The following is a 54,563-nucleotide window of genomic DNA, read 5'->3' on the forward strand; positions in this document are numbered from 1 at the left end:
ACGGGCTTTTTCGCGGCAGGATGCGTCGGAACGGCCCATTCGCACCCACGATGGCGCAGCGCACACGCCGAGCGTGTGACGATGATTACCGGGATGTAATGAAAATCAGAAATTTCGCATGCGGCTCTGCGTGATGCGCAACATCACGCAATTCTCGCGGGGAATTTATTGCGGCAAGTTGCCGCGTCCGGGGGAAAGTCATGTTGCAGAGGCCGGCAATGTCGCTGGTCCTGTCTCAAGAACAAGAGAAGGAAGTAACATCATGACGAAGTTACTCGGGGTTATCGCAATTGCCGCCGTCGCGTTCGCCGTCGCGCCGGCCGAGGCCGCCAAGCACGCCGCGGGTGGTTGCAGCTCGGCCAACCTGGAGAAGACGGAGACCGCGATCGAGAACATGGCCGACGGCGACAGCAAGTTCGTCGCGCAGAAGGAGATCGCGGCTGCCCAGGATTCGCTGCTCAACGGCAAAATGGGTGCGTGCGGCGCGCATCTGAACAAGGCGATGCACGCCACCATGGCTAAGTAAACGGGTAGGCAAACGCACGAGAGAGGGCCGGTCAGACGATCGGCCCTACGCGTTTGTTGATGGGTCTTTAAGGGGCGCGCGCCAGCTGGGTGGCGAAATAGGCGACGGTCTTGGAATAGACCTCGCTCTTGTTCCACTGCTGGAGCACCGCGAAATTCGGACTGCCCGGCTGCCAATCCTTGCCCTTCTGCCAGCCATAGCCGGCAAGATAATTGGCGGTGGAGGCGAGCACGTCGGGCGCGTTGTGCAGGAGGTCGCGCTTGCCGTTGCCGTCGAAATCGACGGCGTATTTCATCCAGGACGACGGCATGAACTGGGTCTGGCCGAGTTCGCCGGCCCAGGCGCCCTTCATCTCGGCTGGCACGAGATCGCCGCGCTGGACGATGCGCAGTGCGTCGAGCAGCTCGGCGCGAAACTGCTCGGCGCGCCGGCAGTCATAGGCCAGTGTGGCGAGCGACCGGATCGTGGCGAACTTGCCGGTGTTGACGCCGAAATCGGTCTCCAGGCCCCAGATCGCGACCAGAACCTCGCCGGGGACGCCATAGGTTTGTTCGATGCGCGACAGCACCGAGCCGTACTGCTTCATCCTGTTGGAGCCGCGTTCCAGGCGCGGCGGCACCATGCGGCCGGAAAATTCCTCGAAGGTCTGGGCGAAGACCTTTTGCGAGCGGTCGCGGTTGAGCACGCTTTGATCCAGCGTCACGCCGGCGAGACCAGATGCGATGGCCTGCTGTGAGATCCCCTTGGCCGCAGCGTCGGTCTTGAAGTCCGCAAGCCAGGCATCGAAATTGCCCGAGCCGCAGGCAACCGCGGCGAACGCTGGCTGGGCGGACAGGATTGACGCGGAGAGGGCGAAGGCTGCGAGAGCGAGACGAGAAATCGTCGAGGTCATTCGAGGTAATGAATTCCGTGAAGCGATCTGACCGGGGCGCGCAATCTCGATCGGAACCGCGGCCAAAGCAAGGCGTGCGACAGGCCGCGATCCTGCCCGAACCAGGACAGGATCGCATGTCACGATATCGTCAGGCGTCCGTCCTGTTACGCCAGGGGAAGAGGTTGGCCGGGAAGTCGGCAGCCGACTTGCGCGGACGATGCGGCGGGGGCGGCACCGGACGTGCACCGGGCTCCGAGACGATCACCTTGCGGTAGAGATGCCAGGTGGCATGGCCGAGCAGGGGGATCACCACGGCAAGGCCGAGGAACGCCGGGATGGTGCCGAGCGCGAGCAGAACCGCTACGATCACGCCCCAGGCCGCCATCGGCACCGGGTTCCTCGCGATCACGCGCAGCGAGGTGCTCATCGCCTCGAACGCGCCGGCGTGGCGATCCAGCATCAAGGGGAACGACACGACGCTGATGCAGAGCGCGGCGAGCGCGAACAGGAAACCGGCGCCGCAGCCAACCACGATCAGCCACCAGCCCTGCTGCGTCGTCAGCACGCGCGTCATGAAGTCCGAGATTCCGGTGACGCCCTCATAGCCGAACGCCGCAACATAGATCGCCTGCGCGGTCGCAACCCAGGTCACGAACAGCGCGAGCAGCAACGTGCCGAGGCCGAGCATCGCTCCGAACGAGGGCGAACGCAGCACCTCCATCGCATCCCAGGCGCTTGCTTCCTCATAGCGTTCGCGCCGGCTGGAAAGCTCGTAGAGACCGAGCGCTGCGAAGGGGCCGATCAGCGCGAAGCCGGCGGCGAGCGGAAACAGCAGTGGCAGCACCGAATAGCCCATCACCACACGGGCGAGCACGAGGCCGAGCACCGGGTAGATCACGCAGAGGAGGATGGCGTGGCTCGGCACGGCCTTGAAATCTTCCCAGCCGCGCCTGAGCGCATCGTGCAGATCAGACAGCTGGATGGTTCGGATCACCGGTCCAGCCGCATCCGCGGGCTGGGCCATCGTGGGGACATTGCCCTGGTAGAGTGTAGCCATGGTCGCTAGCTCCCTTGCCGAGCGGCCGAATTCGGCGCCGGCAAACGGCGCAAGCGGCCGCCATTCTCTGAAGTCCCGCGATCCCGACCAGACGCGAATTCCGGACGACATCGCGAGCTGAGCTGGAAGCGTACGCCCATTTCCGAGTCCTGTCCTCACGCTTGGGTGAAATTCGATGCCGCATCGCAACCTCGACGATGTCATTCGGTCGTCATTTCGCCGCAGATAAGCTGATGCTGCGTGGTGGTTCGCAGAACTTCGCGGGCGCTACGCAGTAACTTGGTCTATAAGTGCCACTCAAGGCCCTTCCAACGGATCCTTTTCGGGGAGCAGACATGAGCATTTTCGGGAAAATCATGAGCGCGATCTTCGGCGGCCAGCCGGCTTCCGCCGCGCCCGCCGGTGGCGCGGCGCCGGGTAGTGCGCCCGCAGGGGCCGCGCCTGGAGCGTCGGCGCCGGCTTCCGCGCCCATGGCGGCGGTCGATGTGGCGGCGATCGTCGACAAGGCGGTGGCCGCGCACAAGGGCGAGAAGCTGGAATGGCGCACCTCGATCGTCGACCTGATGAAGGCGCTCGACATCGATTCCAGCCTCGCTGCGCGCAAGGATCTCGCCAAGGAGCTCGGCTACAGCGGCGACATGAACGACTCGGCCAGCATGAACGTCTGGCTGCACAAGCAGGTGATGTCCAAGCTCGCCGCCAATGGCGGCAAGCTGCCGCCTGAGATCAAGCACTGACCGCAAGCACTGACCGAATGCCGGTCGTGCCGCAGGGGCTCGCGATCGCGCGGGCCCTTTTTGCTTTCAGCCGACCAGATCCGCATTCTCCGGATGCCTGTCGAGATAGTCGACCACGAAGCCGCAGCCGGCGATCACCTTGCGGCCGTCGCGCCGGATCAAGTCCAGCGCGCCCTTGATCAGCTCGGAGGCGATGCCGCGGCCGCGCAGCGCGCGGGGCGTCTCGGTGTGGGTGATGATGACCGCCGTCGAGGTCAGCCGGTAATTGGCGAAGGCGACCTCGTTGCCGACATCGAGTTCGAAGCGGCTCCTGTCCTTGTTGTCCCGTACCGATGCCACCATGCAAGATCCTTCCGACGTGCGTCTGAGGCGTTGATCTAGGAGCCCGTCCCCGTCCTTGGCAAGGCGCGGCCATGGGAGCTTGCCGCACGGCAGATATCTGCAAACGCGCGTGCCTGTAGCTGCAGTGCAGTATGAGAAGCCATCCCTGGTGAACACCACGCCGGCTCCAATAATTACCGGCGCCACTCTTGCAAGTTCCACGGCGGCTCCCACGTCCTCTCAAGGACATACGCCCGAATGCGGCCGGCAGGGTCGCTAGACATTCGGAGTGTCATGATTGCCAGCCGCAGACGTATGCCTCTTTGGAGGAGGTTACGATGTCGGACTTTGGTTTCTTGAATACTCATCGGACATGGGAAGACTGGTGCGGGATGCTGCTCGGCGCGCTCATCGTGGCTTCGCCGTGGTTTCCCGTCCAGGATCCGGCGATTGCCGGGCACCCGACGGCGATCCTGAATGCGGTCGCAATCGGCCTGGTCGTATTTGGCATCAGCCAGCTCGAATATGTCGCCTTGCAGCGTTGGCAGGAGGTGACGACGATCCTCGTCGGACTGTGGCTCATCGCCTCGCCTTACGCCCTCGGCTATTCCGCTGACGGCTTTCTCCGCATCTACCACACGAGCCTCGGCGCGGCGGTGGTGCTGTTGGGCATCCTTCAGCTGTGGCAGGACTGGGATCTGAATGATCAGGACATGCTCAAGCACGGACGATAGGCCGTAGCTGTCGGCAGGCCCGCTGGCTACGGGCGGCGGGCCTGTGCTCTCACCTCGCCACGAGGTCCGCATAATCCGGATGTTTTTCGATCCATGCCTTCACGAACGGGCATTGCGGGATCAGCTTCAATCCGGCGGCGCGGACTTGGTCGAGCGCGCCTTGCACCAGCTTCGAGCCGACGCCCTTGCCGCCGAGCTCCTTTGGTACGTCGGTGTGCTCGAACGTGATGACGCCGCCGTCGAGCTTGTAATGCTCGGTCGCAACATGGCCCTCGACCTCGAGCTCGAAGCAGTGTTGGTCCTTGTTGTCGATGACGTCGCTCATGTCGTCGCACCTCCAATTGCGATCCTCGCGCGAAGCGGTAACGCGCGGTCAGGTCGCCTGGTTTCAGTAGCTGAGGTCGTTCGGTTCACTCGGCCGCTTTGGCGAGCCTGGAATCTTCGGGCTGCTGCGGCGGGCGCAGGCACCCCTGGCAGATGACCAGGGAGCGGTTGACCCTGGCATCCTGCTCGGCCTCGCTGCCGTCCTGCGCTTGTAACCACTCCTTCGAATGGGGCTGAAGCCCGGCTTGCGAGCCGTTCCGCTCGGATCGGGCCGAGGTCCGCGCTGGCTGTGCTGCTGCACGCGACCGATTGGGATCTTCGCCGGCGCCATCCCAGGCATAACGTGCAGGCTTGAAGGCGGGATCGGAGGCCAGATACGCCTGTGGCGCCACGGCACATCCGGCGAGCGCCAGCGACAACAGGAGGAAGGCGGGCGCTTTGACCATGATGCGACACTCTGTACGCGAGAACAGAGGAAGGGTGCGCCGATCATGTTTAAAAATCTCTGAACGATTGCGGCCGCGCCGGCGACAAACGCGCATGCGCTATTTGATGCTTCTGCTCGCTCTGTTCGCCTCCGCCGCGCGCGCCGAGGATGCAAAGCCGTTCAATCCCTCCGACTATCCGCCCGGCGTGCAGAAGGCAGTGCGCTACGCCAATGAGGAATGCACCAGCCAGGACGGTGGCGAGGTGACCTTCGCGCCCGATACGGTGCGCAAGATCGACCTGACCGGTGACGGCCGCGACGACTACATCGTCGATTTCCAGGACACCAAATGCGGCGATCGCGAGACGACCTATTGCGGAACTGGCGGCTGCGTCATCAACATCCTGGTGACGCTGCCGGACGGCAACATTCGCCCGGTGTTTGACGGCTATGTCCTCCGCTACAAGATCATGGCACCGCCGATGAAGCGCGGCGCTGCGCGCATCGTCCGCTTCGATCTTCATGGCAGCTTCTGCGGCGGCTTTGGCCCGCAGACCTGTGTCAAGCAGAAGGCGATCACGGCGACGCCGTTTGCGTTCAAGCAGCCGTAGGGGAGCCGTGCATCCGGCGGCCTTGCAGGGGCGCGGGCGATGGCGATAAATGGGCTGCAATGAGCCGGCGGCCAGCGCGCCGCCCGCCCTCGAAGAGGAATCCCCATGCAGCCCCTGCGCATGTCGCGCCGCGTCATGAATCTCGCTTACATGCTGACCCAGAATGCCCGGCGGCATGGCGCGCGTCCCGGTTTCGTCTGGGGTGACAAATCCTGGAGCTGGCGGCAGATCGATGCGCAGGTCTCGGCCTTGGCTGCAGCGCTCGCCGCGCGTGGCATCGCCAAGGGCGACCGCATCCTGGTCCATTCGAAGAATGGCGACGAGATGTTCTTCTCGATGTTCGCCGCGTTCCGGCTCGGTGCGGTCTGGGTGCCCACCAATTTCCGCCTGATGCCGGATGAGGTCACCTATCTCGCAGAGGCCTCCGGCGCCAAGGCGTTTCTGTGCCATGTCGATTTTCCCGAGCATGCGGCGGCCGTGAAAGGCGGCGCGCTCGAGTTCACCTGGAGCGTCGACGGCAAGGGCGCGTTCGGCGAGCGCTCGGTTGCTGATGCCATTGCCGCTCATGCCGGCGCCAATGTCGCGAATGTCGCCGTCGAGCACGACGATCCCTGCTGGTTCTTCTTCACCTCGGGCACCACCGGCCGCTCCAAGGCCGCGGTGCTGACCCACGGCCAGATGGGCTTTGTGATCACCAACCATCTCGCCGATCTGACGCCCGGCGTCACCGAGGATGACGCCTCGCTGGTGGTGGCGCCGCTGTCGCATGGCGCCGGCGTGCATCAGCTGGTTCAGACCGCGCGCGGCGTCTGCACTGTCTTGTTGCCGACCGAAAAATTCGACATCAACGAGGCGTTCCGCCTGATCGAGTCTCATCGGGTCGCCAATCTCTTCACGGTGCCGACGATCCTCAAGATGATGGTCGAGCACCCCGCCGTCGACAAATACGATCATTCCTCGCTGCGTCACGTGATCTATGCGGGCGCGCCGATGTATCGCGAAGATCAGAAGACCGCGCTGAAGAAGCTCGGCAAGGTCATCGTGCAGTATTTCGGCCTCGGCGAGGTCACCGGCAATATCACCGTGCTGCCGGCAGCGCTGCACGATCCCGAGGACGGCCCGCACGCCAAGATCGGCACCTGCGGCTTCGAGCGCACCGGCATGCAGGTCTCGATCCAGGATGATGAAGGCCGCGAGCTCGCAGCCAACCAGAGCGGCGAGATCTGCGTGATCGGGCCGGCGGTACTCGCTGGCTACTACGACAATCCTGATGCCAATGCGAAGGCGTTCCGCAACGGCTGGTTCCGCACCGGCGACCTCGGCCACATGGACGAGGAGGGGTTCGTCTACATCACCGGCCGCGCCTCCGACATGTACATCTCCGGCGGCTCCAACATCTATCCGCGCGAGATCGAGGAGAAGATCTTGACTCATCCCGCGGTCGGCGAGGTCGCCGTGCTCGGCGTGCCCGATCCGACCTGGGGCGAGGTCGGCGTCGCCGTCTGCGTGGCGCGCGAAGGTGCGAAGGCGGTGAGCGAGGCCGAAATGGCGGCGTTCCTTTCGCCGAAGGTGCCGCGCTACAAGATGCCGAAGCGGTTCTTCTTCTGGGAGGCCTTGCCGAAATCCGGCTATGGCAAGGTGCCGAAGCGCATGGTGCGTGATGAGCTCGAGGCGCGCGGGCTGCTCGATCTCGACAAGACGAAGGCGGGCTGAGCGCAGGTGATGCGGAATATCAAGCAGCCGGGCGCGCCCATCGCGGAACGCATTCAATGGGTGGAGGCGAGGGGGCGCGCCTTCTCCTTCACGCTTCAGGCAGGTCTGCCGCTGCTGGAAGCCGCGCGGCGCGGCTTTGCGGCCGAAGGTTTTACGAGCGGCGTGCTGAACTTCAGGCAGGGCGCGCTCAAGCCTTTCGCCTATGTCATGCCGGCGCTGTCGAAGACCGGCGAGAACGCGGCGTTCTACAGCGACACGTACCGGCCCGGCGGCGTGACGCGCACGAAGCTCGGCTCCATGACGCTCGGCACGCGCGACGGCGCGCCGTTCTTTCACTGCCATGGGCTGTGGACGGAGGCGGATGGCAAGGCCAGCGGCGGCCACATGCTGCCAGACGAGACTGTTGTCGCCGAACCGTTCGAAGTCGACGCCTTCGGCATTGACGGCGCGATGTTCGCTGCCGAGCCCGATCCCGAGACCAATTTCAAGCTGTTCGGGCCGGTGGCGGCTGCGCGCAGTGGCGCACGCACGACGAGCCGCGCCTTCGCGCTCCGGCTGCGCCCCAATCAGGACTTTGCCGGCGCGCTCGAAGAGTTCTGCCGTGCGCACGGCATCGCGCGCGCGAAGATCCATGGCGGCGTGGGCTCGACCATCGGCGCTCGCTTCAGCCATGGCAGGGTGACCGAGCCTTTCGCGACTGAGCTTGCGGTAACGGCCGGGCTGATCGGGCCCGGGCCCTCTGGCGCGCTCGAAGCCGCGCTCGACGCCGCGCTGGTCGACTACACCGGCGGCTTGGCGGAGGGGCGCCTGGTCCGCGGCGACAATCCCGTGCTGATGACGATGGAGCTGGTGCTGGAGGCGCTGGACTAGGCTGCGACCGGGGCTCGCGCCGGGAGCCCCCTGCCACTTGCGTGGCAATATTGTTCCCGTTACGTTCCGGCTTGGAATGCCGGTCGCGGAACGGACGGAGAGACGCCTATGAGCCGGCGAGGTCATCGCACGATCAACCTGCCGGCGCCGTATCTGAAGCGGATCTGGCTCGACCCGTCGAAAGTTCACGATCGCGAGGCTTATCCGTTTTGCCTGCCCATCTTCCCGGATGATTTCGAGCTCAGCTTCGACACCGCCATCACGATCATCGTTGGAGAGAACGGCACCGGGAAGTCGACGATCCTCGAAGGCATCGCATCGCTCGCCGGCTACGACGATGCCGGGGGCGGCAAGGGCTACATGCCGGTCGATCATTCAGAGGCGCGCGAGAAGATGGGCGGCCAGCTCGGCAAGGCGCTGCGCGCGAGCTGGCTGCCGAAGATCAGCAATGGCTGGTTCTTTCGTGCCGAGAGCTTTTTCTCGGTCGCGCGGTATCTGGACAAGGCCGCGCGTGACGCCGGCCAGGTCGGTCCCGATTTCCTGTCGCACTCCCACGGCGAAGGCTTCCTGCGCTTTTTCGAGGAGCGCTGTCAGCGCCAGGGCATCTTCATCTTCGACGAGCCGGAATCGGCGCTGTCGCCGGCGCGCCAAATCGAGTTCTTGAAGCTGCTGCGACGCATGGAGGATTCCCGGATCTGCCAGGTCATCATGGCAACGCATTCGCCGATGCTGATGGCTTACCCGAATGCGCGGCTGCTGCGGCTCGGGAAATACGGGCTGGAGCCGGTGACGGTCGAGGCGACGGATCACTACCGGCTGATGCGCGAGTTTTGTTCGGATCCGCACGGGTTCGTCGAGGCGACGCTGGCGGAATGAATGTACCATCCGGTGCTCCTTCGCGCGGTTTCCCGTTCTCGCGGCACATCGTGCCCGAGCTTTTGCTTCACGTGCCGCCCTCAAAAATGCCGAGGGCGCAGGGAAGGCCGGGTGCCGGCTGGCACCCGCGGTCCACTGTGCGAAAGCGTGTGCTTAAAAAGCTGCACAGCGGCATACAGGTGAAGCCAAACATCCGGCCTTCCCTGCGCAGTGGTTTTACGGCTTATGTCGTGATCTCCCCGGGGAGCGATGCACTATTGCCCCCGTCGCCTTGCGGATAGCTGATGCGGCGCCCGGTCGGGCCGCAACATCACCGCAACACTTGGCGCACAGGCCCCGGGCGCCAGGACCACACGATTTTGCCGTACGCAGGCTGCACCGGTCGTGTGCGCGTTAGTCCTTGCTCACGGTGTGACCCGCCCTGCAAACCACCTTCGCGCCGACGCAGCCCGCGTCCACCACGTCCCATCCCGCGTGTCGTGACGATCGCGATGCGCCCCTCGGCCGGGCTGGGATGCCCTTCTATACGATAATCCGAACTTCTGATAAAGAGAAATATTTCGGTTCGGTGGCGTTGACCCTCCCATGGGTGTTTTGCCCGCCGGGTCGCGCAACAGCTTGTGGGTCGTGCCGAGCTCCGCCGCAACGGCGCCACGAACCGGTCTCCCCTCGGCCCCAAAATGCGCTAGGATGACCGCAGCGCGCATTCCAAGTCGCGCACGATCAACTGGACGTATGAGGAAACGAGATGAGGGTGACGATTGGACGGCGCACGGCCATGGCTGCGGCGCTGGCTGTGGTTGGGGCGGCAGGCTTGACGGCGACCTTGGGTCCGGTTTTTTCACCGGCGGCCTGGGCACATGGGCCGACCCGGCAGAAGGTGCGGGAATCCATCGAGATCAACGCGCCGCAGGACAAGGTCTGGGCCGCGATCCGCAACTTCCAGGACATGGGCTGGCTTCCGCCCGTCACCAAGACCACCGGCGAGAAGGGCAACGAGGTCGGCGCGACGCGCCAGCTGACGCTGACGGGCGGGGCGACTGTCGATGAGGAGCTCTACAAATACGAGCCCGACATGATGAGCTATTCGTACCGGATCACCAAGGTCGACGTGAAGGTGCTGCCGGTGACCAATTATTCCTCGACGTTGACGGTGTCGCCGGCTTCCGACGGCAAATCCAAGCTGGAATGGGCCGGGGCGTTCTACCGTGGCTTTCCCAACAACGATCCGCCGCCGGAGCTGAGCGACGAGGCCGCGATGAAGGCCGTGAGCGGGCTCTACAAGACCGGCCTCGAAGCCCTGAAGAAGAAGATCGAGAGCGGTAGCTGATCGTGCGGATGCTGGTTCTGGCGGCGCTTGCCGCCAGCCTTTGTCATGCCCGCCTCGGCAGCGCCGCTGCCGAGGAGGCGTTCGTCACCAACCAGCTCAGCGACGATCTGATGGTCGTGGATCTCGCCGCCGCACGCAGCGTCGCGACCATCCCGATCGGCGGCAAGCCGGCCGGAATCGCCGTCAGCGCCGACGGACGCTTCGCCTATGTCACGAGCCCGGATGCCAAGGCGGTGACGGTGGTGGACGCCGCAACGCGGCAGGTGACGGGCCGGATCGAGGTCGGCGGCGGGCCGCTCGGCATTGCGGTGGCGCCCGATGGCAAGTCCGTCTATGTCGCCGATTGGTACGCGGCGGCGGTGCGGGTGATCGATGCGGCCTCGCGCAGCGTCACAGCCAGCATCGCGGTCGGCGCTTCGCCATCGGGTCTTGCGGTGACGCCCGACGGCAAGCTGCTGCTCTCGGCGGACCGCGACGACGACAGCGTCTCGGTCGTGGACACCGCGACGCGCCAGCGCAAGGCGACGATCAAGGTCGGCACCCGTCCGTTCGGCGTTACCATCGATGCCGACGGCAAGCGCGCCTACACCGCCAATGTCGGCTCCGACGACGTCTCCGTGATCGACATTGCAGAAGGGCGCGAGATCGGCCGCGTGCCGGTCGGCATGCGCCCCTATGCGGTGGCGCTGACGCTAGGCCGCGGCTTCGTCACCGATCAATATGGCGGCACCGTCAGCGTGTTCGATCTGGCGAGCCTGAAGCCGATCAAGCGCATCAATGTCGGCGACTACCCTGAGGGGATCAACGCCACCGCCGACGGCAAGCGCGTCATCGTGGCGTGCTGGGAAAGCAACACGCTTCATATCATCGACGCAGCCGAGCTGAAAGTGATCGGCGAGATCAAGACAGGCGACGGCCCACGCGCGTTCGGGGCGTTCTTGCGCAAGACGGAGTAGGGGGTGTAGGGCGGATTAGCGCAGCGTAATCCGCCATCTTGCATCGGCGATCGATCGGCGGATTACGCTGCGCTAATCCGCCCTACGATTACACACCGCGTCTGCAATCTCCTCCATCCGCTCAAACACGTGATCCGGCCCGTGTGCCCGCAGCGCTGCCGGTGCCGCATAACCCCAGCACACCGCGCCGCAGGCAATCCCGACGCTGCGTGCCGCCTCGATGTCGCGCACCTCGTCGCCGATCGCGATGACCTGGCCCGGCTCCACGCCGGCGCGGCGGATGACGCGGCGGAATTTCGCGGGCTTGCCGAACAGCGAAGCCGAGCAGTCGAAATGCGAAAACAGCGCGGCTGCCTCGCCGAGTTTTTCGCGCGCATTGGCCTCGCTGTCGGACGTCACCAGCGCGAGCTGCACGCCGCTGTCCGCCAGCGTCCGCAGCATCGCCTCGATGCCCGCAAACAGCGAGATCTCGCCAGTTGCCTCCGCCTTCAGCCGCCGCGCATGCCGCGCGATTGTCGGTAGCTTCCACAGCGGCACTTCGAGGCGGCTGAGGATCTCCCGCGTCGAAGCATGCCGCAGCCCCTCGACGTCCTCATCCCGCACGCGGCGAAAGCCGAAGCGGTCGGCGATGTCGTTGACGGTGCGCAGGAACCACGGAAAGCTGTCGGCCAGCGTGCCGTCGAGATCGAAGATGGCGAGGGCGTAGGGCATGTGAGGAAAGGCTCCGGATGTCGCTTCGTCCATCCGGCGATTGAACTAGAATTTCCACACGGTGTCTTCGGTCCAGCCCAACGCAGCGAACTCGGCGGCCCGGAGCGGGGCTTCGCCCTCGGCGAAGAACTCGTCGAGCTGAGGCGGGGCGACGGCTGTCTCGGACAGCATGGCGTGCGCCTGACCGCGATGATGGATCTGATGCTGGAAGAGATGCATCAGGAGCCGGTCGCGGCGCTCGGTTTGCACCTGCGTGTCGCGATTGATCTTCACGATGTCATCGAGTCGTGCGGGCGTCAGCGTATCGCAGATGGCGATCAGCCGCTTGTCGAGCGCGGCTTGAGCGGGCTTCAGCGCGGCAAGGGAAGGGTACGGCACCTCGTTTTTCCAGGCCGCCGGTCCGAGCCAGCCACCCTCCAGCGCATCGATATAGAAGAGATCGATGACATGGATGTGGTTCAGGGTGCGCTGCAGGCTCGGAAAGAAGCCGGTGCGGTGGGCTTCGAATTCAACCTGGGACAGCGCGGCGCAAGCCGAGAGCAGCCGATGGTTGGCCCAGGCATTGTTGTGGGCGAAGGCGCGATAGGTCTGCACGAGTCCAGCGGACATGTTGGTTCGTCCCGATCGGATAGTGGCGGATTACGCTACGCTAATCCGCCCTACAGCGCTGCGGCTTCAATGCAAAGCTGCTACTCCGCCGCCTCGCTCGTGCTCCTTCGCTTCGGCTTCCGTGCCTTCTTCAGCACCGGCTCCAGGAATTTGCCGGTGTAGCTCCGCGGCGCCTTGGCGATGTCTTCCGGCGGGCCCCAGGCGACGATCTCGCCGCCGCCGTCGCCGCCTTCGGGGCCGAGGTCGATGACCCAGTCGGCGGTCTTGATGACTTCGAGATTGTGCTCGATGACGACGACCGTGTTGCCCTGCGCGACCAGCTCGTGCAGCACCTCCAGGAGCTTCTTGACGTCGTGGAAATGCAGGCCGGTGGTCGGCTCGTCCAGGATGTAGAGCGTGCGGCCGGTGGCGCGCTTGGACAGCTCTTTTGCCAATTTGACGCGTTGCGCTTCACCGCCCGAGAGTGTTGTCGCCTGTTGGCCCACGTGAATGTAATCGAGACCGACGCGGTGCAAGGTTTGAAAAGTCTCGCGCACGCGCGGCACCGCCTTGAAGAACTCGGCGGCTTCCTCGACGGTCATGTCGAGCACGTCGGCGATTGACTTGCCCTTGAACAGGACTTCGAGCGTCTCGCGGTTGTAGCGCTTGCCCTTGCAGACGTCGCAGGTGACGTAGACGTCGGGCAGGAAGTGCATCTCGATCTTGATGACGCCGTCGCCCTGGCAGGCCTCGCAGCGGCCGCCCTTGACGTTGAAGGAGAAGCGGCCGGGCTCGTAGCCGCGCGCCTTGGACTCGGGCAGGCCGGCGAACCATTCGCGGATCGGCGTAAAGGCGCCGGTATAGGTTGCAGGGTTCGAGCGCGGGGTGCGGCCGATCGGCGACTGGTCGATATCGATGATCTTGTCGATGTGCTCGAGGCCCTCGATGCGGTCATGCGGGGCGGCGCCCTCGCTGGCATTGTTCAGCTTGCGGGCGATGGACTTGTAGAGCGTGTCGATCAGCAGCGTCGACTTGCCGCCGCCGGACACGCCGGTGACGGCGGTGAACAGGCCGAGCGGAATTTCGGCGGTGACGTTCTTGAGATTGTTGCCGCGCGCGTTGACCACCTTGATGGTGCGGCGGTGGTTCGGCGGGCGCCGCTCCGGCACCTCGACCTCGAGCTCGCCGGTCAGGTACTTGCCGGTCAGCGATTTCGGGTTGCGCATGATCTCGGCGGGCGTGCCTTCGGCAATGATGTTGCCGCCATGCATGCCGGCGCCGGGGCCGATGTCGAGGACGTGGTCGGCGAGCAGAATGGCGTCCTCGTCATGCTCGACCACGATCACGGTGTTGCCGAGGTCGCGCAGCCGCTTGAGGGTGTCGAGCAGGCGCGCGTTGTCGCGCTGGTGCAGGCCGATCGAGGGCTCGTCCAGCACGTAGAGCACACCGGTCAGGCCCGAGCCGATCTGCGAGGCCAGGCGGATGCGCTGGCTCTCGCCGCCGGACAGCGTGCCGGAGGAGCGGGACAGCGTGAGGTAGTTGAGGCCGACGTCGAGCAGGAAGGTCAGGCGCTCGCGGATTTCCTTCAGGATGCGGCCGGCGATCTCGTTCTGCTGCGCGTTCAGCGCCTCCGGCACGGTCTCGAACCATGCACCGGCGCCCTTCACGGACAGCTCGGAAATCTCGCCGATATGCTTGCCGCCGATCTTGACGCAGAGCGCCTCGGGCTTGAGCCGAAAGCCCTTGCAGCCCTCGCAGGGCACGTCGTGGAAATACTTCGCCAGCTCCTCGCGCGCCCACTCGCTCTCGGTCTCGCGATAGCGGCGGTTGATGTTGGTGATGACGCCCTCGAACGGCTTCTTGGTGTCGTAGGAGCGCACCCCGTCCTCGTAGGAGAACTTGATCTCGTCCTCGCCGGAGCCGTGGAGGATGGCGTTCTGCGTCTTCTTGGCCAGGTCCTTCCACTTGGTGGTCAGCGTGAACTTGTAGTGCTTGCCGAGCGCGGTCAGCGTCTGCACGTAATAGGGCGACGACGACTTGGCCCAGGGCGCAATCGCGCCCTTGCCGATCGCGAGCTCCTTGTCGGGGATGACGAGGTCTTCGTCGACATGCTGCTCGACGCCGAGGCCGCCGCAGGCCGGACACGCGCCGTAGGGGTTGTTGAACGAGAACAGGCGCGGCTCGACCTCGGGGATGGTGAAGCCGGAGACCGGGCAGGCGAACTTTTCCGAGAACAGGATGCGCTCGGGGCCGCTCTTGTCGTGGATCTTCGCCGTCTTCTTTTTCTCTTCCGCGGGCGCGGCCGCGGGTGCGTCGGCGAACTCGACGACGGCAAGGCCCTCGGCGAGCTTCAGCGCGGTCTCAAAGCTCTCGGCGAGGCGCTGGCCGATGTCGGCGCGCACCACGATACGGTCGACGACGACGTCGATGTCGTGCGGGAATTTCTTGTCGAGCGTCGGCGCCTCGGCGAGCTCATGGAAAGTGCCGTCGATCTTGACGCGCTGAAAGCCCTTCTTGAGCCATTCGGCGAGCTCCTTGCGGTACTCGCCCTTGCGGCCGCGCACGACGGGCGCGAGCAGATAGAGGCGGGTGCCCTCGGGCAGCGCCAGCACGCGGTCGACCATCTGCGAGACGGTCTGGCTCTCGATCGGCAGGCCGGTCGCCGGCGAATAGGGCACGCCGACGCGCGCCCAGAGCAGGCGCATGTAGTCATAGATCTCGGTCACGGTGCCGACGGTGGAGCGCGGGTTCTTCGACGTCGTCTTCTGCTCGATCGAGATCGCCGGCGACAGGCCGTCGATCTGGTCGACATCAGGCTTCTGCATCATCTCGAGGAACTGGCGCGCATAGGCCGACAGCGATTCGACGTAGCGGCGCTGGCCCTCGGCATAGATCGTGTCGAAGGCGAGCGAGGATTTGCCGGAGCCGGAGAGACCGGTGAACACCACCAGCTTGTCGCGGGGAATCTCGACGTCGATGTTCTTGAGGTTGTGCTCGCGCGCGCCACGGATCGTAATTGCGCGCAGGCTGGAGCCCGCGTTCTGTTGTTGGCGCTTCGCCTTGATCACTTCATCCATCCGAGTTGCCCTCAAGGAATCCCATGGGTGCGCGACCGCGCCAATAAAAAAGGCGCGCTCGCCCGGAACCGGGATCGGCGCCGATGGGGTTGTCAGCGAACGTAGGAAGAACGGAGACGGATTTCCAGTGGGACTTGCGAATCGTCAACGGAATGTTGGCGCGCTGGCGGCATCTGGCAGCAGGAGCGTTGCGGAACTGCGCGACTAGCGTGCTCGCAAAAACAAAAAGGCCGGCGCAAGGCCGGCCTTTCGTGACGAAGGGACGTCGGTAGCGATCAGGACTTCAGATCAATACCGGGCGACCACGGGGCCGCCGAAGGTGTAGTTGAGGCGGACGGTGCCCATGTCGACGTCCTGCTTGATCCGGTCGATGCGGTCGTTGACGCCGAGGATCGTGAACGAGTTGTTGCGCTTGCCCATGAACAGATGGTCGTATTCGATCGCAACAGACCAGTTCGGTGCGAAGCCGAATTCGATGCCGGTGCCGACCGCGCCACCCCAGCGGGTCTCGCTCGCGCTGTCGAGAACGACGCCACCCAGCAGACCGTTATATTTGGCGTGCGTGACGGCCGCGCCACCCTTCACGTACCAGAGCACGTTGTTCCAGGCATAGCCGACCTGGCCGGTGAACAGGCCAATTGCGTCGATCTTGGTCTGGTTGACCAGCGGGCCAAGCACCAAGCTCGTATTCGAGCCCTTCAGGTTGGCCCAGTCGCCCTGAGCTTCGAGGCCGAACACCCAATTGGCCGACTGCCAGCGGTAGCCGACCTGGCCGCCGACGACGCCGCCGGTCGCATTGTGACAGCCTTCAGCCGTGTCCGGACCGGCAATGCCGAAGATATTGTTGACGTCCCAGCAGTTGCGGCTCGAGGCGCCGCCGCCGTTGATACCGATGTAGAAACCGCTCCAATTGTACATCGCGATCGGCGCGACCGGAGCCTTGGTGTAGGGGCGGGCCGCCAAATCGGCCGCCGAGGCGGGTGCCAACGCGCTAAGTGCGAACAAGCTGGCCGAAGCCAGCAAAAGCTTCTTCATATCCATTCCCCAGTTCCGTTTCTCTTTCTGGACCTCCGAAAAGCGGAAGAGCCAGCGGACCGATGACCCGACTAATGTCATTGCTTTACACCATTAAAGCCAAAGGTTGTGTCACCCGGGGGCCACATCTCTGCGAAAACGCGAGCGAGTCGGTTGGCGCGCAAAAAACAAAAAGGCCGGCGCGAGGCCGGCCTTTCGTAACGCGAGGCGTTGAAGTGTAGCTTAGTACTTGGCAACAACCGGGGCGCCGAAGTGATAGTTCACGCCGACCTGCACGGTGTGGAAGTTGAGCGTGCCGGTGGTGACCGGAGCGCCGAGACCGGAGAAGTAGGTCTCGCCGCCGAGGCTGCGATAGAGGTACTCGCCCTTGACCGACCACTGCGGAGCGAAGAACGCCTCGACGCCGGCGCCGACGGTCCAGCCCGAGTGGAACTTGCTGTCGGAGACAGTCACGCCGAGCGCGCTGACGCTGACCTTGTTGTCGATCCAGGCGTAACCACCGGTGCCGTAGAACAGCACGTTGTTGACGGCCCAGCCGATGCGGCCGCGGACGGTGCCGAGCGCGTCGGTCTTGGACGACACGGTGATGCCGAGAGCAGTCGCCGAGGCGCTGACGTCAGCCCAGGAACCGTCGGCCTCGATGCCGAACACGACGTTGCCGGCCTGCCAGTTGTAGCCGGCGGTGCCGCCGACGAAGCCACCCTTCATCTTCGGGTCGCCGGAAGCGTTTTCCCAGGCGCCGCCACCGACGATACCGAGATAGAAGCCGGTCCAGTTGTAGACGGCAGCCGCCGGAGCGATCGGAGCCTTGGTGTAGGGGCGGGCTGCGAGGTCGGCCGCCGAAGCGGGCGCAGCGAGAGCGAACAAACAGGCCGAAGCCAACAAAACCTTCTTCATTTTCAACTAATCCCAGTCCCAGTTTCTGTTGTTGCCTTCCTGACCGGAAGGGCAGCGGACTCAACGGCCCAACTAATGCCGTGCTTACACCACTAAAGCCGCAAGTTGTGTCTCCGAAAAGCCACAGCAGTCGAAAAGGTGATGGTTACTGACTTATTGCCCCCCGTTCATGTCTCGCCAAACGAAAAAGGCCGGCGCGAGGCCGGCCTTAGACGTCAATGATGTCAGAGGGATATCAGTACCGCGCGACGCCCTGCGCACCCCAGTTGAAGTGATAGTTCACGCCTGCCTTGACCGTGTGGACGGTATCGGTCCACTCGGACCGGTTGGTCACGACGGGGCTATACTGAATCGTGCTCTTGCCGAAGTCGATATAGTTGTATTCGACCTTGGCCGACCAGTTCGGAGCGAACATGTATTCCGCGCCGGCGCCGACGGTCCAACCCCAGCGGGTGTTGTTCTGGATGAAGACGTTTCCGGGGATGCCATCGTAGCGATGCTGAATGTCGCCGACCGCAGCGCCGCCGCTGACGAAGAAGAGAGCGGGGCCGGTCGAGTAGCCGAGACGGCCCTTGATGTCGCCGAAGCCGCGGATTCTCGTGAAATAGGTGTCGCCGAGGCCGGCATTGATCTCGGCCGAACGACCGTTGATGTCAGCCCAATGATAGTCGCCCTCGATGCCGAACACCCAGTTGGCCGCCTGCCAGTTGTAGCCGACCACGCCACCGACAAAGCCGCCGGTGGTGTCGTAGTTCTGACTTCCCGCAAAGAGCGCCGTATTCGGACCGCCAAAGAAGGTTTCGTCGCTGCGGCCCCAGGCACCACCGCCCTGCACACCGAGGTAGAAGCCGGTCCAGGTATAGATCGGAGCGGGGGGCGCGACCGGCGCCTTTGTATAGGGACGCGCTGCGAGATCCGCAGCACCGGCCGGAGCCGAGAGGGTCAGCGCAACCGCGCCGGCGAAGCCAAACAAAATCTTCTTCACTGTAATCTCCCCAGTCGTGTCCGCCTCTCTGAGTTCCCCAAGGCGGACGATCAGGCGCGAGGCCCATTGCATCAATTCCAGGCACGACGATAGCTCGATTCTGCGGCAGAGTCCGTGCCCGGAGTGCAACAGTTGGATGTAATCGACCTACCTCTAACTTAATGAATGTTAAGTAGTTTTTGCCGTTCACGGGAACCCGATTTGGTTCCATCCCGATTGCCATCGCAGCGCCATCTGGATGCCATCGCGTCTCCACATTTGGCGGCGATTTCTGGAGGAACAAATCTGGAACGGATCGCCGGTCGGTGCTATATGTGGGGATAACCTCGGGGGTGATGGGCTGATCAGCCCCTGCAAGCGTATAGGGTCGCCTTAACAGGGCGCAGAGGAACGCGGGCAGCGCGCTCGGCCTTAGGAAATTCAGTGGCATTCGGAGTGGAGAGCGGCGATGGCGGGAAGCGTCAACAAGGTCATTCTGGTTGGAAATCTCGGCAAGGATCCTGAAATCCGCCGCACTCAGGACGGGCGGCCGATCGCGAATCTGAGCATCGCCACCTCCGAGACCTGGCGCGACAAGAACAGCGGCGAGCGCAAGGAAAAGACCGAGTGGCATCGCGTCGTGATCTTCAATGAAGGGCTCTGCAAGGTCGCCGAGCAATATCTGAAGAAGGGCGCGAAGGTTTACATCGAGGGTGCGCTCCAGACCCGCAAATGGACCGACCAGAGCGGCGTCGAGAAGTACTCGACCGAGGTCGTGCTCCAGGGCTTCAATTCGACGCTCACGATGCTCGATGGCCGTGGCGGCGGCGGAGGAGGCGGCAGCTTCGGCGACGAGCCGGGCGGCGATTTCGGCTCCTCTGGTCCCGTCAGCAGCGCGCCGCGCCGTCCCGTCGCCGCCGGCGGCGGTGGCCGCAACAGCGACATGGACGACGACATCCCGTTCTGAGCACGGACCGGAACGATGAGGGGGCGCTGGCCGGCTGAGCGGCGCCTTCTCATTTCGTGTCAGCAAACCTTACTAATCGGCAGGAAGGGCTCGGGTTTTCCGGGCCCGCTTCATGTTTGGGTTGAACTCGGATTGCCCAGCGCAATCGCGTCGAAGGGCGTGTTGGCGCGCGATCGACAAGGGGTCCCAGAGGCGATTTCGGAAGGCCTGTTCCGGGTCCCTCCGAGACGCTTCCCTTAAGGCCGTAAGTTATTGGAAAAATAAGCGGAAAAAGCGCTTCCCTGAAGCCTGCGAGGGTGGTTATCAGGGTCTCGATGCGCTATATGATTCCCAGATAAAACCTCACCGGATTTCCCCTTGGCTGACGACGACGACAAGCCCGGCGACCAGCCGGGGCAACCCTCGGATATTCGCCCCGTCTCCATCTTCGAGGAGATGAAGAAGTCCTATCTCGACTACGCCATGAGCGTGATCGTGGCTCGGGCGCTGCCTGATGCCCGGGACGGTCTGAAGCCGGTGCACCGCCGCATCCTGTTCTCGATGAATGAGCAGGGGCACACGCCCGACAAGAAGTACGTCAAATCCGCCCGCGTGGTCGGTGACGTCATCGGTAAGTATCACCCGCACGGCGACCAGTCGATTTACGACGCCATGGTCCGCATGGCGCAGGACTTCTCGATGCGCGTGCCGTTGATCGACGGCCAGGGCAATTTCGGCTCGGTCGATGGCGATCCCCCGGCTGCCTATCGTTACACCGAAGCGCGCCTGACCAAGGCCGCGCTGGCTCTGCTGGCCGACATCGACAAGGACACTGTCGACTTCCAGCCGAACTACGACAACAACGAGACCGAGCCGTCGGTCTTGCCGGCCAAGTTCCCGAACCTTCTCGTCAACGGCGCCGGCGGCATCGCGGTCGGCATGGCGACCAATATCCCGCCGCACAATCTCGGCGAGGTCATCGACGCCTGCGTCGCGCTGATCGACAACCCCGCGCTCACCATCGACGAGCTCATCAACATCGTGCCCGGACCGGATTTCCCGACCGGCGGCGTCATTCTCGGACGGCAGGGCATCCGCTCCGCCTATCACCTCGGCCGCGGCTCGATCGTCATGCGCGGCAAGGTCGCGATCGAGACCATCCGCAAGGAGCGTGAGGCGCTCATCATCACCGAGATTCCCTACCAGGTGAACAAGGCGACGATGGTCGAGCGCATCGCCGAGCTGGTGAAGGAAAAGAAGATCGAGGGCATCGGCGACCTGCGCGATGAATCGGATCGCGAAGGCTACCGCGTCGTCATCGAATTGAAGCGCGACGCCGTGCCGGATGTGGTGCTGAACCAGCTGTACCGTTTCACGCCGCTGCAGACCAGCTTCGGCGTCAACATGGTTGCGCTCGACAGCGGCCGTCCTCGGATCATGCATCTGAAGGACCTGCTCGCGATCTTCGTCGATTTCCGAGAGCGGGTCGTCACGCGGCGCACCAAGTACCTGCTCGCCAAGGCGCGCGACCGCGCCCATATTTTGGTCGGTCTGGCGATCGCGGTTGCCAATATCGACGAGATGATCCGCGTGATCCGGACCTCGCCGGACCCGACCACCGCGCGCGACACGCTGATGTCGCGCGACTGGCCGGCCCGGGACGTCGAGGACATGCTGACCCTGATCGACGATCCCCGTCACCGCATCAGCGCGGACGGCACGATCCGGCTGTCGATGGAGCAGGCGAGGGCCATTCTCGACCTGCGCCTTCAGCGCCTCACCGCACTCGGCCGCGACGAAATCCGCGACGAGCTCGACAAGCTTGCCGGCGAGATTGCCGATTATCTCGACATCCTGCGCTCGCGCGAGCGCGTGCTGGGCATCATCAAGACCGAGCTTGCCGAAGTGAAGGCCGAGTTCGCCACCCCGCGGCGCACCGTCATCATCGAGCAGGAAGGCGAGGTCGAGGACGAGGACCTGATCCAGCGCGAGGACATGGTCGTCACGGTGTCCCACGCCGGCTACGTCAAGCGTGTGCCGCTGTCGGCCTACCGGGCGCAGCGCCGCGGCGGCAAGGGCCGCGCCGGCATGCAGACCCGCGACGAGGATTTCGTCAGCCGCCTGTTCGTGGCTTCCACGCACACGCCGGTCCTGTTCTTCTCCTCGCGCGGCCAGGTCTACAAGGAGAAGGTCTGGCGTCTGCCGATGGCCGCGCCGAACGCGCGCGGCAAGGCGCTGATCAACATCCTGCCGCTGGAGCAGGGCGAGCGCATCACCACCATCATGCCGCTGCCGGAGGACGAATCCACCTGGGGCGAGCTCGACGTGATGTTCGCCACGACAGGCGGCAATGTCCGCCGCAACAAGCTGTCAGACTTCGTCGACGTCCGCCGCTCCGGCATCATCGCCATGAAGCTGGACGACGGCGAGTCGATCGTCGACGTGCAGATCTGCACCGAGCGCGACGACGTGCTGCTGACCGCCGCCGGCGGCCAGTGTATCCGCTTCCCGGTTCCTGATGTGCGCGTGTTCACCGGGCGCACCTCGATGGGCGTGCGCGGAATCGCGCTCGGCGAAGGCGACAAGGTGATCTCGCTGGCGATCCTGCGCCACGTCGAGACCACCTCGGACGAGCGCTCGGCCTACCTGAAGATGCGCCGCGCCGTCGCCGGCGAAGCTGCGGCCGAAGATGCCGCCGCGGACGCCGAGGCCGAGGAGACCTCCGGCAGCTTCCAGCTCGCGCAGGAGCGTTACGCCGAGATGTCGGCGCAGGAGCAGGTCGTGCTCACCGTCTCCGTCAACGGTTATGGCAAGCGGACATTGTCCTACGAGTACCGCACCACCGGCCGCGGCGGCAAAGGCATCGTCGCCATGAGCGTCAACAACCGCAACGGCAATCTGGTCGCGTCCTTCCCGGTGGAAGATGCCGACCAGATCATGCTGGTCACCGACAAGGGCCAGCTGATCCGCTGCCCGGTCGAAGGCATCCGCATCGCCGGCCGCTCGACGCAAGGCGTGATCGTGTTCGACACCGCCGAGGACGAGCATGTCGTCTCGGTCGAGCACATCACCGAAGAGGCCGAGAGCGGGAATGGCGAGAACGGGAACGGGGCGTGATGCCCCGTTCTACACGCCGTTCGCAAGCTCGCTCGTGAGGTCGGCAAGCGCCTCTCGCTTGCCGATCTGTGCCATCCAGCACCAGAGCTCCAGCGTGCAGTACAGCCGATAGAGACCGAGCGTCTCCTGCCAGTCGGGGCGCCCCATCTGACCACAGCCGGCGAGCAATCCGTCGCGCTTTGGCGCATCCTTCGGCGTGAAATAGTACAGCGCCTTCGCGATATCCATCAACGGATCGCCCGATGTCGCGTTCTCGAAGTCGACGATGCCCGTCAGGCGTGGTGCGCCCTGCGACGTCACCAACACATTGCCAGCATGGAAATCGTAGTGGCACAGTCGAGGGGTGATTGCTGCCTCGAACAGTTGCTGTCGTGCCGTGACGCTGTCGCGAAGACGCGCGGCTAAAGCTGGATCGCCGCCGCGTGTGAGAAACTCCCTGAGCTTTCGGTCGAACTGCGCCGACATGTAGGCTTGGTTGCTCGGATGGGCCGTCCAGACCCCGTTGGGGCCGATATAGCCGAAGCTGTCGAGCATGACGTCGTTGATTCGGCGCAGCGTCGCGCCCATCTCGGCGTAGATCGCAAACAGCTCGGTCTCCGACAGCGTTGCCGCGCGTCGGCCAAGCACGACGCCCTCCAACTTGGTCATGAGCACATAGTTCAGCTCGATTACCGATCGCGTGTCATCGGCGAGCAGGATTTTTGGAATGGCCGGGCCAAGGTTTCGCAGGAGACCCAGCACGTAGACCTCCTTCGCCATCTTCCACTGCAGCGATTCCGGATAGACCTTGAGGATGCAGGGGCGCGCATCCGCCAGCGCGATCTCGAGCACGGTGCTGATCTCCCCGCCATGTAGCTCTGTGATGCCGAGCAGCGATGCCTGCGGGTATATCCGGCGGATGATCGCTTGCACCTGATCGGCCGAGACCGGCAGGCGTGGCTTCAGCTTCAAGGAAGGAGCGTCACTGGTTGTCATGGCTTCAAGGTCAGGCTTGTATCCTGGATGGAGCGAAGCGAAATCCGGGTTCTCGCAAGGCTCAAAAGTCCCGGATTGCGCTGCGCTCCATCCGGGCTACGCGCCATGCCCTAAATCTCCAGCTCCGTGCCGAACTCTACCACCTGCTTGGTCGGCACGCCGAAGAACGCGGCCGATCGTTCGGCGTTGCGCTGGAGGAAGGCGAACACGCCTTCGCGCCAGACCCACATGCCGGGAATGTCCTCGCTGGGAATGATGGTCTCGCGGCCGACGTAATAGGTGATGTCGGAGAGGTCGATGCCGGGCAGCTTGCTCTGGCGGCAGACGAGATTCAGGCCTTCATAGATCGTCGGGTTCTGCATGAAGCCGTAATGCAGGATCACGCGGGTGATGCCGGGAATGATGTCGATCACCTCGGCGCGTTCCTCGTCCGCGATGTGCGGAAGCTCCTCGATCAGCACTGTGACCAGCAGCACGCGCTCGTGCAGCACGCGGTTGTGCCTGACGAACTGGGTGAGCGCGAGCGGCACGCCGCGCGGTGCGGAGGCCAGGAACACGGCGGTCCCGGGCAGTCTTGCGCTGCACTTGTTCACGGCGGTCTCGATCAGGTCTTCCTCGGGCTGCCGGAGCCGGCCCCTCGCGGCCCCGACCAGCTTCACGCCGGCGCGCCAGGTCAGCATCAGGAAGGCGACGAGGCCGGCGAGCAGCAGCGGAAACCAGCCGCCTTCGAACAGTTTGATCGAGTTGGCCGAGAAGAAGATCACGTCGATGACGAAGAAGGCGCCGTTCACGGCCACCACGAGCCAGGGCGAATAGCCCCACTGGATCGCGACCAGCGCGGCGAGCAGCGTCGTGATCGCCATCAGCAGCGACACCGCGATGCCGTAGGCGCCGGCAAGCGCGTCCGACGTGCCGAAGCTCAGGACTGCCCCGAGCGTCGCAGCTGCAAGCAGCCAGTTCACCAGCGGCACGTAGATCTGGCCGATCGCGTGGCTCGTGGTGTGACGGATCAGCATGCGCGGCAGGAAGCCGAGCTGGATCGACTGCTGGGTCAGCGAGAACACGCCGGAGATAATCGCCTGCGAGGCGATCACGGTCGCGACCGTCGAGAATGCGACCAGCAGATAGTGCAGGGAGTCGGGGCAGAGCTGGAAGAACGGATTTTCGATCATCGTGGGATCGGTGATCAGGAGAGCAGCCTGGCCGAAATAATTCAGCACCAGCGCGGGCAGGCAGATGGCGAACCAGGCGAGGCGGATCGGCAGGCGGCCGAAATGTCCCATGTCGGCATACATGGCCTCGCCGCCGGTCACCGCGAGAAAGGCCGCGCCGAGAATTCCGAACGAGATGTGGAAATCCTGGTGGATCAGGAAGTCGAAGGCATAGAGCGGGCTGAGCGCCACCAGCACCGCCGGCGCCTTGACGATGCCGTGGATGCCGAGCGCCGCGAGCACGACGAACCAGGCCAGCATCACAGGCCCGAAGATGCGGCCGATGAAGCCGGTGCCCTGCTTCTGCATCATGAACAGGCCGATCAGGATGGCGACGGTCACGGGCACCACGGCCGGCGCAAGCGAGGGGGCGTCGACCTTGAGGCCCTCGATGGCTGAGAGCACCGAGATGGCCGGCGTGATCGCGCCGTCGCCATAGAGCAGCGCAGCGCCGACGAGCCCGACCACCAGGAGATGGGCGCGCCATGTGCCTGGCTGGGCGTGGCGGGCATGGAGCAGCGCCAGCAGCGCGACGATGCCGCCTTCGCCCCGATTGTCCGCGCGCAGGATCAACAGCGCATATTTCAGGGAGATGATCAGCAGCAGGGCCCAGAGGATCAGCGAGGCAATCCCCAGGACAGCATCGTGACTGAGTGTGCCGCCATGGGCAGCCGCCTTGGCGGCTTCCTTCAGGGCATAGAGCGGGCTGGTACCGATATCGCCATAGACCACCCCGAGGGCGCCCATGGTCATGGCAAGCGGTAGCGGATCAGGATGGTGGCCGGAAACGACAGCGGGCGTACTGGGCAACGGCGACCCCCCGATAGGATCGCGCCCGACGGGCCATTCCGGCGGGCGCGAGCAACGCAGTCTGCGACGAGACGTCGCAAAACTCCATCGGGATTATGTGACGTGAAGCTGACAGGCCTACGGGGTGCGGTTGGCGGTTACGAGGCGAGCCTCGCGGACATTCGCCTTGGTGCCGGCCTTGCGCAGGCAGGAGGCCTCGAAATTCGGCCAGGCCTGCTGCGAGCAGTCCTTGCCGATGGCGCGGATATCGAGCCGGTCGCTCTTGGCCAGCGGCTGCGGCACGCTGGCCTCGACGCTCGGGGCAAAGCCGGGCAGGAGGGTAAGGGCGGCGGCGACACACGCAGACAGAGCGATCGCTGAAAGAGTCTTGATCATTTGACAGTCCCCTGTGATGCGGCCGCCTACGCCCAGTGTGCGGCCCGTCATTCGTTGGCCGGATTAGTAACCATGGCCAGTTTCCGGACGTCTTCGCCGGCACGGGAAATGGTTTCGTATCCGCGCCGCTTTGTTTCGTGGTCGCCCTCAGGACGAAACAAACCGGCCATCGCCGACAGGGCCGGCGGGATATTTCGCCGGAAAATGGCTGGGGAACCGGCCCGGCTTGCCGGGCCGGGCCGGGCGCGGTAGGACGGGGCCATGCCGCGCATTGCCTTCTATCCCGGTTCCTTCGACCCCATCACCAACGGCCATCTGGACGTGGTCCGGCACAGCGTCTCCCTGTGCGACCGGCTCGTGGTTGCGATTGGGGTCCACCCCGGCAAGAAGCCGCTGTTCTCGACCGAGGAGCGGCTGCAGATGCTCCATGACGTCTGCGGGCCGCTGGCCGCCAAGGCCGGCTGCGTGCTCGAAGCTGTGACGTTTGATGATTTGTCGGTGACGGCGGCGCGCAAGCATGGTGCGACGATCATGATTCGGGGCCTGCGTGACGGCAGCGATCTCGACTACGAGATGCAGCTCGCCGGCATGAACGAGGCGATGGCGCCGGAGGTGCATACGGTCTTCCTGCCGGCCTCTCCCATGGTTCGCCCGATCACCGCCACTTTGGTGCGCCAGATCGCCGGCATGGGCGGGGACGTCTCGGCCTTCGTCCCGCCGCAGGTTGCGGCCCAGCTCAAGGCAAAATTCGCCGCATAACGGCGCGCTTCCTTTCTCTCTGATCCGGAGTTGTCATGATCCGAATTCTCGCAGTTCTTGCCGCGCTTCTGTTCGCGGTGCCGGCGGTGGCGCAGCAATTGCCGGCCAATCTCGACAAGGCCAACGCCATCGTCATCGACACCACCAAAGGCCGCATCGTCATCAAGCTGCGCACCGATATCGCGCCCCAGCATGCCGAGCGCATCAAGCAGCTCGCGCGTGAGGGCTACTACAACAACGTGCCGTTCCATCGTGTCATGGACGGCTTCATGGCGCAGACCGGCGACGGCCAGAACTTCAACGGCACCGGCGGATCGAAATATCCGAACCTGAAGCAGGAATTCTCCAAGGTGCATTTCGCCCGCGGCATCGTCGGCATGGCCCGGCGCGGCGACAGCGTCGACAGTGCCAACTCGCAATTCTTCATCATGTTCGCCGACGGCGGCAGCCTCGATAACCAGTACACAGTGATCGGCGAGGTCGTGCAGGGCATGGAGGTCGTCGACAAGCTGAAGAAGGCTCCTCCCGGCTCCCCCGGCGGCGCCGTGACCGATCCCGACAAGATGGTGAAGGTGCAGGTCGCCTCCGACATCAAATAGGAGAAGGCGATGGCACGTTGTGGCGACAGGCTCCTGCTGGTTGCTGCGGTGCTGTTGCTCGGAGTGTCCAGTGCGGCCGCCGAGGATAGGCAGGTCAATACCATCCAGGATATCTTCCGGCACCTGCGCACCTGCTGGAAACCGCCGCCGGCCGCCAAGGCTCGCCCACTCGACATCACCGTCGTCGTGAGCTTTAACCGGTCCGGCGACATTCTGGGCCATCCGAGGATCTCCTATGAATCCGCGGAGGCCTCCGACAATGACCGGCTGCAATACCGGATCGCGGTGATGGAGGCGTTGCAACGCTGCACGCCGATGCCATTTACCGATGCAATGGCCGGCGCCGCCGCGGGGCGACCATTCGCGATCCAGTTCCGCAGCCGCAAAACGCCTGACAAGACTTCACCTCCAACGCAAGAGAGACGAGCATGAGCGCCACCGAAAACACCCTGATCCTCGAGACCACCCAGGGCCCGGTCACCATCGAGATGCGGCCCGACCTCGCGCCCGGTCATGTCGCGCGTATCAAGGAGCTGGTCCGGGAGGGCTTCTACGACGGAATCGTGTTCCACCGCGTGATCGACGGCTTCATGGCGCAGACCGGCTGCCCGCAGGGCACCGGCACCGGCGGCTCAGGCAAGAAGTTGAAGGCCGAGTTCAACAAGGAGCCGCATGTGCGCGGCACCACCTCGATGGCACGCGCCGCCAACCCGGATTCCGGCGACAGCCAGTTCTTCATCTGCTTCGACGACGCCCGCTTCCTCGACAACCAGTACACCGTGTGGGGCAAGGTCACCGAGGGCATGGAGAACGTCGACAAGATCAAGCGCGGCGAGCCGGTGCAGAACCCCGACAAGATCGTCAAGGCGCGGATGGCGGCCGACGCTGAGTAAGCACTTCCCCTCATGGTGAGGAGGCGCGAAGCGCCGTCTACGGACGATGCTTTGCATCGCCGAGCGAATCTTGAAGGCCGAGCTGATGCAGCCGGGCCTTCATCCTCCTCAGGATGAGAAGTGACTGCACGGCGCTGAGCCCGACATGCGCACCGACCTGTTCGATTTCGACCTGCCCGCCGAGCGCATCGCGTTGCGCCCGGCGAGTCCGCGCGACTCCGCGAAGATGCTGGTCGTGGAGAACGGCGCGCTGCGCGACCAGACCATCGCCGATCTCGCACAATGGCTGAAGCCGGGCGACCAGCTCGTCGTCAACGACACCAAGGTGATCGCGGCGCAATTGAAGGGCCGCCGCATCGGCCGCGAGACCGAGCCCAGAATTGAGGCGACGCTGATCAAGCGGCTCGACGGCTCGCGCTGGCAGGCGCTGGTGAAGCCCGCGAAGAAGCTTGTCGCCGGCGACCGCATCCGCTTCGGCAATGAAGGCAAGGTCTGCCTGCTCGGCCATCTCGATGCCGAGGTCGAGGCCAAGGGCCTCGAGGGCGAGGTCACGTTGTCGTTCTCGTTCCACGGCCCGGCGCTGGATCAGGCCATCGCCGATCTCGGCAGTCCGCCGCTGCCGCCCTACATCGCCTCCAAGCGCACGCCCGACGATCAGGATCTCGCCGACTACCAGACCATGTTCGCCGTGAACGAAGGCGCGGTCGCAGCGCCCACCGCGGGCCTGCACTTCACCCCGGCGCTGGAGCAGGCGCTGCGCGCGTGCGGCGTCGGCGTCAACCAGGTCACGCTGCATGTCGGGGCAGGGACGTTTTTGCCGGTGAAGGTGGACGACACCGAAGGCCACAAGATGCATGCGGAGTGGGGCACGATCTCCGCCGAGACGGCGGAGCAGCTCAACGCGGCACGAAAGAACGGCGGCCGTATCATAGCCGTCGGCACCACGTCATTGCGCTTGCTCGAGAGCGCCGCGAGCGAAGACGGCACCATCCAGCCGTTCGCTGCCGAGACCTCGATCTTCATCACCCCCGGCTATCGCTTTCGCGCGGTCGATATCCTGATGACCAATTTCCATTTGCCGAAATCGACGCTGTTCATGCTGGTGTCGGCGTTTTCGGGGCTGGAGACGATGAAGCAGGCCTACGCGCATGCGATTGCGAGCGGGTATCGGTTTTATTCGTATGGCGATGCGTGCTTGCTCTTCAGGTCGCGCGGCTAAAGCGCTGGCGCTGTAGGGTGGGCAAAGCGAAGCGTGCCCACGTCTTTCTTGAATGCGGAGAAGAACGGTGGGCACGGCGCTTGCGCGCCTTTGCCCACCCCACGATACCAGTTGCTAGGACATCGACTACGCCATCACCCGCTGCGGCAGCAGCTCCGCGATCTGAACCGCATTCAGCGCAGCGCCCTTGAGCAGCTGATCCGCCGCCACGAACATCGAGATCGAATGCCCGGAGGGATCGCTGAGGTCCTTGCGGATGCGGCCGACCAGGACGTCGTCCTGGCCCGAGGCGTCGATCGGCATCGGGAAGTAGTTCTTGACGCGGTCGTCGACCACCTTCACGCCGGGCGCCCGGGCCATGATGGCGCGGACCTGGTCCTCGGTGATCTCGTTCTCGCATTCGAAGGTGATGGCCTCGCAATGCGCGCGCAGCACCGGCACGCGCACGCAGGTGACGCCGATCGCGATCCTCTCGTCCTCGAAGATCTTGCGGGTCTCCTTGATGACCTTGGTCTCTTCGTCGTTGTAGCCGGTGTCAGGGTCGACGGCGGTGTTGTGGTTGAAGAGGTTGAAGGCGTAGGGGTGCGGCATCACCTTCGGCGTATAGACCTGCCCGTTGAGATTGGCGCGGGTGGATTCGACCAGCTCCTCCATCGCGGCCGCGCCGGCGCCGGAAGCGGCCTGGTAGGTCGAGATGATGACGCGCTTGATGCGGTTCGTCTGATGGATCGGCCACAGCGGCACCAGCGCGGTGATCGCGGCGCAGTTCGGATTGGCGATGATGCCCTTGTGGTCGCGGATGCGGTTCGCGTTGATCTCGGGGATCACCAGCGGCACGTTCGGATCCATGCGGAAGGCGGAGGAATTGTCGACCACGACCGCGCCGGACTTCACCGCGATCGGCGCAAACTTCTTGGAGATGCTGCCGCCAGCGGAGAACAGGGCGATATCGACGCCTTCGAAGGAGCGCTCGTTGAGCTCCTCGATCACGACCGGCTGGCCGCGGAACGACACTGTCTTGCCGGCCGAGCGGGCACTGGCCAGCGCCTTGAGCTTGCCGACGCGAAAGCCGCGCTTGTCCATGGTGGCGATGAATTCGGCGCCCACTGCACCGGTGACGCCGACAATCGCGACGACGGGATCGTTACTCATTTTGTCCTCCATTGCATTTCGGTTGAGCTGAGATTTAGGCAACAAAAAAGCCCCGGACCAACGAGGGCGGGGCTTGCCGTAGAGCTGATGCGTTTTAGTCGACGACTACGCGCGCACGCCTCCCCGGGCCCCTGAGGCCGTGGTGGTTTTGGTCGTGCGTTTGGTGGTCGTGAACATGGCGGCGACTTATGCGGGAGAGTTTTGCGGTCGTCAATGGCTTTTCACCCCGGTCGATGCCGGGGCCGAACTCCCGTTATTTCGCCCTGGCGCCCGGCGGCTCGAGGGTGACCTCCTTGAGGTCGTCGCCGCTGACGACGACGATCGAAAAGTTGAGCCGGCCGCGTTCGCGCACCAAGCCGCCGCTGATCGCCTTGCCCGAGGCGGCGCGTTCGGCGACGCGGACAGCATCGGCGAGGCGGTGCCTGATCGCACCGAGCGCTGCGAGGTTGTCGCGATCCTCGTGGTCGAGCTCAGTGAGGGGGAGGGCGGCTTCGCCGCCGACGAGCTCGCCGGTCGATGCATTGATGGTATGGCGCCAGATCCGGTCGTTGTGCAGGGTCTTCACCCGATACACCGGCACGCGGGCGGCCCCGTCGAAACTCACATCCGCCGTGGTGGCGCCGGCGTGCCGGGCTTCGGCGATCGACATGGCCTGGCTGATCGAGATCGACGAGCTGCGGAAGCGCTCGATCTCGCGGCTGACGGCTTGGCGGTCGGCCTCGGCATCACCATCTGTGTCGCTGTGAAGGGCGGTCGGCGTACCCGCGGTCACGATCGCTCGCGCAGGCGCGGCGAGGAGCAGCGCGGAGAGGGCGATCGCAAGCAATCGCGAGATATGTCGTTCAGTTGTCTTCATGCTCGAAACCTCTGGCCGGCGAGCGGGCCTGATCATCCGAAAGAAGACGCGGCCGACCTTGGGCATCGGTCGGCCGCGGAGCGTCGTGACGGGCTGTACCCGCCGCGGCGATCGAAGCGATACGGACCTCTTTGGGGCTGGTGAAAAAGCGGTCCGTATCGCCTTATAACTAAACCATACCGTATCGTTTTATTTTGGTCAATGCCGCCGGCCTCACCCCCGTGGGGATAGATCGCGCGCTCACGGAATTGTCAGCGGGAGGGGCGGCGGCGCTGCGTGCTGCCCTTGGTGTCCTGGGCGCGGTCGGCAGGTCCCAGCGCGCCGGCCAGGAACAGCTTGATCGCCGCGCGCATGCGCTTCTCGGCGGCCTTCATCTCGAGGGCCGTTCCGAAGGTCGCCATACGGTGGGTGTGACCGACGACCACGTCGAGAAACACCTCGGCTGCAATGTTGGTGTCCTCGACGTCGAGCGCGCCTTGCGCCACCAGACGGTCGAAGAAGCGCGCCGTGGTGGCGACGGCTTTCATCCAGCCTTCCTCCTTGCCGAGCTTGGCAACGTCGGGGAAGTTGATGGCCTGCGACGTCATCATGCGGCTGAAGGCGACGGCGTCGGGTCCGCAGGTGAATGTCAGCATCTCGCGCCCGATCTCCACCAGGCGCTGCTCGACCGAGATGTCGGAGGCGCTGGAGAGTTGCGTCTCGGCGGCGGCCGACAATGGCGCAAGCCAGCGCGCAATCTCGCGCCTCAGCACGGCGGCAAACAGGCCGCGCTTGTCGCCGTAGCGGGAATAAACGGTGGGCTTGCTGACTCGGGCCGCTTCCGCGACCGCGTCGAGCGAGGTGGCGTCGAAGCCGCGGTCCAGGAACAGGCGGGTGGCGACCTCGATCAGCCGCTGGTCGCGCTCGATGGCGGCGGTCTTCGTCGGCCGGCCGCCGCGGGATTTCGGCACCTCGCGCCGCGGCGCTGCTGGTCTCGTCCTGGTCGCAGTCAATCCCATGCCCAATGATTCCTGCGCGTTTCTGACAGTCGTCATTCGCTCTATATCGCGCAGGAGGGGAGGCGTCATCGCGAATCTGGCCGAATTGGCCGTATCGTCAACGGTTTCGGCAGGGCCTCGTTCCGTCTCGGGAAGCTCACGGCACCGTCGAGCTCCAGGCCTGACCGGCAGCGGCCTTGTCATATCCGTACTGATAGAGCGCCCGCATATAGGCGGTGTCGAACCCTTCCGAAGGCGGCGCCGGATACTCGCGCGCGATGTAGGAGAGGTGGAAGCCGAGACGGTTGCGCTTGGCGAAATCATAGGTCGAGAAGATGATCGAGCGCGTCTGCGACTGGGTGATCGCCGACAGGCTGCGCGAGGCGACATCAATGGTGCCGTTGGAGACCAGCTCGAAATTGCGTTCGATCTTCTTGTTGACGAGGATGTAGATGTCCATCTTCGCGTTGCCGGGCAGACGGTTGCCCTGGAAAAGCAGGGCTTCCGGCAGCGTCAGCAGCGGCGCGGTCACGCCGCCATCGACATGCATCTCCTGAAACTTGCGGCCCTGGCCCTCGGCGTCGATCATGATCGGCGGAAACACAAGGGGGATGCTGGCGGAGGCCGCCATCACGTCGCGAAAAAGTTTGAGCGCCTCGGGCGTGCCGACCGCGGCGATCTTGCCCATGTCCCAGATCGCGGTGCGCTGGGTGTCGAGATCGGTCGTCACCACCAGGAGCTTTCGGCCCTTGGCATTCTCGCGCGCGACTTGCGCCATGATCTCCGGCCCGACATAGCGGGCGACGAGCTCGCGCAGCCTCGTGTTGCCGAACAGGCCGGATCCGAACAGCACGCGCATGATGCTGGGATCGTTCAACAGGGTCTCGGCGATGCCGCTGGTATAGACCTCCTTCAGCGTATCGTCGTATAGCGAGCCCAGAAACGCGAAGGGCGCGATCAGGCCGCCGGTGCTCACGCCCGAGACGACGGAGAAGGTGGGGCGGGTTCTGGCCGCGGTCCAGCCGTTGAGCACGCCGACGCCGTAGGCGCCATCGGCGCCGCCGCCGGAGAGCGCCAGATAGGACTTCGTCGCGGTGCTGGTGTCCTTCTCGAAGCTGAATTTCGTGATGGGCTCGTCGGCGTAGCGCCTGAGGCCATCGATCTCGAGCACGCGCGATGTGCTGGCTTCTGCGGCCGTATAAGGTGTGCGGGGCATCGAGGTGCAGGCGCCGAGCACCAGGCTGCACGCCAGGACCAGAAATCCGGCCAGGCGGCCGCCTGTCTGCCTGATCCAGTCATGCGAGCGGCCGGCGACGTCAGTCGAGCAGGAAGCGAAGGGCATTGTCGGTGGCTGGCGATCACGCATTTACCGCCGCCGGCAAATTCGCCGCGGCATCTCGTCCAGCCCCAAGATAAAACTACACTGTATCGTTTTGTTTAACAAGGGCGGCGGTACGACTTTTTCGCGTCGATTATGTCCCAGTCCGAGGCAGTGACCGGCCACTGTGTGGGTTGGGCGGGTTGATCGGCTTCCTCCGACACGCAATAAGCACGGCCATGAATCCGGACCATGATCTTCCCAATCACTTTGAATTGCTCGGCACTGATGGCGCCGCGCGGACCGGGCGCCTGACCACGCCTCATGGCGTGGTGCGCACGCCCGCCTTCATGCCGGTCGGCACCGCCGGCGCCATGAAGGGCATGCACTGGCGCGAGGTGCGCGATGCCGGCGCCGACATCGTGCTCGGCAACACCTATCACCTGATGCTGCGTCCAAGCGCCGAGCGGATCGCAGCCCTTGGCGGTTTGCAGAAGTTCACCGGCTGGAACGGGCCGATGCTGACGGATTCCGGCGGCTTCCAGGTGATGTCGCTGTCGGACCTGCGGAAGGTCACCGAGAACGCCGTCACCTTCCGCTCGCATATCGACGGTGCCAAGGTCGAGCTGTCGCCGGAGCGCTCGATCGAGGTGCAGCGCTTGCTCGGCTCCGATATCGCCATGCAGATGGACGAGTGCGTGCGGCTGCCGGCCGAGCGCGCCGACATCGAGCGCGCGATGCAATTGTCGCTGCGCTGGGCCGAGCGAAGCAAGCGCGCCTTCGAGAGCGCGCCCGACGGCTACATGCTGTTCGGCATCGTGCAGGGCGGCGACATCCCGCAGCTTCGCCACGAGAGCGCGCAAGGTCTCGTGGCAATCGGCTTCCACGGCTATGCAATCGGCGGCCTTGCCGTCGGCGAGCCGCAGGCGGTGATGCTGGCGATGATCGACGAGACCGCACCATTGCTGCCGAAAGAGCGCCCGCGCTATCTGATGGGCGTCGGCACGCCCGACGACATCCTCGAAGCCGTCAAGCGCGGCATCGACATGTTCGATTGCGTGATGCCGACGCGCAATGGCCGGCACGGCGTCGCCTTCACCCGCTTCGGCCAGGTGAATTTGCGCAATGCCCGCCACGCCGACGATCCGCGTCCGCTGGATGAGGAGAGCTCATGGCCGTCGGCGCGCAACTGCGCGCGCGCCTATCTGCATCATCTCGTCAAGGCGGGCGAGACGCTGGGGGCGATGCTGCTGTCTGAAATCAATATCGCTTACTACCAGTTCCTGATGCAGGGCATCCGGGACGCGATCGCACACGGAAAATTCGATGAGTTCTATCAGCGTACGCGCGCGGACTGGGCGAGGGGCGATATCGCCCCGCGCTAGATCAACGGCCCAAGCTCAGTTGCACACGATCCGCTGCTTGACGGCGTGCTTGGTGACAAAGCCATAGCCGCAATTGTCGCAGGTCCAGAGATAGCTGATGAAATGGTCCGACACATACGCAGATGCTTCGGCGGCGACCATGGAGTCGGCGCACACGGGACAGGTCGGCAACTCGCTGCAACGCGGATCACGCCTTAGCGCTACGGTCGGCATCACTTCAGCAACTGCTGACATCGTGTGACCTCCCTGCTTTGAGACCTAAGTCTAACATAAGCAGAATCAGTTGACGAGGTCGCAACACAAATGCGTTGGTTTTCTGCTAATTGAAGCTCACGCGATTTTGCGATGCAGCGTATTTAACATGTGCCGCATTCTCGCTTGCGTGTCGTCGCAGGCTATCCGTAACTGCGCATGAGCTGCGTAAGAAGCGCAGGTGTCGTCACAGGGAGTTCATCATGGACGCATCGTCCACCACGGGTGCAGCGCACCAACCCGGCCGCGGCCGGATCTATGACTCGATCGTCGACGCCTTCGGCAATACGCCGACCGTGCGCTTGCGCCGGCTGCCCGGCATGCACGATGTGAATGCCACGATTTTGGCAAAACTTGAATATTTCAATCCGGCCGCGAGCGTGAAGGACCGCATCGGCGCGGCCATGATCATCGCGATGGAGAAGGCGGGAATCGTCAAGCCTGACACCGTGCTGATCGAGCCGACCTCCGGCAATACCGGCATCGCGCTCGCCTTCGTGGCGGCTTCACGCGGCTACCGCCTTAAGCTGGTGATGCCGGAATCGATGTCGATCGAGCGGCGCAAGATGCTGGCTTTTCTCGGTGCCGAGCTGGTGCTGACGCCGGCGGCGCAGGGCATGAAAGGCGCGATAGCCGCCGCCGAGGAGCTGTTGAAGACGACGCCGAACTCGGTGATGCCGCAGCAGTTCAAGAACCTCGCCAATCCCGAGGTGCACCGCCGCACCACCGCAGAGGAGATCTGGAACGACACCGGCGGCAATATCGATTTCTTCGTGGCCGGGGTTGGCACCGGCGGCACGATCACCGGCGTCGGCCAGGTGCTCAAGCCGCGCAAGGCCTCACTTCGCGTCGTCGCGGTCGAGCCGGAGGAAAGCCCGGTGCTGTCAGGCGGACAGCATACGCCGCACAAGATCCAGGGCATCGGCGCCGGCTTCGTTCCCGACATCCTCGACCGCGCCGTGATCGACGAGATCGTGAAGATCAACTCGACGACGACGATCGAGACCTCGCGCGCGCTGGCGCGGCATGAGGGCATTCCAGGCGGCATCTCCTCGGGCGCGGCGATCGCTGCGGCGATCCAGATCGGCAAGCGGCCGGAAGCGGCGGGAAAGACCATCCTGGCGATCGTGCCGTCCTTCTCGGAACGGTATCTTTCGACAGCGCTGTTTGAGGGAATCTAGGACATGGCGGATCAACCCCCGAGGCGGCCGCGCACACTCGGCGATGCCAGGACCGAGGCCGAGGCGGCATTCAAGAAGGTGACAGCCAAGGTCGCCGCGGCGCCGCCGAAGCCGAACGTGGCGCCGGGGATCAGGGAGCAGGTGACGCTGCGCATCGATCAGGACGTGCTGGAGTTTTTCCAGGAGGGCGGACCGGGTTGGCAGGACCGCATCAACGAGGCGTTGCGCAAGGCCGCGGGGAAGTAGCCAACCTCGCAATGGAGAGCATGCGGCAGCGCCGTCGCAGCAAAGAAAAAGGCCCGGCGTGAGCCGGGCCTTTGTGTTTTCAATCTCACCGCATCTCAGCGGCGGAACATGCCGCCCATCATGCCACCGACGACGCCACCCACGAACGCCGCGCCGGCGGCATCGCCGGGATTGCTGCGCTGGGGAGCCGGTGCCGGTGCCGGTGCGCTGCTGCCTGCGGGCGCGGCAGCACGGCGGGCCGCCTTCTGGCTGGTGTCGCTCGCCGTCGGCGGGGCGGCCTGGACCTCCGAGATCAGGGCCTTGTGCTGGTGCTTGTTGAGGTAACCCGATGAGGGATAGCCGCGCGCGGCCTGCCAGCGCTTGAGCACGGTCCGGGTCTCATCGCTGAACACGCCGGTCTGCTTGGTGTCGAAGCCGAGCCCGGTGAGGCGACGCTGCACGTCGCGGCGCTGGGTCTTGTCGAGGCCGATCTGATCCTCGGTGAGCTGGGTGGCCTCGTCGGTGAAGGTCGCGGGATCGACGCCGGCGTTGAGGGTGCGTGTCGCGGTCGACGGGCCGCTCTTGATGGCCGCGAGGCGTGCCAGCGCCAGCGCCTTGAACTGACCGTTCGGATAGGCTGAGAGATAGGCGTTGAGCTCTTCCGGCTTGTTGGACTCTTTCACCGAGCGCCAATATTCGAGCTCGACGCCGTCCGAGCTGCCGCTCGCCGCCGGCACGATGCCAGACGCGGTCGGCGCCGCGTTGGCGACCTGGGTTGTCGGAGCCTGGTTGAGATAGACCGAGCCGGTCAAGTTGGTGTGGCCCCAGGGCAGCTGACCCTTGCGGGTCTCTTCATTGACCTGGGCGCGCACCGACGTCATCGCCTGCTGGATCTCGATGCCGGGCTTGGTGATGTTGTCGATCAGCGCACGGGTGAAAGGGCTGTTGTTGCCCTCCTGACCGTCGAGCGCGGTCTGGCCAGGGCCGGTGGCGAACGCGATGAGGGTGCCTTCGCCGGATTTCATCTCGGCAAGACCGCTCTGCACGTTGACGCTGCGCGTCGCGGAGTTCGACTTGATCTTGGCGGCGAACGGATTGTCGCGGCAGGCATCCAGGAAGACGAGCTTGACCTTGGCATCGCCCATGGTCTGCTCGAGCGTCAGATCGATGTTGATGGCGGCGCCCAGCTTGACGTCCATCTCCGACTTGATGTCGGCGTCGACCGGCAGCAGGTAATTGGTGCCGCTGACGGCGATGCCGTGGCCGGCATAATAGAACAGCGCGATGTCGGAGCCCTGCGCTTTGCGGCCGAAGTCGAGCAGCTTCTCCGTCATCTGGTCGCGGCTGAGATTGGAGCCTTCGATCACCTCGAAGCCGACATTGCGCAGCGTCGCCGCCATCGCCTTGGCATCGATCGGCGGGTTCGGCAATTGTGCGACGTTCTTGTAGGAGCCGTTGCCGACGACGAAGGCGACACGACGGTCGGCCTTCGCGGCACTGACCGACAGTGCCACGCACATGAGCGAAGCGAGGAGGGTGAGATAGCGCATTCTGAAATCCCCAGAATCGAATTGCAGGCAGCAACGAATTGGCAACGAACCTACACGAAGTGCCCGACTTCGCGCCACCGAAACGGCGGTCCGTTGCGTGCAACCCGCTGCTGTGTGGCCGAATGTGCACGACGGGAATGATTCCCAACGTGATCCAAATCACACGGCCACTTTGTTTTGTCGCGCGAGGCAGCGCGAGGTTCACGGCGCGCGGGCGGGAACCGCTGAGGCCGGCTTCAAATTCAGCAGATTGCCACACAGGATCAGCACAGCGCCGAGCACGGTCCAGGCGTCGAGCCGCTCGGAATACAGCAGCCAGCCGGCCGTCGCAGTCAGTGGAACCCGGAGGAAGTCCATGGGAACCACGATCGTCGCGTCGGCATGTCGGAGCGCGCTGGCAAGGCAATAGTGCGAGAAAGTGCCGCAGACGCCGATGACGAACAGCCATCCCCAAAGATAGGCTGACGGCCAGGTCCAGACGGCGAACGTCGGCAGCAGGCCCACGACCATCTGCACGATGATCATCCAGAACAGGATCGACAAGGCGCTCTCGGTCCGAGTCAGCGACTTCGCCAGGATCATCGAGACGCTGAAGCCGATTGCAGCCCCGAGCGCGATCAGTTGGCCCGGATTGATCTCGCTGGTGGCGGGTCGCACGATCATGACGACGCCGACGATGCCGAGCACGACGGCGGCGATCTTCCAAATCGTCATGCGTTCAGACAGGAACGTTGCGGCCAACACCGCAGTCCAGATCGGCATGGTGAACTCGATCGCCACCACCTGCCCGATTCCGATCAGCGTCAGTGCGTAGAACCAGCCGAGCTGCGCGAAATAATGGACCCCATTGCGTGCAAGGTGCTGCGGCAGGCGTTTGGTCGCGACCGCCTTGAAGCCGCCGGCGCGGTAGATGAGCGGCAGGAGCAGCGTGAGACCGATCACCGAACGCACTTCCATAATCTGGAAGACGTTGAGCTCCCGCGTGGTCTCGCGCCCGGCAACCGCCATGACCAGCATCAGCGACAGCCAGCCGGCCATCCACAATGCAGCCATCGTTTTGGACGGTGTCGCGCTCATTGAGGCAGGGTGCTGGTGGATGGAATGTGAAAGGACGGCCGGTATCGACGACATCGCCGCCGTTTGCAACGGCCAAATCTGCGGATGCAGCGATGCACCGCAACGTGCTAAGGCATCAACGAACAACGACAAAAAATGGGAGAACTCAGCTCATGCAGATCCTGCAGCCGGCCGAATGGAAAAAACCGCGCGGCTTCTCTCACGGCATTGTGGCGGAAGGCCCTGGCCGCTGGGTGGTTTTGGCCGGCCAGACCGGCGGCGACGAGGCCGGCAATTACGCGCCCGACATGGCCGCGCAGGTCGCAGCCGCGCTGAAGCGGATCATCAAGCTTCTGGCCGAGGCCGGCGCCGGCCCCGAGCACATCGTCCGCCTGACCTGGTACCTGACCAGCCGCAGCGAATATGAAGCAGCCGGTGCCGGCATCGGCGCCGCCTGGAAGGAAACGCTCGGACGCAATTTCCCGCCTTCGACGCTGCTCTATATCGGTGGCCTCGTGGACGAGCGGGCCAAGGTCGAGATCGAGGTCACGGCGTTCGTGCCCGGCGCATAAAAAAGTCGACCCGGCGCGCTCGCCGGATCGACTGCCGTGTCGCTTTACTGTCTTACTTCGACAGCGAGATGTTGGCGCCGCGGAATTGGCTATCCGCGCGGATCGAGACGTTCTGCTTGTTGCCGGACGTCTTCAGCGAGAGGTTGGCATTGAAACCGGCGGCCGAGGCGACCAGCTCGTAGTTTCCGCCGGCACCGCGGCCCTGAAGCGAGCCAGAGATGTTGCGGCTGGCCTCTGACCAGCTGCCGGCGATCGCGCCGCCTTCAGCCTTGACGTTGGCTCCGAGGTTGAACTTGTAGGCGTCGCTGGCGCAGGTCAGCGACATCTCCATGGTCGGTCCGATCGGGGCGTATCTGGCCCGGCAGCGGATCCGCTCGGTCGAGCCGTCGTCCAGGGTGACGACGCCGCCGCCGCTCCAGGTACCCGCCAGCGGGGCGAAGGGGCCCGACTGGGCCATGCTTTCGGTGTTGGCGATCCCTGCCGCAAACAAAACGGCGGCCGCAATCAGCAGCCGCCGGTTCCGGGCGCGAGCCTCAATTGGTTTATTGGCGCGATGCTTCCCACCGCCCGCTGCACGGTATGCCTGCAGATGCTCCATTCCACTTCCCCGATCCGGCGTTGCCGCTGAGTTGACCGTTGGCATATGCACCATTGATCGAAACTTTCACAAGTCCCCCGCTGCCGATGGTGCCGGAAACGTTAGCGCCGGGCGCGGTGATCCGGCCGTCGGCAACCGTCAGCATGGAGCTTGCGGTCGGCTCGCAGGTGCCGCTCTTGGTGACGATGATGACCTGCCAGTTGCCGTCATAGGGGCTCTGGGCGAGGGCGGGAGCGGCGAGGGTGCCGGTCAAAACTGCAGCGGCACAGAACGCCGCGATGCGACCAAAACGCATGAATTCCGTCCTTGAATTTGTCTGATATGCTGACGCTTATTCGGACGAAATGTGACGGAAATTTGTTGCGATGCCAAATCGAAAATTGTTCCTGTGGAAACAATGGTTTATTTGCGATCCCGGCTCCAATTTTCGAAGCGGAATCAAGGCCCCTTCACGTTAAGGGTAAACGTCAGGAGAGACTCGGTGCAGAGGTCGCGAACTGCTCGTCCTGAGTCTTGGACGGCAGCGCCTTGTGGACCTTGGCATAATCGATCACGTCGGCGAGCAATTTGAGGCCGAGCGGAGCGAGCGCGCGCTCCCAGAGCTCGCGGGCGGTCTCGCCCTTCTTGACGAAGCACCAATCCTGGGCGGCGATGGCGCCAGCGTCCATGCGGTCGGCGAGATGATAGATCGTGCCGCCGGCAATCGGATCGCCTTCCTTGATGGTCCATTCCACGGCGGCCTTGCCGCGATGGCGTGGCAGCAGCGAGGGGTGGTAGCCGATCCCGCCGAACTTGGCGGCGGCGAGCGCGTCCTTGCCGATCCGGGCGTGGCTGTGCGCCGTGATGATCAGGTCGGTACCGGGGGCAATCTCGGAGGCCACCACCAGCTTCGGATTGGCTTGGACCGCGACCTCGATGCCGGCCGCCTTGGCGGCCGCGGCCAGCCGATCCTCGGCATCGGCGACGACGACCCGGACGACCGAGACGCCGTGCTCCCGGAGCATGTTCAGGGTGGTCACGCCGAAATGGCGGGAGCCGACGAGGGTAATGCGCATGGGTGTCCGATCCGGTCTCGCAACTGCGTCATCCTCCCGATAACACGTCCGGACGCCCTGTCACCCCCCGCGCGGCGTTTGCGCCGGTTATCAACAATGTGCCGGCGGGGCGCGACGGATTTCGCGATTGCGCAGGCGACCGTTCCGGTGCTCCATAGCTGCATTGCACGGCTCGGGAGCGAGTGCATGCGAGGCGCCTGGCTTTTCCTTTTCGCGATGCTGATCGTAGCCCCTCCGGCCCATGCCGGCGGGCCGTACCCTGCTGTGCCGCCGGAGACCGGAGTCGCGCCGTTCGTGGGGCCGACCTGGGACGCCTATCGTTGCGCCGGAGGGCCTGTCACCAATTTCTATCACGGTGCCTATTACGGTGAGGAGCCGCCGGCGCTCTATCGCGGCTACGCTTACCGGCCGCACTATCGCTACGGCGCCTATCGCAGATATCCGCGCACCTATTTCTGCGTCACGGACTAAAGCGTGATCCGGAGAACCGCTGCGCACTTTTCCGGAGCATGTTTTGGCGTTGCCGCACGGCCACGACGGGCCTGCATGCAGGCAATAAAACCGGTTCCTGTGTTTCGTTTTTAACAGAGGTATTTGCGGCCGGCTGCTAGACCTGCGCCTACCGGGGCTGGCGACATTTCAACCCGCATCCGTTTTCGAACCCGGCTTTGGCCGCTGGCATAATCGCCAGCGGCCTTTTCGTGCCACGCATCACGAAATCATCGAATGGTAACACGATCTCAACCAGCCTGGCGTATCGACGAATCCGTCGCGGATTTGTATTGCGTACCGCGACACCGAAAATGTCCCGCCGGCCTTTGTGCGCCGCGCGGGCCTTTTTCGCCGGGACAGATTTCATGCCGAGCGCAATTGAGCAGATTGTCGACAGCTATGTGCGGCTGAAGAACCGGCGCGGGCTCGATCAGCTGATGATGCACAGACAGCGGCTCGCGGTCGATCTGAAGAGCAGGTCCGGCTATGATTTCAGCCTGCCGATCGGCCAGATCGACGAGGAGATCGCGATCATCGAGGCCGGCCTTGGCCGGCTCAAGGCGGAAAATTCCAACCCGGTCTAGCGGGGGCGGCGAGGCGGGCTCCCGCGCGGAGTGGGGACGACGCATCGTCGCAGGCCGAAAACCGGTTCATGCATGGTTCAGGCCGGCCATGTCTCAATCCCCGGGTTGTTTCGTGGGACACGAATCCTGCTAGGCTTGTCCCCGTGATTTGGAGGAGACGTCATGATCGAGCTTGCGCTGGCCGGCCTGCTTGCATTCGCAACCGTGCCTGCGGCATCGCCGGAGCCCATGGTGCAGCAAGTTCAGTTCAGGGGTGGTCCGGGCGGACAATGTCCGCACGGCTATGATTACAACCACTCGAACGGCCGCTGCTATCCCAACGACTATCATTCGCCGGGTGTCTATACCCGGGATCCAGGGCCAGGCGAATACTACGGACGACGACGCGGCGGCGGCCTCTGTCCGCACGGCTACGACTACAATTACTCGAACGGCAGCTGCTATCCGAACGGGGCGCACGGGCCCGGCGCTTACGGGCGTCCCGAAGCCTACGGCGGACGACGCGGCGGACTCTGCCCGGACGGCTACGATTACAACTATTCGAGCGGACAGTGCTATCCGAACCGCGCACGCGCGCCCGGCATGTACGGGCGGTAATCGATCGCCGTACTGAGGCGGGCGCTCAGTCGCGCCGGCCGCCGTCGATCACCGTGAATAGCGGCCGAGCCGGGGTCGGCTCGACCAGCAATTCCTCCACCAGCGCGGTGGCTGCATCGACATATTTGCGTGTCGGCTTGTCGAGAGGGCGCTTGGCCTCGTCGTCGAGCGCGATCTTTGCGGCCTCGACAAGCTTGCGCATGCGCGCCGCATGCTCGTCGCCCGCCGTCAGCGTCGCGCGCGCCAATGAGCGCAGCACGAACAGCTCGCCCTCGAGACGGAGCAGGCGGTCGTTGAGCCTGGTAAGGACGGCGTTGAGGTCGGCCATGTCTGCTGTTCGGCGCGAAGGATCCGTCCTGATCTAGCGGCGATCGGTGAACGGAGTCCAAACGGTACCGGTGCAATTCGGCCGATCCTCCGGTCCGTCCAGGATGACTGGCACGGCGCAATCAGAGATTGGACAGCCTACCACTCGACGTCGGCCCAGCGCTTGCCGAACACGGGCGGCCGTGTCTTCACGGCTTGCCAGCCGAAGAAATGATGCTTGCCGGACCAGGCATGCACCACGCCGCTACAGATGCTGCATTTGAAGCTGCCGGTGTGGGCTTCGCTGTGCTCTTCCCTGGTCGCGGTGTAATTCATGCCGCAACCTGCACAGGAGAATTCTTCGATCGTCCAGATGCTGTTGGCCATTTGATGGAATGCTTTTTGTTGACCTCGACCCAAGGTAGTCACGGGCGTTTGCAACGGCGTAAACCGGGGCAGGGAAATCCGGTTAACGGGCGTTAGCCAAGCCCGGCCGCCGTCGCGGGCTGCGCAGCCGGATCAGCTGCCGTTTCGCATGTCCCGGTCGATGCGCATCTGCACTCGCCTGATTGCGAGCTGCCGCAGCCTGCCTTGCACCCGTCCGGAGCGGACCCTGCCGCCGATCGCATAGGCATATTGCCAATAGCCCGGCGCGGCGTTCGGCCTCAGGGAATAGCGGATACCGCGGTGCATTCCCGCGCGTGCATCGGATTCTCCGGGAGGGTCTGTCATCGTCTTTCGAATGCGGGATGGCCCCGATGTGTTCCTAATCGTGGGCCCCGGCAGTTCCGGTCGCCTTGACGGCGGATGCGTTGCTGGCAATAACGGCTAGACCTCGCAAGCACCGGAAGTTGCGTTCATGCCGCAAGGAAAGCAGTGCCCGTGAAAAGTCTCCGTCAGCTCCTGACGGGAGAGGATGTCATCCAGCTCGTGATCCGGCTCGGCCTGCTCGCCCTGCTGATCATCTGGACCTTCCTGATCATCCGCCCGTTCGTGCCGATCCTGGCCTGGAGCGGCGTGCTCGCGGTCGCGTTCTATCCGGCCTTCAGCTGGGTCGCAAAAATCCTCGGCGGCCGGCCCAAGACGGCAGCAGTGATCCTGACCCTGATCACGCTCGGCATCGTCATCGGCCCGGCGACCTGGCTCGGCATCAGCGCGGTAGACGGCGTGCGTGAGCTGGCGCATCAGCTCGGCACCGGCGATCTGGCGCTTCAGGCTGCGCCCGAACAGCTCAAATCGTGGCCGCTGGTCGGCCCCTTGCTTTACGAGCTCTGGGACCAGGCCTACACCAACGTCCGCGCGGTGGTACGCGAGGTGGCGCCGTATCTGCAGCCGCTGGCGGGACCGCTGCTTTCGCTCGCCGGCGATGCCGGCGTCGGCACGCTCCAGTTCCTGGTGTCGGTGTTCGTGGCGGGCTTCTTGTTTCCACATGGGCCGCGGCTGGTCGCGGCCAGCCGCGGTTTCCTGTTTCGCATCGTGCCCGAGCAGACCGAGCATTTCCTGTCGCTCGCGGGTGCGACCATCCGCGCCGTGGCGCAGGGCGTGATCGGCGTCGCGATCGTGCAGGCGCTGCTCGCCGGCATCGGCTTCAAGCTTGCGGCGGTGCCGAGCGCCGGCCTTCTCGCCTTCATCGTGCTGCTGCTCTCGATCGTGCAGATCGGCGCCTTCCTCGTGCTGCTGCCTGTCATCATCTGGATCTGGACCGCCAAGGACGTCACCACGGCGCTGCTGCTCACCGTGTTTCTCGTCGTCGTCGGCTTCCTCGACACCATGTTGAAGCCGCTCGTGATGGGACGCGGCCTGACCACGCCGACCATCGTGATCTTCGTCGGCGTCATCGGTGGCACGCTGGCCCATGGCATCGTCGGCCTGTTTATCGGGCCAATCATCCTGTCGGTGGCCTGGGAGATGATGATGGCCTGGATCAGGACGGAGGATCGGGCGGGGGCGTCCGAGGGCTGATCTCGCCTCGAACGGCGCGATCCTTCCGCCGTGTCGCGCCAGGACCCGAGGGATCGCGGCCTGTGATCAAAACGGGCCGGGAACTTGTCTGTTCGACTAGACAAGTTACGATCGGGACGATTCTGGTTTCAATGACGGCAGCAATGGCGAAGTCTTCCAAACTGGTTGCCGCCCGGCGCGGCAAGGTCTTGTTGGTCAGACGCCGGTCAGACGGCCTGTGGATGTTCCCGGGCGGTCGCAAGCGCGCGCGCGAGTCCGACAAGGACTGCCTGCGGCGTGAGATCAGGGAAGAGCTGCCCAAGCTGAAGCTTGGCAGGATCAGCCTCTGGAAGGAAGTGACGGCGAGGAACAAGCGTTCCGGTCGCAAGATGAGCGACGCGATCTTCATTGCCAAGACCGCCAAAGGCAGGCTGGCGATCGGCGACAAGAAGGAGATCGACCGTGCCGCCTGGCAGAAGCCGCGCGGCATCCGTCTGACGCCGACCTCGCGCTATATCCGCGACCGCCTGTTTCCGAGGAAGCAGAGGCGACGGTGAGCTAGGCTAGTCCTCGCGTCCCGCTGATCGCGTTCGTCCGGCGAACCTCCTCGACTGCGCTCCCTGCGGTTCGGGCGCAGCAAGCTTCGCGGCCTCGGCCTCGCGCATCTCCTTGCGGACCTTGCGCGCATCGCGCATCGCGCGCTTGACGAAGGGATGTTGGGAATCCTCGGCGAAGAACAGCACCACTTCGCAGCTCGGACATTGCCTCGAATAGCCGTCTTGCAACCGCCCGGCGCGATCGCGAAACACGTTCTTGCACCGCGTGCACTGAATCTGGACTGAACTCATGCGCGCACAACAATGACTTTGGGAAATGGATCGTCAGCTGATCCCAAATGTCTGAAGAAAGCTTGAATGCCTTGGTGGCGGAATGCTCGCAGACCGCGCGGGCAAGCGCCATCGGCCGGCGGTGGAAGAGGCCGGTTGGAACAGCCGGGCAGTCGCTATTGCTTGGCCGCCATCGTGTCCAGGCACTGATTGAGAAAGGCGGTGCGATCCCTCGGGAGCACTTTCTCGAGGTCCGCCTTCAGCGCGCATTCGCGCTGGCGCAACTGCTCGGCCCGGCGCTTCTCGGCCGCCTCGCGGAATTCGGGAGCAACCTTGTTGGGATCGACCAGCGGCTGAGAGCGTGCGGGAGCCGTCGCAAGCAGTGCAATGGCGGCGATGAAAATGACTGGTTTCAAATGAGCCTCCGTAAAATGAGGCATCCTAGCGCGCGACGGGTGCGCGCTCAAACCGGGAAATGCGGTACTCCGTTCCGGCGTGATGCCGCGCGGGCGAACCTCCGCCGGCGACTTTGGAACGACTTGGCACGGCAAACGTCGAATCCTGGCTCCCGGCCCATCCCCAAGCCCCAAAACCCCCAGGCCGGAAGTAAACCTTCCCCACAAAGGTTGGCGACCTCGGTCTCACCGAGGTCGTTTGTTTGGCGTGTGTGAACCAGTTCACAAGCGCGAGGTGAAATCGCTGCTATGAAGACGTCATTGCTTGACCAGTTCATTTTGCTCGAAACGCCCCAGCGTGGCTCCAAGCGCTGGGGTTTTTCGTTTCTCTCCGGGCGCAGAATGTTTACAATCGCGCCAAGCGTCGCATCGACAGACGCAGATCTCGCGCCGCGCTAGTTCCGGCCCGAGCTCGATCAACAGCCAAATTGTCGGGATCGCGGCGCCGCGCCGAACGTTGCCACCCGGCGTGCGTTCACCGGGCAAATCCCATATGCAAGGCGAGAAGTCGCCGAATCGGAATGAGGGCGGCTGGCGTTCAGTTGACGACGGCTTACGACCAGAAACGGATCCAAGTGAGGCTTACCAAAAAGGCGCGGGTGGCCAAGACGCCGCCGAAGAAGGCGTCACCGCACAAGACGTCACCGAGCAAGACGTCGCCACGCAAGGCGCTGCCAACCAAGACGTCGTCAAGGAAGAGCAAAGCGGCGCAGCGCGCTGCGATCTCGTCCTCGTCGCCGCTCGGCGTGCTGGCGCTCCATCTGCTTGCCCAATGGACGCAGTCCGGACGCAGCGGCATCGTCTTTCTCGCCGAGAACGAGAACAGGGCGGAGCGGCTCGGCAGTGTCATTCACGCGCTCGACCCCTCCTGTGAGGTCTTGGTATTTCCGCGATTGAACACCTTGCCGTTCGATCAGCTCGAGCCGTCGCACGAGCTCGCAGGGCGCAGAGCCTCCGTCCTGAGGCGCCTCGCGAAATCCAAGAAGCCGCTCTTTCTCGTCTCGACCGCCGAAGCCGTGATGGAGCGACTGCCGCTGCCGGCGAGCCTGTCGCGCCTGAGCGTGAGCCTGAAGGTGGGCGGCACGTTCTCCGAACAGGACCTCGAGACGCACCTCGAAGCGCTCGGATACGATCTCGACGACGAGCCGGATTATCCGGGTGGGGCGCTGTTCCACGGCCAGACCTTCGAGATATTTCCGGCCGGCGCGCTGGGGCCGTTCCGGATCGAGCATTCGGATCGCGCGATCAGGCGGATCGTGGCGTTCGATCCGAACGAGCACAGGATCATCTTCGAGACCAGGGAACTTGTCGTCGATCCCATGTCGGAGCGGCTTGGCCTTGCCGGCAAACGCGGCAAGCGCGCAAGCCTGTTCGACTATTGCGGACGCGCCAAATGGATCGCCGATGCGGGCGTGCCGGTGCATGCCGACGGCTGGTTCGACACGATCGAGGAGGCCGCGCCGCGTGCGGAGCGTGAGCGCGAATATCTCGGACGGCGGGACTGGAAGCAGCTCTCCCGGGGCATGAAGGTGTTGCCGCGCGCGTCGTCCTTCCAGACGGTCCCGGAGTTTTCGAAACTGACTTCCTCCAGGAAAGCGCTGCGTGCCTTCGTCGAGGAGACGCGCCGGGCCGGATCGCGACTGATCCTCGCCGCAGCGCATGAGGACGATCTGCGCGTGATGGAGCGGATGAGCGGCCTCAAGGCGCAGCGTTGCGAAGATTGGGACGACGCGGCGCGCGGGCGGAGCGGCGAGGCGGCGCTGCTGGCCGATCTCGATGCAGGCTTCGTGATGCCGGGCAAGAAGCCTCTCGTCGTCGTGACGGCGTCCGACGTGCTCGGCAGCCGGGCGCATCATCCGCAGCCGATGGCGCGCGCCTGGAGCGCGGCCTTCGATCATGCCGACGTGCCCGAGCAGGGCACGGTGGTCGTCCATCTCCAGCGCGGCCTTGGCGTGCTCGACGGCCTGCAGACCGTGAATACCGGCGGCGGCGCAATGCGGGAGATGATCCGCCTGAAATTCGCCGGCGACAATGCGGTGCTGGTGCCGCCGCCCGATCTGGCCCTGATGTGGCCTTACGCGGCCGAGCTCGGCAAGCTCTCGCTCGACAAGGCGGACGGCAGCACGTGGTGGGCGCGCCGCGGTGAGGCCGAGCGCGAAATCCAGGTCGCCGGCAAGGCGCTCGCCAAGCACATCAGCCAGCGCCGCAAGCGGCGCGGCGAAAAGCTGGTTCCGCCGGGATCGGCCTATGAGAAGTTCGTCGCGCGTTTTCCTTACTTCACGACGACCGACCAGGCCAAGGCGGTCGCCGACGTGCTGGACGATCTTGCCTCCGGCCACCCGATGGACCGGGTGATTTGCGGCGACGTCGGATTTGGCAAGACCGAGGTGGCGCTGCGTGCGGCGGCCGCCGTCGTGCTGTCCGGCAAGCAGGTGGCGATCGCAGTGCCGACGACGGTGCTGGCTCGGCAGCATGTCGCAACGTTCCAGAAGCGATTTGCGCCGTTCGGCATCGAGGTCGGAAACCTGTCGCGGGCGACCTCGGGCGCGGAGCTGCGCGAGACCAAGGAGGGACTGCGCAGCGGCCGGATCAAGGTCGTGATCGGCACGCAGGCGCTCGGTGGCAAGGATGTCAGGTTCGACGATCTCGGCCTCGTCATCATCGACGAGGAGCAGCATTTTGGTGCGGCCGAGAAGGCCAAGCTGTCCGGCCTCGCCAAGAACGTCCATGTGCTGATGATGAGCGCGACGCCGATCCCGCGTACGCTTGCCGCGGGCCTGGCTGGCTTCCGCGACCTCAGCGTGATCGCTTCGCCCCCGGTGCACCGGCTGCCGGTCGCGACCAGGATCGCGCCGCTGTCGGATGCGGCGATCGCCTCCGCGCTGCTGCGCGAGCAGCGCCGCCACGGCCAAAGTTTCCTGATCTGTCCGCGCATCCAGGATCTCGATCCCATGCTGGCGCGGGTGCAGGCCGTGGCGCCGGACTTAAGCATTGTCTGCCTGCACGGCAGGTTGGCGGCCGACGAGATCGACGACCGCATGATGAGTTTCGTTGAGGGCAGGGCCGACGTCCTGCTCGCGACCAACATCGTCGAGAGCGGCCTCGACATTCCCCGTGCCAACACCATCGTGGTGTGCTGGCCTGAAAAGTTCGGCCTCGCCCAGCTGCATCAGCTGCGCGGGCGCGTCGGCCGCGGCGGCATCCGCGCCTTCGCCCATCTGTTGACCGAGACGCAGTCCGGACAATCCGAGAAGCGGCTGGCTGTGCTCGAAGAGTTCAGCCGGCCCGGCGCGGGCTTTGCCATCAGCGAGCGCGACCTCGATCTGCGAGGCGCAGGCGATCTGTTCTCGGAGCAGCAATCCGGCCACGTCCAGGTGTTCGGGCCCGTGCTCTACAGCCACCTCCTCAAGATGGCCTCGGAGAAGCTCGACGAGGGGCAGGCGGTGTGGGTGCCCGACCTGAACCTGCCGGTCGCGGACATGCTGCCCGAGACCTATGTGCAGTCCGAGCCGGTGCGGCTCGAGCTCTATGCGCGCGCCGCAAGATGCACGGATGAGGACGACCTCGAAGACCTCGAGGAGGAAACCGCCCGCCGCTTCGGCCCATTGCCGAAGGTCGCGCGCGACTTCTTCGCCGCAGCCAGGCTCAGGCTGGAATGCAAGCGTAGAGGCATCATCCGCCTCGACGTCGGCCCTGAAGCTGCGGCCGCAACGTTCCTGCCCGGACGCCTGCGGAAGTCGAAGGGAAGATCGCTGCAACGCGACGGCGACCGCGTGGTCCATCACGCCAAGATGCAGGACGCGCCGTTCGAGCGGGTGGAGGAGCTGTTCGAGCTGCTGGACGAGGGGTGAGGGCTCGCGCGTTCGTCAGCGCGAACAACTGCGAATTCGTAGCGGAGTCCCTGTTCCACCATTATAGTTAATCGGGGCGTGGCGAAGGAGATTGTCCGATGTCACATGCCATTCCTCCGATCATTGTCGCGATTGTCGCAAGCTCGTGTCTGTTGGCCCTGGTGCAAGCAGGCGGCGCAAATGCCGGGTCGGCAGGAGCGGGCATGGGAACGGGGCCGGGTAGCGCTGGCGGCTCGGCGCCTTCTGGAATGGGGACGGGTGCGGGCAATGCAGGTCCTTCCGCACCCGCGGGGATGGGGACGAAGGACACCGCCGCCGGCGGAGATCTGGGCACCAACAGCCAACCGACCAATCCGAACGTTCAGCCCGCCACGCCCGCGAGGTCGCGGGCGGCAACTCAGGCTGCGAGAAATGCCGGGGTTGGTCACGCTCAAAATGGCCTGCCGATCGGCGCGATTGGGAGCGGCACGAGCAATGAGGATCAAAAGGCCACTGGTTCGGCGTCCTCCCAAAACAGATTACGGCCGGCAACACAGGCTCAGGGAAACACCGGAGTTGGCTCGGATGCTCTGGCAGGCAGAGGCTCGAGCCTTTCAGACCAGCGAGCCGCACGAGCTGGAGACAAGGTGCTGGATGCTAAGGCCCAGGTCGAGCGGCGAACGACTGTGTCGCGCAAACGCGGTACGAGCCCGAAAGGACCAGGTTTGTAATCTGCGAGCGGATGGAGGAGCTGTTCGGAGTGCTGGATGAGGGGAAGAGCGCATAAAAATGCGAAAACAACCCCATGCACAGTAGCTAAGTGCTGCTGGCACAAGGTGTTTTGAATCCGGCGGCAAGGCTCGTTCGCTCCGTCGGGCAAAACAGAGGCATTCTGCCAAATTCGGAAAGGCCTTTGGTCAGATGCTGACCTAGGAACGGCTGCCGTAGGGTGGGCAAAGGCGCAGAGCGCCGTGCCCACGTCTTCGTTCATTGCAGCTGAAGCATGGTGGGCACGGCGCAAGAACGCCTTTGCCCACCCTACGGCAGCTGTCAGCGTAGCGCCTCTGGTCTTCGCACGTTCCCCGTAATCGGCCGGGGGCGGCGTAGTCGGCCGCTAACGTGGAATTAATCCAAAATGCTCACAATTTTAGGCAGTTGTGTAAGGGTGCTGCGTACAAGGGGTCGTCGCGAGGGCGGTCCAGGGGCGGTTTCCTGTTGCTCGCTCACTGGGGTCAATGCAAATGACCACGACCTTCGAAATGCAAAGCTTCGCCCAAGAACTCGACGCAGTAGCACTTGCAGCCGCCGCGGCGGAGCAGGAACCCGCGGTCCAGGAAGCCCCGGTTCCGATCAAGCAGTCCAGCCGGAAATCGGTCCTGGCCCTGTCGGTGTGTGCCTTGGCCATCAACGGCGCGGCGGCCATCTACACCTCGCCGTCCGATTTTCGGTCGCTGAATGTCGGCAGCCTGGCTGAACTGCTTCCGCGCCTGGAAGCATCCGTGCCGAAGCCTGATCCGGTCGTCGCGGCCTTGAAGGACATTCAGTCGGCCCAGCAGCAACACACCGCGTTGCTGCAACAGACCAATCAGGCAACGGACCAGAACTCGGTTTTGCTGCAGCAGGATTCAATGGTGCTGCTGTCGCTGCGACAGAGCATCACGGACGAACGGGTCGACGTGAAGAAGATATCGTCGCAGCTGTCCACGCTGATCGCGAAGATCGATACGCTGCAAAATGCGATGACGTCGGACGTCACCTCGTCCATTCGAAGAGCGCATGCGCGCTACGGACTGTCCGCAGCGATGCGCAAGCGGATGGTTCGCGAAGCAAAGCCCCTCGGTCCCGTTTCGGTCGGAGGCGCGCCGCTGACTGTGCCGGCTGCGACGGCGGCTCCGGAAAGCTGACGACTGCAACTTCGGGATTGACCGAGGTCGCCCGGATTGACCGTCAGTCTGACAGTCCGTCACTTCGCGACGTGGTCGATCTTGTGCTGCAGATGCCCGGTGTCGTGATCGCGACGCAACTGGCTCAGCGACGTCTCGTTCAGCTGCAGCAGGACCTCGCTGAGCTCAGTCGTATCGGGATAGCCGGCCGCAAAACCCCTTCCGTAAATCTTGCGCAACGTGCCGACCAGCGTGTTGCCGTGCTTCTTGCTGATCGCGCCATCCTTGTCACGGTGGCGGCCATCCAGGCCGTGTTCCTTCATGGTTCGCTCCCTGTGCGGCGTCTTGAGCGCCTCGAGAGAGCCTGCTCCCAAACGAGTTGACTGGCAATGGCATGGTGCGCGGCTGTTGCGAGCTGCCTGCACCAGCGCAGGTGCCCGCGCTTCTCTCCTGCTTGTGAAGCCGCAATCGGTTGTGGTGAGCCGATCGGCGCATCAGATGACAGCGGGCGATTGCTCGATTGGAGTTGATGCGATGCGCTCTCTTCTTGCCATGGGTCTGCTGCTGGCGCTGTGCACCGCTGCAAATGCCGCGCCGGTGCATCGCGCACGCCATCCTGCGGTGGAACGCCCCCGCGCGAATGCTGGTCCGCCGGCGCGCTTTGCCGTCCCTGGCTGGAGCGACGATGCAACGCTGCGCTGGCTGAACAACGCCTCGTCAAACGTCGGCCGAGGCGGATAGCCGCGGAAACGGGCGCTGATGATGGTTCGAATGGCCCGGAAGGGCGGGGCGGCTAGGCGGCCTGCTCTTCAAACGAGGTGTAGACCCGGCCGGCGGGATCAACGACCTGAACGTCCCAGCACCCGTCCTCTGTAAGCTCTTTGGCTTTCTTGAGGGCGGCGGCGAGTGACAGCCGCTTGAGACTGACGACGCCCGCCGTGTCGAAACCGTTGATTTCAAACATGCCGTTCCTCCGGTTTTGGTGAATCCTACACGTTTCCGGCGGGTTGTCAGCGGGTTTTTGAGAGTGGCTCCCGGAGCGGCTGCAGATGCCAGGCACTAGCAGGGAGCGGTAGGAGGCACTGTCGCCGGCAGGCGTGGAGCGCGATCAGCAACTTCGGCCTCGAGTCAGTGGGATGGTGTGTCCACCCGCAGACAGGGACGGCACTGGCAGGCCTGTACTGCGGGAAGCGTGAAGATTGCAGGCAGCGTGGCCAAAAACGTCATCGGCCGTCTGCACTTGGAGCAGATCAGAACGGGCGGGCTGTCTTTCGCTACGCAGATCATCGTCAAAATGCCTGGAGGGGAAGGGCGCAATAGGCAGATGTTGCGTGGAGTTCATCTCGGGGCGACTACTGGGCTCTATCGGAAATTGGGCGGTTTCTTTGCGATAAGAGTGCCGTTCGGGAGACCGGTCGCGGTGGCGCTGCTTGCAACGAACGATGGGATTCGAAAGTGCTCAACCCATTCTACGTGCTACATGGGCAAGGTCGCGAATGGGGGACTGAGACCACTTTGGCTTTGACGAGATCGCCATCGTGGTTGGACATTCGAGAAGCGTGTCTTGCCGCTACGCCAACGAAACTTCGGCCGCACGTCCTCGCCTTCATTAACTTTTGGCTGAAGCAACATATGTTGGTGCCGGAACAGCGCCGGGAGATTTTAGTCCGATTGCATCATTGTCCCGATTGGTCCAGCGACGGGCCAATCCAAGTTTCTTCGAAGCTTGGTTGGGGGCTTGCACGACATGCGAGAACATCATGGTCAAGCGGTTGACGCCGCTGTGCTGCTGCGTGAACGCCTGGAACAGCTCACGTCTCAATTATTCGAATTGGAAAGTCTTCGCTCCCGCGTGCTTGAGGCGGGGCGGCGCGCACAGATCACCGCCGATCCCGATACGCTGACAACGCGGGGAACAGCGTTCCGTGATCCACGTCAA

General features: G+C 64.3%; 60 protein-coding genes. 28 read left to right on the forward strand and 32 right to left on the reverse strand.

Translation table 11 applies throughout. The features are described 5' to 3' along the window. Positions 1-262: 262 nt before the first annotated feature. Positions 263-526 carry a hypothetical protein gene (locus GGD67_RS25250; protein WP_179736590.1) on the forward strand — a complete coding sequence of 88 codons (264 nt, stop codon included), beginning with the start codon at positions 263-265 and terminating at the stop codon, positions 524-526. Between the two features lie 67 nt (positions 527-593). On the opposite strand, the gene GGD67_RS25255 is transcribed toward GGD67_RS25250, so the two are convergent. After that, entirely contained in the window at positions 594-1,418 is an 825-nt protein-coding gene (locus tag GGD67_RS25255) for a lytic murein transglycosylase (RefSeq protein ID WP_018317895.1), read from the reverse strand. A 130-nt stretch (positions 1,419-1,548) separates the two neighbouring features. Then, complete coding sequence (locus GGD67_RS25260; protein ID WP_179736592.1) at positions 1,549-2,457, reverse strand: DUF2189 domain-containing protein; 909 nt, start codon at positions 2,455-2,457, stop codon at positions 1,549-1,551. Between the two features lie 335 nt (positions 2,458-2,792). Between GGD67_RS25260 and GGD67_RS25265 the strand changes: the two genes are divergently transcribed. After that, entirely contained in the window at positions 2,793-3,194 is a 402-nt protein-coding gene (locus tag GGD67_RS25265) for a DUF3597 domain-containing protein (RefSeq protein WP_026201930.1), read from the forward strand. Positions 3,195-3,260: 66 nt separating this feature from the next. Here GGD67_RS25265 and GGD67_RS25270 read toward each other — a convergent pair whose 3' ends face one another. After that, on the reverse strand, positions 3,261-3,536 hold the full coding sequence (locus GGD67_RS25270; RefSeq protein ID WP_018317899.1) for a GNAT family N-acetyltransferase: 276 nt from the start codon (positions 3,534-3,536) through the stop codon (positions 3,261-3,263). 371 nt (positions 3,537-3,907) lie between these two features. Here GGD67_RS25270 and GGD67_RS25275 point away from each other — a divergent pair, with 371 nt between their 5' ends. After that, the gene (locus tag GGD67_RS25275; RefSeq protein ID WP_312013773.1) at positions 3,908-4,249 is read left to right on the forward strand and encodes an SPW repeat protein; all 342 of its coding nucleotides are present in this window, start codon (positions 3,908-3,910) and stop codon (positions 4,247-4,249) included. Between the two features lie 49 nt (positions 4,250-4,298). Here the strand turns inward: GGD67_RS25275 and GGD67_RS25280 are convergent, their stop codons facing one another. After that, positions 4,299-4,574 (reverse strand): GNAT family N-acetyltransferase, encoded by a 276-nt coding sequence (locus GGD67_RS25280; protein ID WP_179736594.1) that lies wholly within the window; start codon positions 4,572-4,574, stop codon positions 4,299-4,301. Positions 4,575-4,659: 85 nt separating this feature from the next. Next, positions 4,660-5,019 carry a hypothetical protein gene (locus GGD67_RS25285; RefSeq protein ID WP_179736596.1) on the reverse strand — a complete coding sequence of 120 codons (360 nt, stop codon included), beginning with the start codon at positions 5,017-5,019 and terminating at the stop codon, positions 4,660-4,662. Between the two features lie 94 nt (positions 5,020-5,113). On the opposite strand from GGD67_RS25285, the gene GGD67_RS25290 reads away from it, so the two are divergent. The 6 genes from GGD67_RS25290 to GGD67_RS25315 all read left to right on the forward strand — a co-directional run bounded on the left by GGD67_RS25290 (position 5,114) and on the right by GGD67_RS25315 (position 11,356). Next, the gene (locus GGD67_RS25290; protein WP_179736598.1) at positions 5,114-5,611 is read left to right on the forward strand and encodes a hypothetical protein; all 498 of its coding nucleotides are present in this window, start codon (positions 5,114-5,116) and stop codon (positions 5,609-5,611) included. Between the two features lie 105 nt (positions 5,612-5,716). Next, complete coding sequence (locus tag GGD67_RS25295) at positions 5,717-7,324, forward strand: acyl-CoA synthetase (RefSeq protein WP_179736599.1); 1,608 nt, start codon at positions 5,717-5,719, stop codon at positions 7,322-7,324. 9 nt (positions 7,325-7,333) lie between these two features. Next, positions 7,334-8,194: a PCC domain-containing protein gene (locus GGD67_RS25300; RefSeq protein ID WP_179736601.1), complete on the forward strand. Its 861-nt coding sequence runs from the start codon at positions 7,334-7,336 to the stop codon at positions 8,192-8,194. 108 nt (positions 8,195-8,302) lie between these two features. After that, a complete protein-coding gene (locus tag GGD67_RS25305; RefSeq protein WP_179736603.1) occupies positions 8,303-9,070 on the forward strand; it encodes an AAA family ATPase in 768 nt (255 codons plus the stop codon). 748 nt (positions 9,071-9,818) lie between these two features. Continuing rightward, positions 9,819-10,400 carry an SRPBCC family protein gene (locus GGD67_RS25310; RefSeq protein WP_179736605.1) on the forward strand — a complete coding sequence of 194 codons (582 nt, stop codon included), beginning with the start codon at positions 9,819-9,821 and terminating at the stop codon, positions 10,398-10,400. 2 nt (positions 10,401-10,402) lie between these two features. Beyond that, positions 10,403-11,356, forward strand: coding sequence for a cytochrome D1 domain-containing protein (locus GGD67_RS25315; protein ID WP_179736607.1), 954 nt, complete (start codon positions 10,403-10,405; stop codon positions 11,354-11,356). A gap of 72 nt (positions 11,357-11,428) precedes the next feature. Here GGD67_RS25315 and GGD67_RS25320 read toward each other — a convergent pair whose 3' ends face one another. The 6 genes from GGD67_RS25320 to GGD67_RS25345 form a co-directional block, all read right to left on the reverse strand. Next, positions 11,429-12,067 (reverse strand): HAD family hydrolase, encoded by a 639-nt coding sequence (locus GGD67_RS25320; protein ID WP_179736609.1) that lies wholly within the window; start codon positions 12,065-12,067, stop codon positions 11,429-11,431. Positions 12,068-12,112: 45 nt separating this feature from the next. Beyond that, positions 12,113-12,676, reverse strand: a complete 564-nt coding sequence (locus GGD67_RS25325; RefSeq protein WP_179736611.1) for a DinB family protein — start codon at positions 12,674-12,676, stop codon at positions 12,113-12,115. A gap of 80 nt (positions 12,677-12,756) precedes the next feature. Further along, positions 12,757-15,732: an excinuclease ABC subunit UvrA gene (gene uvrA / locus GGD67_RS25330; protein ID WP_104464777.1), complete on the reverse strand. Its 2,976-nt coding sequence runs from the start codon at positions 15,730-15,732 to the stop codon at positions 12,757-12,759. Between the two features lie 288 nt (positions 15,733-16,020). Beyond that, positions 16,021-16,767 (reverse strand): outer membrane protein, encoded by a 747-nt coding sequence (locus tag GGD67_RS25335; RefSeq protein ID WP_026201934.1) that lies wholly within the window; start codon positions 16,765-16,767, stop codon positions 16,021-16,023. Between the two features lie 222 nt (positions 16,768-16,989). Next, positions 16,990-17,664 carry an outer membrane protein gene (locus GGD67_RS25340; protein ID WP_018317911.1) on the reverse strand — a complete coding sequence of 225 codons (675 nt, stop codon included), beginning with the start codon at positions 17,662-17,664 and terminating at the stop codon, positions 16,990-16,992. A gap of 235 nt (positions 17,665-17,899) precedes the next feature. Continuing rightward, positions 17,900-18,649, reverse strand: a complete 750-nt coding sequence (locus GGD67_RS25345) for an outer membrane protein (RefSeq protein WP_179736613.1) — start codon at positions 18,647-18,649, stop codon at positions 17,900-17,902. Positions 18,650-19,097: 448 nt separating this feature from the next. Here GGD67_RS25345 and GGD67_RS25350 point away from each other — a divergent pair, with 448 nt between their 5' ends. Together GGD67_RS25350 and gyrA are read left to right on the forward strand one after the other, a co-directional pair. Then, positions 19,098-19,595 (forward strand): single-stranded DNA-binding protein, encoded by a 498-nt coding sequence (locus GGD67_RS25350; RefSeq protein ID WP_018317913.1) that lies wholly within the window; start codon positions 19,098-19,100, stop codon positions 19,593-19,595. Between the two features lie 357 nt (positions 19,596-19,952). Beyond that, complete coding sequence (gene gyrA / locus GGD67_RS25355) at positions 19,953-22,691, forward strand: DNA gyrase subunit A (protein ID WP_179736615.1); 2,739 nt, start codon at positions 19,953-19,955, stop codon at positions 22,689-22,691. Between the two features lie 9 nt (positions 22,692-22,700). Here gyrA and GGD67_RS25360 read toward each other — a convergent pair whose 3' ends face one another. From GGD67_RS25360 to GGD67_RS25375, 4 genes are all read right to left on the reverse strand, one after another. Then, positions 22,701-23,666, reverse strand: a complete 966-nt coding sequence (locus GGD67_RS25360) for a phosphotransferase family protein (RefSeq protein WP_179736617.1) — start codon at positions 23,664-23,666, stop codon at positions 22,701-22,703. 110 nt (positions 23,667-23,776) lie between these two features. After that, positions 23,777-25,630 carry a potassium transporter Kup gene (locus GGD67_RS25365; RefSeq protein WP_179736794.1) on the reverse strand — a complete coding sequence of 618 codons (1,854 nt, stop codon included), beginning with the start codon at positions 25,628-25,630 and terminating at the stop codon, positions 23,777-23,779. A 174-nt stretch (positions 25,631-25,804) separates the two neighbouring features. Further along, positions 25,805-26,062, reverse strand: coding sequence for a hypothetical protein (locus GGD67_RS25370; protein ID WP_092257914.1), 258 nt, complete (start codon positions 26,060-26,062; stop codon positions 25,805-25,807). A 47-nt stretch (positions 26,063-26,109) separates the two neighbouring features. Continuing rightward, the gene (locus tag GGD67_RS25375) at positions 26,110-26,334 is read right to left on the reverse strand and encodes a hypothetical protein (RefSeq protein WP_179736619.1); all 225 of its coding nucleotides are present in this window, start codon (positions 26,332-26,334) and stop codon (positions 26,110-26,112) included. Between GGD67_RS25375 and coaD the strand changes: the two genes are divergently transcribed. From coaD to queA, 5 genes are all read left to right on the forward strand, one after another. Next, a complete protein-coding gene (gene coaD, locus GGD67_RS25380; RefSeq protein WP_018317918.1) occupies positions 26,324-26,821 on the forward strand; it encodes a pantetheine-phosphate adenylyltransferase in 498 nt (165 codons plus the stop codon). The genes GGD67_RS25375 and coaD overlap by 11 nt on opposite strands. A gap of 35 nt (positions 26,822-26,856) precedes the next feature. Further along, entirely contained in the window at positions 26,857-27,420 is a 564-nt protein-coding gene (locus GGD67_RS25385) for a peptidylprolyl isomerase (protein ID WP_018317919.1), read from the forward strand. A 9-nt stretch (positions 27,421-27,429) separates the two neighbouring features. After that, positions 27,430-27,852: a hypothetical protein gene (locus GGD67_RS25390; RefSeq protein WP_018317920.1), complete on the forward strand. Its 423-nt coding sequence runs from the start codon at positions 27,430-27,432 to the stop codon at positions 27,850-27,852. Beyond that, positions 27,849-28,313 (forward strand): peptidylprolyl isomerase, encoded by a 465-nt coding sequence (locus tag GGD67_RS25395; RefSeq protein WP_018317921.1) that lies wholly within the window; start codon positions 27,849-27,851, stop codon positions 28,311-28,313. The genes GGD67_RS25390 and GGD67_RS25395 overlap by 4 nt, the downstream gene beginning before the upstream one ends. A 145-nt stretch (positions 28,314-28,458) precedes the next feature. Beyond that, entirely contained in the window at positions 28,459-29,532 is a 1,074-nt protein-coding gene (gene queA / locus GGD67_RS25400; RefSeq protein ID WP_179736621.1) for a tRNA preQ1(34) S-adenosylmethionine ribosyltransferase-isomerase QueA, read from the forward strand. A gap of 126 nt (positions 29,533-29,658) precedes the next feature. Here the strand turns inward: queA and GGD67_RS25405 are convergent, their stop codons facing one another. The 4 genes from GGD67_RS25405 to GGD67_RS25420 all read right to left on the reverse strand — a co-directional run bounded on the left by GGD67_RS25405 (position 29,659) and on the right by GGD67_RS25420 (position 33,859). Then, a complete protein-coding gene (locus GGD67_RS25405; RefSeq protein WP_179736623.1) occupies positions 29,659-30,696 on the reverse strand; it encodes an aspartate-semialdehyde dehydrogenase in 1,038 nt (345 codons plus the stop codon). 241 nt (positions 30,697-30,937) lie between these two features. Next, positions 30,938-31,540: a PepSY domain-containing protein gene (locus tag GGD67_RS25410; RefSeq protein WP_179736625.1), complete on the reverse strand. Its 603-nt coding sequence runs from the start codon at positions 31,538-31,540 to the stop codon at positions 30,938-30,940. A gap of 251 nt (positions 31,541-31,791) precedes the next feature. Next, complete coding sequence (locus GGD67_RS25415; protein WP_179736627.1) at positions 31,792-32,538, reverse strand: TetR/AcrR family transcriptional regulator; 747 nt, start codon at positions 32,536-32,538, stop codon at positions 31,792-31,794. Between the two features lie 136 nt (positions 32,539-32,674). Beyond that, on the reverse strand, positions 32,675-33,859 hold the full coding sequence (locus GGD67_RS25420; RefSeq protein WP_409411369.1) for a patatin-like phospholipase family protein: 1,185 nt from the start codon (positions 33,857-33,859) through the stop codon (positions 32,675-32,677). Positions 33,860-34,074: 215 nt separating this feature from the next. Between GGD67_RS25420 and tgt the strand changes: the two genes are divergently transcribed. Further along, entirely contained in the window at positions 34,075-35,220 is a 1,146-nt protein-coding gene (gene tgt, locus GGD67_RS25425; RefSeq protein ID WP_179736631.1) for a tRNA guanosine(34) transglycosylase Tgt, read from the forward strand. 15 nt (positions 35,221-35,235) lie between these two features. Here the strand turns inward: tgt and GGD67_RS25430 are convergent, their stop codons facing one another. Further along, positions 35,236-35,454, reverse strand: a complete 219-nt coding sequence (locus GGD67_RS25430; RefSeq protein ID WP_018317928.1) for a hypothetical protein — start codon at positions 35,452-35,454, stop codon at positions 35,236-35,238. A 221-nt stretch (positions 35,455-35,675) separates the two neighbouring features. Here GGD67_RS25430 and cysK point away from each other — a divergent pair, with 221 nt between their 5' ends. Next, positions 35,676-36,653, forward strand: a complete 978-nt coding sequence (gene cysK / locus GGD67_RS25435) for a cysteine synthase A (RefSeq protein ID WP_179736632.1) — start codon at positions 35,676-35,678, stop codon at positions 36,651-36,653. Between the two features lie 3 nt (positions 36,654-36,656). Further along, positions 36,657-36,899, forward strand: a complete 243-nt coding sequence (locus tag GGD67_RS25440) for a BrnA antitoxin family protein (protein ID WP_092257940.1) — start codon at positions 36,657-36,659, stop codon at positions 36,897-36,899. A 95-nt stretch (positions 36,900-36,994) separates the two neighbouring features. On the opposite strand, the gene GGD67_RS25445 is transcribed toward GGD67_RS25440, so the two are convergent. Then, positions 36,995-38,428 (reverse strand): caspase family protein, encoded by a 1,434-nt coding sequence (locus tag GGD67_RS25445; protein WP_179736634.1) that lies wholly within the window; start codon positions 38,426-38,428, stop codon positions 36,995-36,997. 201 nt (positions 38,429-38,629) lie between these two features. After that, positions 38,630-39,505, reverse strand: a complete 876-nt coding sequence (locus GGD67_RS25450; RefSeq protein WP_179736636.1) for a DMT family transporter — start codon at positions 39,503-39,505, stop codon at positions 38,630-38,632. A 152-nt stretch (positions 39,506-39,657) separates the two neighbouring features. Between GGD67_RS25450 and GGD67_RS25455 the strand changes: the two genes are divergently transcribed. Continuing rightward, entirely contained in the window at positions 39,658-40,056 is a 399-nt protein-coding gene (locus GGD67_RS25455) for a RidA family protein (protein WP_179736639.1), read from the forward strand. Between the two features lie 52 nt (positions 40,057-40,108). Here GGD67_RS25455 and GGD67_RS25460 read toward each other — a convergent pair whose 3' ends face one another. The 3 genes from GGD67_RS25460 to GGD67_RS25470 all read right to left on the reverse strand — a co-directional run bounded on the left by GGD67_RS25460 (position 40,109) and on the right by GGD67_RS25470 (position 41,709). Continuing rightward, positions 40,109-40,654 (reverse strand): hypothetical protein, encoded by a 546-nt coding sequence (locus GGD67_RS25460; RefSeq protein WP_177237166.1) that lies wholly within the window; start codon positions 40,652-40,654, stop codon positions 40,109-40,111. Next, positions 40,599-40,949, reverse strand: a complete 351-nt coding sequence (locus GGD67_RS25465; protein WP_026201935.1) for a hypothetical protein — start codon at positions 40,947-40,949, stop codon at positions 40,599-40,601. Before GGD67_RS25465 ends, GGD67_RS25460 begins: the two co-directional genes overlap by 56 nt. 172 nt (positions 40,950-41,121) lie before the next feature. After that, a complete protein-coding gene (locus GGD67_RS25470; protein ID WP_179736641.1) occupies positions 41,122-41,709 on the reverse strand; it encodes a formyltransferase family protein in 588 nt (195 codons plus the stop codon). 186 nt (positions 41,710-41,895) lie between these two features. On the opposite strand from GGD67_RS25470, the gene GGD67_RS25475 reads away from it, so the two are divergent. The 3 genes from GGD67_RS25475 (at position 41,896) to GGD67_RS25485 (ending at position 43,382) form a co-directional block, all read left to right on the forward strand. Beyond that, positions 41,896-42,180, forward strand: coding sequence for a hypothetical protein (locus GGD67_RS25475; protein ID WP_179736643.1), 285 nt, complete (start codon positions 41,896-41,898; stop codon positions 42,178-42,180). Positions 42,181-42,566: 386 nt separating this feature from the next. Then, positions 42,567-42,785 (forward strand): hypothetical protein, encoded by a 219-nt coding sequence (locus GGD67_RS25480; RefSeq protein WP_026201937.1) that lies wholly within the window; start codon positions 42,567-42,569, stop codon positions 42,783-42,785. Between the two features lie 162 nt (positions 42,786-42,947). Further along, entirely contained in the window at positions 42,948-43,382 is a 435-nt protein-coding gene (locus tag GGD67_RS25485) for a hypothetical protein (RefSeq protein WP_018317939.1), read from the forward strand. Positions 43,383-43,407: 25 nt separating this feature from the next. Here GGD67_RS25485 and GGD67_RS25490 read toward each other — a convergent pair whose 3' ends face one another. The 3 genes from GGD67_RS25490 to GGD67_RS25500 form a co-directional block, all read right to left on the reverse strand. Continuing rightward, on the reverse strand, positions 43,408-43,710 hold the full coding sequence (locus tag GGD67_RS25490) for a hypothetical protein (protein ID WP_179736645.1): 303 nt from the start codon (positions 43,708-43,710) through the stop codon (positions 43,408-43,410). 137 nt (positions 43,711-43,847) lie between these two features. Continuing rightward, the gene (locus GGD67_RS25495) at positions 43,848-44,075 is read right to left on the reverse strand and encodes a hypothetical protein (protein WP_018317941.1); all 228 of its coding nucleotides are present in this window, start codon (positions 44,073-44,075) and stop codon (positions 43,848-43,850) included. Positions 44,076-44,207: 132 nt separating this feature from the next. Continuing rightward, complete coding sequence (locus GGD67_RS25500) at positions 44,208-44,420, reverse strand: hypothetical protein (RefSeq protein ID WP_026201938.1); 213 nt, start codon at positions 44,418-44,420, stop codon at positions 44,208-44,210. Positions 44,421-44,570: 150 nt separating this feature from the next. Here GGD67_RS25500 and GGD67_RS25505 point away from each other — a divergent pair, with 150 nt between their 5' ends. Then, positions 44,571-45,650, forward strand: coding sequence for an AI-2E family transporter (locus GGD67_RS25505; protein WP_018317943.1), 1,080 nt, complete (start codon positions 44,571-44,573; stop codon positions 45,648-45,650). A 143-nt stretch (positions 45,651-45,793) separates the two neighbouring features. Continuing rightward, the gene (locus GGD67_RS25510; RefSeq protein WP_018317944.1) at positions 45,794-46,186 is read left to right on the forward strand and encodes an NUDIX hydrolase; all 393 of its coding nucleotides are present in this window, start codon (positions 45,794-45,796) and stop codon (positions 46,184-46,186) included. Positions 46,187-46,192: 6 nt separating this feature from the next. Here GGD67_RS25510 and GGD67_RS25515 read toward each other — a convergent pair whose 3' ends face one another. Together GGD67_RS25515 and GGD67_RS25520 are read right to left on the reverse strand one after the other, a co-directional pair. Further along, on the reverse strand, positions 46,193-46,477 hold the full coding sequence (locus tag GGD67_RS25515; protein WP_092257955.1) for a hypothetical protein: 285 nt from the start codon (positions 46,475-46,477) through the stop codon (positions 46,193-46,195). 155 nt (positions 46,478-46,632) lie between these two features. Further along, positions 46,633-46,872 carry a hypothetical protein gene (locus GGD67_RS25520; protein ID WP_018317945.1) on the reverse strand — a complete coding sequence of 80 codons (240 nt, stop codon included), beginning with the start codon at positions 46,870-46,872 and terminating at the stop codon, positions 46,633-46,635. A gap of 785 nt (positions 46,873-47,657) precedes the next feature. Between GGD67_RS25520 and GGD67_RS25525 the strand changes: the two genes are divergently transcribed. Together GGD67_RS25525 and GGD67_RS25530 are read left to right on the forward strand one after the other, a co-directional pair. Continuing rightward, entirely contained in the window at positions 47,658-50,762 is a 3,105-nt protein-coding gene (locus tag GGD67_RS25525) for a DEAD/DEAH box helicase (RefSeq protein WP_179736796.1), read from the forward strand. 1,214 nt (positions 50,763-51,976) lie between these two features. Beyond that, the gene (locus GGD67_RS25530; protein ID WP_018317947.1) at positions 51,977-52,645 is read left to right on the forward strand and encodes a hypothetical protein; all 669 of its coding nucleotides are present in this window, start codon (positions 51,977-51,979) and stop codon (positions 52,643-52,645) included. 59 nt (positions 52,646-52,704) lie between these two features. On the opposite strand, the gene GGD67_RS25535 is transcribed toward GGD67_RS25530, so the two are convergent. After that, complete coding sequence (locus GGD67_RS25535) at positions 52,705-52,947, reverse strand: hypothetical protein (RefSeq protein WP_026201940.1); 243 nt, start codon at positions 52,945-52,947, stop codon at positions 52,705-52,707. Between the two features lie 211 nt (positions 52,948-53,158). Between GGD67_RS25535 and GGD67_RS25540 the strand changes: the two genes are divergently transcribed. After that, positions 53,159-53,365, forward strand: a complete 207-nt coding sequence (locus GGD67_RS25540) for a hypothetical protein (RefSeq protein WP_179736647.1) — start codon at positions 53,159-53,161, stop codon at positions 53,363-53,365. A 52-nt stretch (positions 53,366-53,417) separates the two neighbouring features. Here GGD67_RS25540 and GGD67_RS25545 read toward each other — a convergent pair whose 3' ends face one another. Then, positions 53,418-53,588 carry a hypothetical protein gene (locus GGD67_RS25545; RefSeq protein ID WP_018317950.1) on the reverse strand — a complete coding sequence of 57 codons (171 nt, stop codon included), beginning with the start codon at positions 53,586-53,588 and terminating at the stop codon, positions 53,418-53,420. Positions 53,589-54,563 lie beyond the last annotated feature (975 nt).

Source organism: Bradyrhizobium sp. IAR9, assembly GCF_013408065.1.
In the GTDB taxonomy this organism is placed as follows: Bacteria; Pseudomonadota; Alphaproteobacteria; order Rhizobiales; family Xanthobacteraceae; genus Bradyrhizobium.

Coding starts and splice junctions, on each gene's coding strand:
- GGD67_RS25280 (WP_179736594.1), bottom strand. CDS start 4,574: ATGAGCGACGTCATCGACAACAAGGACCAACACTGCTTCGAGCTCGAG.
- GGD67_RS25500 (WP_026201938.1), bottom strand. CDS start 44,420: ATGACAGACCCTCCCGGAGAATCCGATGCACGCGCGGGAATGCACCGC.
- GGD67_RS25310 (WP_179736605.1), top strand. CDS start 9,819: ATGAGGGTGACGATTGGACGGCGCACGGCCATGGCTGCGGCGCTGGCT.
- GGD67_RS25375 (WP_179736619.1), bottom strand. CDS start 26,334: ATGCGCGGCATGGCCCCGTCCTACCGCGCCCGGCCCGGCCCGGCAAGC.
- GGD67_RS25285 (WP_179736596.1), bottom strand. CDS start 5,019: ATGGTCAAAGCGCCCGCCTTCCTCCTGTTGTCGCTGGCGCTCGCCGGA.
- GGD67_RS25350 (WP_018317913.1), top strand. CDS start 19,098: ATGGCGGGAAGCGTCAACAAGGTCATTCTGGTTGGAAATCTCGGCAAG.
- GGD67_RS25390 (WP_018317920.1), top strand. CDS start 27,430: ATGGCACGTTGTGGCGACAGGCTCCTGCTGGTTGCTGCGGTGCTGTTG.
- GGD67_RS25410 (WP_179736625.1), bottom strand. CDS start 31,540: ATGAAGACAACTGAACGACATATCTCGCGATTGCTTGCGATCGCCCTC.
- coaD (WP_018317918.1), top strand. CDS start 26,324: ATGCCGCGCATTGCCTTCTATCCCGGTTCCTTCGACCCCATCACCAAC.
- GGD67_RS25295 (WP_179736599.1), top strand. CDS start 5,717: ATGCAGCCCCTGCGCATGTCGCGCCGCGTCATGAATCTCGCTTACATG.
- GGD67_RS25480 (WP_026201937.1), top strand. CDS start 42,567: ATGCCGAGCGCAATTGAGCAGATTGTCGACAGCTATGTGCGGCTGAAG.
- uvrA (WP_104464777.1), bottom strand. CDS start 15,732: ATGGATGAAGTGATCAAGGCGAAGCGCCAACAACAGAACGCGGGCTCC.
- GGD67_RS25420 (WP_409411369.1), bottom strand. CDS start 33,859: ATGCCCTTCGCTTCCTGCTCGACTGACGTCGCCGGCCGCTCGCATGAC.
- GGD67_RS25530 (WP_018317947.1), top strand. CDS start 51,977: ATGCAAATGACCACGACCTTCGAAATGCAAAGCTTCGCCCAAGAACTC.
- GGD67_RS25370 (WP_092257914.1), bottom strand. CDS start 26,062: ATGATCAAGACTCTTTCAGCGATCGCTCTGTCTGCGTGTGTCGCCGCC.
- GGD67_RS25450 (WP_179736636.1), bottom strand. CDS start 39,505: ATGAGCGCGACACCGTCCAAAACGATGGCTGCATTGTGGATGGCCGGC.
- GGD67_RS25535 (WP_026201940.1), bottom strand. CDS start 52,947: ATGAAGGAACACGGCCTGGATGGCCGCCACCGTGACAAGGATGGCGCG.
- GGD67_RS25255 (WP_018317895.1), bottom strand. CDS start 1,418: ATGACCTCGACGATTTCTCGTCTCGCTCTCGCAGCCTTCGCCCTCTCC.
- GGD67_RS25415 (WP_179736627.1), bottom strand. CDS start 32,538: ATGGGATTGACTGCGACCAGGACGAGACCAGCAGCGCCGCGGCGCGAG.
- GGD67_RS25465 (WP_026201935.1), bottom strand. CDS start 40,949: ATGCGTTTTGGTCGCATCGCGGCGTTCTGTGCCGCTGCAGTTTTGACC.
- GGD67_RS25540 (WP_179736647.1), top strand. CDS start 53,159: ATGCGCTCTCTTCTTGCCATGGGTCTGCTGCTGGCGCTGTGCACCGCT.
- GGD67_RS25260 (WP_179736592.1), bottom strand. CDS start 2,457: ATGGCTACACTCTACCAGGGCAATGTCCCCACGATGGCCCAGCCCGCG.
- GGD67_RS25360 (WP_179736617.1), bottom strand. CDS start 23,666: ATGACAACCAGTGACGCTCCTTCCTTGAAGCTGAAGCCACGCCTGCCG.
- GGD67_RS25305 (WP_179736603.1), top strand. CDS start 8,303: ATGAGCCGGCGAGGTCATCGCACGATCAACCTGCCGGCGCCGTATCTG.
- GGD67_RS25545 (WP_018317950.1), bottom strand. CDS start 53,588: ATGTTTGAAATCAACGGTTTCGACACGGCGGGCGTCGTCAGTCTCAAG.
- GGD67_RS25365 (WP_179736794.1), bottom strand. CDS start 25,630: ATGACCATGGGCGCCCTCGGGGTGGTCTATGGCGATATCGGTACCAGC.
- GGD67_RS25275 (WP_312013773.1), top strand. CDS start 3,908: ATGCTGCTCGGCGCGCTCATCGTGGCTTCGCCGTGGTTTCCCGTCCAG.
- tgt (WP_179736631.1), top strand. CDS start 34,075: ATGAATCCGGACCATGATCTTCCCAATCACTTTGAATTGCTCGGCACT.
- GGD67_RS25445 (WP_179736634.1), bottom strand. CDS start 38,428: ATGCGCTATCTCACCCTCCTCGCTTCGCTCATGTGCGTGGCACTGTCG.
- GGD67_RS25490 (WP_179736645.1), bottom strand. CDS start 43,710: ATGGCCGACCTCAACGCCGTCCTTACCAGGCTCAACGACCGCCTGCTC.
- GGD67_RS25430 (WP_018317928.1), bottom strand. CDS start 35,454: ATGTCAGCAGTTGCTGAAGTGATGCCGACCGTAGCGCTAAGGCGTGAT.
- GGD67_RS25460 (WP_177237166.1), bottom strand. CDS start 40,654: ATGGAGCATCTGCAGGCATACCGTGCAGCGGGCGGTGGGAAGCATCGC.
- GGD67_RS25395 (WP_018317921.1), top strand. CDS start 27,849: ATGAGCGCCACCGAAAACACCCTGATCCTCGAGACCACCCAGGGCCCG.
- GGD67_RS25475 (WP_179736643.1), top strand. CDS start 41,896: ATGCGAGGCGCCTGGCTTTTCCTTTTCGCGATGCTGATCGTAGCCCCT.
- cysK (WP_179736632.1), top strand. CDS start 35,676: ATGGACGCATCGTCCACCACGGGTGCAGCGCACCAACCCGGCCGCGGC.
- GGD67_RS25405 (WP_179736623.1), bottom strand. CDS start 30,696: ATGGAGGACAAAATGAGTAACGATCCCGTCGTCGCGATTGTCGGCGTC.
- GGD67_RS25270 (WP_018317899.1), bottom strand. CDS start 3,536: ATGGTGGCATCGGTACGGGACAACAAGGACAGGAGCCGCTTCGAACTC.
- GGD67_RS25515 (WP_092257955.1), bottom strand. CDS start 46,477: ATGAGTTCAGTCCAGATTCAGTGCACGCGGTGCAAGAACGTGTTTCGC.
- GGD67_RS25440 (WP_092257940.1), top strand. CDS start 36,657: ATGGCGGATCAACCCCCGAGGCGGCCGCGCACACTCGGCGATGCCAGG.
- GGD67_RS25385 (WP_018317919.1), top strand. CDS start 26,857: ATGATCCGAATTCTCGCAGTTCTTGCCGCGCTTCTGTTCGCGGTGCCG.
- GGD67_RS25265 (WP_026201930.1), top strand. CDS start 2,793: ATGAGCATTTTCGGGAAAATCATGAGCGCGATCTTCGGCGGCCAGCCG.
- GGD67_RS25495 (WP_018317941.1), bottom strand. CDS start 44,075: ATGGCCAACAGCATCTGGACGATCGAAGAATTCTCCTGTGCAGGTTGC.
- queA (WP_179736621.1), top strand. CDS start 28,459: ATGCGCACCGACCTGTTCGATTTCGACCTGCCCGCCGAGCGCATCGCG.
- GGD67_RS25300 (WP_179736601.1), top strand. CDS start 7,334: ATGCGGAATATCAAGCAGCCGGGCGCGCCCATCGCGGAACGCATTCAA.
- GGD67_RS25250 (WP_179736590.1), top strand. CDS start 263: ATGACGAAGTTACTCGGGGTTATCGCAATTGCCGCCGTCGCGTTCGCC.
- GGD67_RS25485 (WP_018317939.1), top strand. CDS start 42,948: ATGATCGAGCTTGCGCTGGCCGGCCTGCTTGCATTCGCAACCGTGCCT.
- GGD67_RS25290 (WP_179736598.1), top strand. CDS start 5,114: ATGCGCTATTTGATGCTTCTGCTCGCTCTGTTCGCCTCCGCCGCGCGC.
- GGD67_RS25320 (WP_179736609.1), bottom strand. CDS start 12,067: ATGCCCTACGCCCTCGCCATCTTCGATCTCGACGGCACGCTGGCCGAC.
- GGD67_RS25325 (WP_179736611.1), bottom strand. CDS start 12,676: ATGTCCGCTGGACTCGTGCAGACCTATCGCGCCTTCGCCCACAACAAT.
- GGD67_RS25455 (WP_179736639.1), top strand. CDS start 39,658: ATGCAGATCCTGCAGCCGGCCGAATGGAAAAAACCGCGCGGCTTCTCT.
- GGD67_RS25340 (WP_018317911.1), bottom strand. CDS start 17,664: ATGAAGAAGGTTTTGTTGGCTTCGGCCTGTTTGTTCGCTCTCGCTGCG.
- GGD67_RS25335 (WP_026201934.1), bottom strand. CDS start 16,767: ATGAAGAAGCTTTTGCTGGCTTCGGCCAGCTTGTTCGCACTTAGCGCG.
- GGD67_RS25470 (WP_179736641.1), bottom strand. CDS start 41,709: ATGCGCATTACCCTCGTCGGCTCCCGCCATTTCGGCGTGACCACCCTG.
- GGD67_RS25510 (WP_018317944.1), top strand. CDS start 45,794: ATGGCGAAGTCTTCCAAACTGGTTGCCGCCCGGCGCGGCAAGGTCTTG.